This is a genomic window from Enterobacter sp. HG048, from assembly GCF_024702055.1.
Taxonomy (GTDB): Bacteria; Pseudomonadota; Gammaproteobacteria; order Enterobacterales; family Enterobacteriaceae; genus Enterobacter; species Enterobacter dykesii.
In genome coordinates this window covers 1-56,410 of sequence record NZ_JANLIZ010000019.1, presented here as the reverse complement: position 1 = coordinate 56,410, position 56,410 = coordinate 1, and the positions used below count along the sequence as shown (strand labels likewise).

Sequence of the window (56,410 nt, the reverse complement as noted above, 5' to 3'; positions counted from 1 at the left end):
CCATCATGCGGCTGTGCCAGAAGCTGGGGTTCAGCGGCTTTAGCGAGTTTATCTGGCACTGCAAGCAGCTGCTCTCCGACACGCCGCATATTGCCGCTCAGGGGCAGTCGCTTCCTGAACTCCCGGCGCTGTTTAACCAGTTTATCGCCAACTATCAGCACACCTTCCAGTGGGTCACGCAGGAAAAACGCCAGCAGTTTGCCGACCTGCTGCGCCAGAAAGAGAGCTTCTTTCTCTACGGGGCCGGGTTTTCCTATCTCTTTGCGGAGTACCTGACCAAGAAGCTGCAGGTGCTGGGCAAAACGGCGTTTATCTCCGGGCCGGGGGACAGCCGGAATATTTTCCTCAGCAACGCCGCCCGCTATCAGGTGTTTATTGCCGTCTCGCGCAGCGGCGAAACGGAGCAGGTGCTGGATAAAGCGCGAATTGCCAAAAACGTTGGCATGACCATCGTCGCGTTTACCCGCGCCTCGGCCAACACGCTGGCGGGGATGGCGGACGTGCATTTTGCCCTCTATGACGAAGCGGTACACTTCGCCGCCGAAGCCGCGGGGGTGACGTCGTTTGAGTCGAATCTGGTGCTGCTGATGGATTTACTGCTGCTGGAAGCAACGGGGTGATATTCACCCCGCCGTAATCAGATGATGCGGTTGGTTTTGAGATCGCGCAGGAAGCCGCCCCAGCGACGCTCGTAGAACGGGGTGATGTGCTCGGTAATAAAGTGGCTGATGCCCTTCTCGCCGTTCTTCACCTGGCAGATATCAATCGGCTCATCGCCCGGCAGCGTGTCGGTCGCCACGCTTCCCGCCGCCTGAATGATTTCGTCGATATCGCCGTCCGCCTCAATACCAATCAGCAGAACCGGATGCTCGTCCGCACGCTCTTTAATGGAGCAGAGAAACGCGCGTCTAACCGGTTTCAGGGTTTTGAACAGCGTCGTCAGGGAATCAATCATCTGCGCGGGCGGCTCGGCCACTTCAGACAGCAGCAGCGTTTCGCCCCCTTCCAGCACTTCCTGGGTGCTGAGCGGGTTGCCCTCTTCACCTATCAGATGGCTGATTTCACGCGGCGTAAACTCTTTCCCGGTCGGCAGCTTCGCGTTAAGGAACAGCGTCTGGCCCAGCGTCATTTCAAACAGGGTACGCACCGGCATCACTACGAACGCCTGTTCGTCTTCTACCGCTTCCTGCAGGGCTTCCAGCGAGGTAAAGAACGGGATCACCGAACTGCCGTCGTCTTTCTCCCAGTGCAGCAGATCCAGCGCGCTGTCTTCGACAACCTGCTCACCTTCCGCGGCAGTGCCAGGCACCCAGACGGTGGATTCCAGCAGCGTGCGGAAAAATGCCGGACGGTGGGCGGGCTCGGTCGCCGCCTGCTCCAGCAGGGTTTCTAATTCGTTTTTGGTTTCGGACATAACAATTCCAGATGATGCATTTCCCCCTCTCCCCCTGGGAGAGGGGGAGAGGGCAATAACGATTACTCAGCCGTCAGCAGGTTCGCCACGGTACGCACGCCCAGACCGGTCGCGCCCGCGGACCACTGCTCAACCGCCGCTTTACGGTAGGTTGCGGAGCAGTCAATGTGCAGCCAGCCTTCGTGGTAGTTCTCAACGAAGTGGGACAGGAAGCCTGCCGCCGTGCTTGCACCCGCCGGGTACGCCGCGCTCGCGGTGTTGTTCAGCTCGGCAAAGTTGGACGGCAGCTGGCTGCGGTGGAACTCGGCCAGCGGCAGACGCCAGAACGGCTCGTTTTCCGCAGCGGCGCTTGCCAGCAGGCGAGCGGCCAGCTTGTCGTCGAAGCTGAACAGCGCGTGGTAGTCGTTACCCAGGGCGGTTTTTGCCGCGCCGGTCAGGGTCGCCATGTCGATAATTAGCTCTGGCTTCTGGGCAGACGCGTCGATCAGGCCATCGGCCAGCACCAGACGGCCTTCGGCGTCGGTGTTCATCACTTCGACGTTTTTGCCGTTGCGGTAGCGAATGATGTCGCCCAGCTTGAAGGCGTTACCGCTCACCATGTTGTCCGCGCAGCACAGATACAGCTTCACGCGCTTGTTCAGACCGCGAGTGATGGCAAACGCCAGCGCGCCGGTGATGGTTGCCGCGCCGCCCATGTCGGACTTCATGGAGTCCATGAACGCGCTCTGCTTCAGGCTGTAGCCGCCGGTGTCGAAGGTGATGCCTTTCCCGACCAGGCAGGCAAAGACCGGCGCCGCTTTATCGCCGGTTGGGTTGTAATCCAGAGCCAGCAGGACCGGAGGGCGCTCGGAACCACGGCCCACGGTGTGGATGCCCATGTAATTCTGCTCGCGCAGGTCTTCACCTTTGGTAATGCGATAGGACATCTTGTCGCCGGCCACGCCGCACAGCAGGTCAACCGCGCGCTGCGCCAGCTGCTCCGGACCAAGCTCTTCCGCCGGGGCGTTGATGGTGTCGCGCACCCAGTCGATGATTTGCAGGCGGCTTTCCAGCTCTTTCTGACCGGCTTCGTCGAGGTTCGCCCACTCAATTTTGCGGGTGCCTTTCGGCCCTTTGTAGCCTGCCCAGAATGCCCAGCTGCGGTCGGTGTCCCAGCCTTCGCCTTCCAGGGAGACATGCTTAATGCCCAGGCCGTCAATTTTACGCGCGGCGCGCTGGATCAGACCCAAATCGTCGTTGCCCGTCAGGTGCAGGGTTATGCCGTCATTGTTGATGCTGTAGCTGGCTTTCTCGCCCCAGCGCGCGTCGGCGGGCTGCGTCGAGAGCGTAATCTTCATCGCTTCGGTCATTTTATTTTTCCTTATTAGCAACTAGCAAACGGGCCGCCTGAAGGCAGCCCGTTATGTTTTTTATTCTGCTTCATCTAACCAGACTAACAGAATCGCCTCCAGAATTTTTTCATTGGATGCGTTTGGATCGTCGTCGAAATCCTCTAAATCGCAGATCCACTGATGCATGTCGGTGAATCGTACGGTCTTCGGATCGAGATCCGGGTTCGCGTCGTAGAGCGCTTCGCCGATTTCACGGCTGTCTGTCCACTTCAGGCCCATATCAATGCTCGCGTGCGTGGTTGATGGTGTAGCGTGGGAACTCCACGACCAGATCTTCATCGGTCACCGCCGCCTGGCAGCTCAGGCGGCTGTCAGGCTCCAGACCCCATGCTTTATCCAGCATGTCATCTTCGTCTTCGGTGCTCTCAGCGAGAGAATCAAAACCTTCACGCACGATGCAGTGGCAGGTGGTGCAGGCACAGGATTTTTCACAGGCGTGTTCCACTTCGATACCTGCACGCAGGGCAACATCGAGAATGGTTTCACCGGTCTTCGCTTCCAGAACAGCGCCATCCGGACAGAGGTCCGCATGAGGCAAAATAACAATCTTTGGCATATTAAACCTCGTCCACGGACTGGCCTTTCAGCGCGACGCGGACAGATTTGTCCATGCGGCGAGCAGCAAAGTCCTGGGTTTGTTTATCAACGTTTTTAATGGCTTCTTCTATTGCGTCAGCGTCATTGCCTTCTGCTACTGCGCTTAAATGCGCGGCAGCGTCGTCAATCACCTGGCGCTCAGCGTCGCTTAACAGCGCGGCATCGGCAGCGAGCGCGCCGTTCAGGCTCTCCAGCACGCGGGCCGCTTCAACTTTTTGTTCAGCCAGCATACGCGCCTTCACATCCTGCTCGGCGTAGCTCATTGAGTCCTGAATCATGGAGGCGATTTCGCCATCGGTCAGGCCGTAGGACGGCTTCACCTGGATGGACGATTCCACGCCGGTGGATTTTTCCATCGCCGTGACGCTCAGCAGACCGTCCGCATCCACCTGGAAGGTGACGCGAATATGCGCCCCACCCGCAGGCAGCGCCGGAATGCCGCGCAGCGCAAAGCGCGCCAGAGAGCGACAGTCCTGCACCAGCTCGCGTTCGCCCTGCATTACGTGGATGGACATCGCGGTCTGGCCGTCTTTGAAGGTCGTGAACTCCTGCGCGCGCGCCACCGGAATGGTGGTGTTACGCGGGATCACTTTCTCCACCAGGCCGCCCATGGTTTCTAAACCCAGCGACAGCGGGATGACGTCCAGCAGCAGCATTTCGCTGTCCGGCTTGTTGCCGACCAGAATATCGGCCTGGATTGCGGCGCCCACGGCAACCACTTTGTCCGGGTCGATGGAGGTCAGCGGCGTGCGGCCAAAGAATTCGCCCACGCGCTCGCGCACCAGCGGCACGCGGGTCGAACCGCCCACCATGACCACTTCCAGCACCTCGTTCGCCTCAACGCCCGCATCTTTCAATGCGCGACGGCAGGCCAGCAGGGTGCGCTTCACCAGCGGGGCAATCAGATCGCTGAACTGGTCGCGGGTGATCTCACCCTGCCAGCCCGCAACGTTTACGGTAACCGTCTGCGCATCGCTCAGGGCGATTTTGGCGTCAATCGCCGCATCCAGCAGTTCACGCTGGACGCGCGCATCGCTGCGATCGCTGATGCCCGCCTGCTCGCGAATGTAGTCCGCCAGCAGATGGTCGAAGTCATCGCCGCCCAGCGCGGAATCCCCGCCGGTCGCCAGCACTTCAAACACCCCGCGGCTCAGGCGCAGGATCGAGATATCAAAGGTACCGCCGCCGAGATCGTAAACCGCAATGACCCCTTCCTGACCGGAGTCGAGGCCGTAGGCAATCGCCGCCGCCGTCGGTTCGTTCAGCAGGCGCAGCACGTGCAGGCCCGCCAGACGCGCGGCGTCTTTGGTGCCCTGACGCTGTGCATCGTCAAAATAGGCCGGAACGGTAATGACTACGCCGTCCAGATCGCCGCCGAGCGTCGCCGTCGCGCGCGCCGCCAGCGCTTTGAGGATGTCGGAGGAAACGCGAATCGGGTTCAGCAGACCGGCCGCGGTCGCAATCATCGGCAGGCCGTTTTCACTGGCCTGCAGCTGATACGGCAGATGCGGATAGCGGGTCTGAATATCGGTCAGAGAGCGGCCCATCATGCGCTTCACGGAGCTGATGGTGTTGGCCGGATCGCGCGCGGCGTTGGCGCGGGCGTCATAGCCGACCGCGTGACCCTGCTGCTGGTAGTGGACCACGGAAGGCAGCAGATGGCGGCCCTGCTCGTCAGCCAGCGTTTCCGCCTGGCCGCTGCGCACGGTCGCCACGAGGGAATTGGTGGTGCCCAGATCGATACCCACCGCCAGACGACGCTGGTGCGGTGCGGCACTTAAGCCAGGCTCACTAATTTGTAATAAGGCCATAATTGCTTCCGAAATTAAAAATCGAGCAGCTTTTCTTCGAGTTGTTCAGCACTGCTTCGCAGTTTATCGAGAAAACGGAGTTTGCGCACAGTGTCTGCCGCCGCGTCCCAGGTCTCGTTGTTCAGTTGCTCCACCATCTGCTGATGACGGGTATCGAACATGCCCTTCACGCGCGTGATGAAGCTTTCCAGACGCGCTTCGTCTTTGGCCTGTTCAATTTCATCCAGCTCTTCGCGAAGCTCCAACTGCTCCATCAGAAACGCCGTGTCACGCACGGTGTGCTGTTCGCTTGCCAGATCGAATCCGTGGAGCGAGAGCAGATATTCAGCGCGCGCCAGCGGATGGCGCAGCGTCTGCCAGGCCTGGTTGATGGTGGCAGAGTGGGAAACCGCAGCCAGCTGTTCTGCCTGAGTACCACTCGCGAATTTATCCGGATGGTACTGACGCTGAAGATCCTGAAAACGGATCGTCAGCGCCTGGAGATCAATCGGGTATTGAGCGGGTAGTCCGAAGAGAGTGAAGTAATCCATAACAATCTCAGGGGTAGCCTGTTAGAACAAACCCCACGCGCAGCAGGTAAGCCACGGTGGGGTTTCGGATGACGCGCGGTTAAACGTGGAAGCTTTCGCCGCAACCACACTCGTCTTTGACGTTCGGGTTCGTAAATTTGAACCCTTCGTTCAGGCCTTCTTTAACGAAGTCCAGCTGAGTGCCGTTGAGGAATTGCAGGCTTTTGCCATCGACCACCACCTTCACGCCCTTGTCTTCGAACACAGTGTCATCAGACGCCGGTTCATCAACAAACTCCAGTACGTAAGCCATACCAGAACAGCCGGAGGTACGTACGCCCAGTCGCAGGCCAAAGCCTTTACCACGGTTCGCCAGAAAAGAGCTTACTCGCGCGGCAGCGCTGTCGCTAAGGGTAATCGACATACTCAAACCTCAATTATTTTGCTTCACGTTTGCTTTTATAGTCCGCAATAGCGGCTTTGATCGCGTCTTCTGCCAGAATTGAGCAGTGAATTTTCACCGGTGGCAGTTCGAGTTCTTCAGCAATATCCGTGTTCTTAATTGCCTGTGCTTCGTCCAGAGACTTGCCCTTCACCCATTCGGTCACCAGGGAGCTGGACGCGATAGCAGAACCGCAGCCGTAGGTCTTGAAGCGCGCGTCTTCAATGATACCTTCATTGTTGACTTTAATCTGCAACTTCATCACGTCGCCACACGCCGGTGCGCCGACCATGCCGCTACCAACAGATTCGTCGCTGTTGTCAAATGAGCCAACGTTGCGCGGGTTCTCGTAATGATCGATGACTTTTTCGCTGTATGCCATGATTGAATTCTCCTTATGTACCGATTAGTGATGTGACCATTCAATGCTGTTCAGATCCACGCCCTGCTTGAACATTTCCCACAGTGGAGAAAGGTCGCGCAGACGGCCGATGGAGTTGCGAACCAGCTTGATGGTGTAGTCAATCTCTTCTTCGGTAGTGAAACGACCTAAAGAGAAACGGATAGAGCTGTGCGCCAGCTCGTCGGTCATGCCCAGCGCGCGCAGCACGTAGGATGGCTCCAGGCTTGCAGACGTACAGGCAGAACCGGAAGAAACGGCCAGGTCTTTCAGCGCCATGATCAGCGATTCGCCTTCAACATAGTTGAAGCTGACGTTGAGGATGTTCGGCGCGCCCTGCTCGAGATCGCCGTTCAGATACACTTCTTCCATATCTTTCACGCCGTCCCACAGACGGTTACGCAGCGTGCGCAGGCGTGCCATCTCGGTTTCCATCTCTTCTTTCGCAATGCGGTACGCTTCGCCCATGCCCACGATCTGGTGAACAGGCAGCGTGCCGGAACGCATACCGCGCTCGTGACCGCCGCCGTGCATCTGTGCTTCGATGCGGATACGCGGTTTACGACGAACGTACAGCGCACCGATCCCTTTCGGGCCATAAATTTTGTGGCCGGAGAAGGACATCAGGTCCACTTTCAGCTGGCTCAGATCAATAGGCAGTTTGCCCACGCTCTGGGTCGCGTCAACGTGATAGATGATACCGCGCGCGCGGCACATTTCGCCGATGGTCGCGATGTCCTGAACGACGCCGATTTCGTTGTTAACGTGCATGATAGAAACCAGAATGGTGTCATCACGCATGGCCGCTTCGAGCTCTTTCAGGTCGATGATCCCGTTGCTCTGTGGCGCCAGGTAAGTCACTTCGTACCCTTCACGCTCCAGCTGGCGGCAGGTATCCAGCACGGCTTTGTGTTCGGTTTTGCTGGTGATGATGTGCTTGCCTTTTTTCTGATAAAAGTTGGCTGCACCTTTGATCGCCAGGTTGTCGGATTCGGTCGCACCGGAGGTGAATACGATCTCACGCGGGTCGGCACCCACCAGGTCGGCAATCTGATTACGGGCGATATCAACCGCCTCTTCAGCATGCCAGCCAAAACGGTGTGAACGGGAAGCTGGGTTACCAAAGTTTCCGTCCAGGGTCAGACACTGCATCATTTTCTCGGCAACACGCGGGTCCACCGGCGTGGTTGCGGAGTAATCGAGATAAATCGGTAATTTCATTGCTCTTTAAACTCCGTACATCGCTTCAATGCAAGGAATCAGGCAACCGGCTGGATGTACGACCGAGTACGCGGGGCGTGACCGCCCCGGCCTGATTCTGAAATCTTTATCGTTTTATTACGCGCGCAGTTTGACGTCGATAGCGTCCTGCGCGCGGGTGCTGCGTTGGGAATCCTGACCGTGCTGACGGCCCGATACGTCCAAAACTTCCTGGTTATTCACCAGCTCACCGAGGGTGATGTTGTTCAGGAAGCCGGTCAAACGGTCGCTCAGATCGCGCCACAGCGCGTGGGTCAGGCACTTATCGCCGCCCTGGCAGCCGCCTTTCCCCTGGCAACGGGTCGCGTCAACGGATTCGTCAACTGCGCTAATCACTTCACCAACTGCAATACTGCCCGCGTCTTTACCCAGCAAATAACCGCCGCCTGGGCCACGAACGCTGGAAACCAGTCCATTTTTACGCAGTCTGGAGAACAGCTGTTCCAGGTAAGAGAGGGAGATCCCTTGTCGTTCAGAAATATCAGCCAACGGAACCGGGCCCGCTTCGGAGTTGAGCGCAACGTCCAGCATCGCGGTCACGGCATAACGCCCTTTAGATGTCAGTCTCATGTCTTACTTAACCTCAAACTCGCCCCTGCCCGGGGTTTTTTATTGTAAAATGGGGGTATTGCATAGCAGGGCCAAGTCTGACATTCCTGACTAAAATGGTCAACTATTTACTTGACTGTTTTAGTCAGGTATTTAACGTTCCGTGCCTTCATAACCCAGGTGCGGCCTGATGCCCTCACCCCAGCCCTCTCCCGCGAGGAGAGGGGGAAATCGACACTACTCTTTATTCTTCTGCTCAATCGACGCCAGAATCCCGCGCAGGATGTTCAGCTCCTGGCTTTCCGGGCGCGCGCGGGTAAACATGCGGCGCAGCTTGTTCATCACCTGGCCCGGGTGGCCTTCACGAATAAAGCCGGTTGAGAGCAGCGTCTGCTCCAGGTGACCGTAGAAGCGCTCAAGATCGTCCACCAGCGGGTAGGCCGTTTCTTCTTTAGGCTCTGCCTGTTTCTCCTGCGTCGCCAGCCACGCCATACGTACCTCATAGGCGATAACCTGCACCGCCATCGCCAGGTTCAGCGAGCTGTATTCCGGGTTCGCCGCGATGGCGACGTGATAGTGGCACTTCTGCAGCTCGTCGTTGGTCAGGCCAACGCGCTCGCGGCCAAACACCAGCGCAACCGGAGCCTGTTCCGCTTCTGAGACGCTTTTCAGGCCGCATTCGCGCGGATCCAGCATCGGCCACGGCAGCGTGCGTGAACGCGCGCTCGTGCCAACAACGAGGCTGCAGCCGGCCAGCGCTTCGTCAAGGGTATCGACGATCTGGGCATTGCCGATCACGTCGCTGGCACCTGCCGCCAGGGCGATAGCCTGCGAGTCAGGTTTCACCAGCGGGTTAACCAGCCACAGGTTCGTTAAGCCCATGGTTTTCATAGCGCGGGCAACGGAGCCCATGTTGCCGGTGTGCGATGTTTCGACCAGCACGATTCGAATGTTTTGCAGCATAATTTTTAATGTCTGAATTCAGCGTCTGAAGAATATTCCGGCATATTATCATAAACGGGAGACATAATCCGATCCCACTGCTATACTCTGCGCCGATTTTCCTGTTCTTTAACATCCAGTGAGAGAGACCGATGCATCCGATGCTGACCATCGCCGTGCGCGCAGCGCGCAAGGCGGGTAATGTAATTGCCAAACACTACGAAACGCCAGACTCCGTAGAAACCAGCCAGAAAGGCAGCAATGATTTCGTGACTAACGTCGATAAAGCCGCAGAAGCGATTATTATCGAAACGATCCGCAAATCTTACCCGCAGCACACCATCATCACCGAAGAAAGCGGTGAACATGAAGGTACCGATCAGGATGTTCAATGGGTTATCGATCCACTGGATGGCACCACCAACTTTGTTAAACGCCTGCCACACTTCTCTGTGTCTATCGCAGTACGCATTAAAGGCCGTACTGAAGTCGCCGTTGTTTACGATCCAATGCGTAACGAACTGTTCACCGCTACCCGCGGTCAGGGCGCACAGCTGAACGGCTACCGTCTGCGCTGCAGCAACGCACGCGATCTGGACGGCACCATTCTGGCGACCGGTTTCCCGTTCAAGGCGAAACAGCACGCGACCACCTATATGAATATCCTGGGCAAACTGTTCACCGAATGCGCGGACTTCCGCCGTACCGGCTCTGCCGCGCTGGATCTGGCCTACGTGGCGACCGGCCGCGTTGACGGTTACTTCGAGCTGTCGCTGAAGCCGTGGGACTTTGCTGCGGGCGAGTTGATCGCACGTGAAGCAGGTGCCATCGTTTGTGATTTCACCGGCGGCCACAACTACATGTCTACCGGCAACGTCGTTGCGGGTAACCCACGCGTTGTTAAAGCCATGCTGGCAAACATGCGTGATGAACTGAGCGATGCGCTGAAGCGTTAATCCCGGTCATTCCCTCTCCCTGTGGGAGAGGGGATCCCAACTAAAACGGCCGCAATCCTCTTCCCACCGGTACCGCGCTCATCCACATCGTCACCGCCGCCACCAGCAGAATCACCCCGCCCGCCAGCGCAAGCGTTGTCCACCCTACCTGTCGCCACAGCACCGGCGTTTTATTGCCGCTCAGTTTGACCGCCAGCTGACGGAAGCTGTGAACCAGCAGCGCTAAAGACGAAATGGTGAGAGACGTCCCTGCCGCCATCGCCAGCGCGGAGAGCATTCCCCAGCCAAACACGCCTATCACCTTGCTGAACAGCAGCACCATGATTGCCCCCGAACACGGGCGCATGCCCATCGAGAGAACAATCATCAGCCGCGCGCGCCAGTCGTCACCGCTCTGCAATTGTTCCTGCGTGGGCAAATGCTGATGCCCGCAGCCGCAGCTTTCATCATGAACGTGGTGCGGCGTAAAGGTTTTGAATTTGGGTTTTTGCAGCAGCACGCGCAGCTTTTTCAGCGCCCGCCAGCAGAGGATCAGCCCCAGCACGCCCACCAGCGCGTAGCTCCCCTTCTCCAGCCAGAAACTGCTCATGTGCAGCTGGCGCGCGGGAAGCTGCAACAGCGAAAGGACCACCACGACGAGCACAATCGCCACACCGCCCTGTAGCAGCGAGGAGGCCAGCGTCAGGCCGATGCTCGATTTCAGCTTCGACGGATGGGTGGCGAGCCAGGTCGTGATGACGATTTTGCCGTGCCCCGGCCCCAGCGCGTGCAGAACGCCATAGATAAAGCTGAATGCCAGCAGAGAACCACCCGCTTTGGTCGGGTTCTCCGCCACCGCCTTCAGCAGACCGCTCATCTGCTGGTTGACCTCACGCTGCCAGATAATGCTTTTCATCATGACCTGCGGCCAGGCCTGCCATAGCCAGAGCGAACCGCAAACGGCTAGCACAAGAAAGAGCGCCAGTGGCCAGAGGTGCAGCCAGCGGCGAGGTTTTCGAACCGGAGAGGAGATCACTGACATTGTAACGTCACCTCCTGCGCGAACTGTTTACCCAACTCCATGTCCTCAGGTGGGGCATCTTCTTTATCAAGCGAGACCGCAAAGTTCAGCGTCTCCTCGCTGGGCTTCGGGGTGTGTACGCCAATTTTGCAGTTTTTTTGCAGAGCGTCCGGCAGCCGTACGTCTCCGTCTTTGTCATAGCGCATGTCGACATAGTAAGTAGGGTCAAAGGTGGAAAAACGGTACGTTTGCCCGGCCAGCGGCTGCGGATGCGCCAGCGGAAGCACAAACGTCAGCACAGCCTGATGCCCGTCACGCGTCATCCCGTATTCCGTTGGCCGGTTCAGAAATTTGACCTTCTGCCCGTTGTGCCAGAATTCCGTGAAGTAGTGCTGGCCGAGCACGTTGGCCATCACTTCCGCCGCCAGCTTTTTCCAGATTTCATCGCCAGGCTTCGCGTTTCCCGCATCATAGAGCAGATCGGCCGAGGTGATTTCATCCATCGTCCAGCGCATCTTCAGGCCGCTCAGCTGCGTGCCGTCGGTAACCAGCTCCGTCTGGAGGTCAATAAAACTGTGAGGGTGTGCGCTGGCGGTGAAGCTGATAACCGCCAAAAATAACGCCATCGCACTTTGTTTAACTGTTTGCATCAATTCCTCACGTCAAAAATTCTGTGATGTTCCCCAGCAATCCTGAGTGAAAGGCCTGCCGGCGCGCTTTTCAGCGCTCATCCTTTAGCTATTCTTATCAAACATTCACACTGGATACCCGACAGATGATGACGACGCTTGAAATTCCATCTGTGCTTTCCAGTTCGCAGCGCCGCTGCCAGGTGCTTTTGATGCTTTACCTGCCCGATGCTGCCGTCACCGCACAGAGCATTATCGCTGCCAACGGCGTGGACGACGCGATGGCACGGCAAGATATAGCCGAGACGCGCGATGAAATCCAGCGCTATCACCGGCTGGACATCGTTACGCACCACGACGGCAGCTACCGGATTGAAGGCACAGCCCTGAATCAGCGTTTATGCCTGCTGCACTGGCTGCGCCGGGCGCTGCGGCTTTGCCCGCAGTTTGTCTCGCACCAGTTTACCCCCGCATTAAAAACCGCGCTTAAACAACACGGCATTGCGCGGCCGCTTTACGATGATGCGAACCTGCGGGCGCTGATCGGCTTCTGCTCCCGCAAGCTGCAGCGCCAGTTTGAATGCCGCGACGTCCAGTTTTTACAGCTCTATTTGCAATACTGTCTCATTCAGCATCAGCTCGGAAATACGCCGCAGTTTTCTCACGTGCAGCGCAGCTGGACCCAGTCGAGAGGGGAGTATTTTACGGCCCAGGAGATCGTACGTCACTGGAAACGGCGCGTCCCGCAGGGTGCGCACGGGGATGAACAGCTGTTTCTGGCGCTGCTGTTTATGATGCTCCGCACGCCCGATCCGGTGCTTGATAAGCACCAGCAGGATCAGCGTCTGCGCCGGGCCATTGTGCGCATGGTCGCCCGTTTTCGCTCGCAGACCGGGATGAACTTCAGCGATGAGCAAGGGCTGACCGATCAGCTGTATATCCATCTGGCTCAGGCGCTGGACCGCTCGCTGTTTGAAATCGGCATCGACAATAGCCTGCCGGAGGAGATCCATCGTCTCTATCCCCGGCTGTTACGCACCACAAAGGAAGCGCTGTTTGAGCTGGAAGCGGAGTTTGGGCTGCGTTTTTCTGATGAAGAGATGAGCCTGGTGGCGGTGATTTTCGGCGCCTGGCTGATGCAGGAGACCGATCTGCACGAAAAACAGGTGATCCTGCTGACGGGAGACGATAAAGCCAGCGAGGACCTGATTGAACAGCAGCTTCGCGAGCTGACGCTGCTGCCGCTTAATATTCGCTATCTAACGCTGCAGGCTTTCCAGAAAGAGGGGGCACCGCGCGAGGCCGCGCTGGTTATCACCCCCTACCCTACCGTCCTGCCGCTGTTCTCGCCGCCGCTGATTCATGCCGTTGAGACACTGAACGCGCAGCAGCAAGAACATATTCGCGCCATGCTGGAATCATAGCGACGCGCGGGCGGCCACTTTAGGGCGAACAACGATGGCGGGTAAGGCGACAAGCGCCATCACCCAGAAGACGCCATGCCCCAGGTGCTGATAGAGGAACCCGGCAAACACCGTCATGATCGCGATACTGCCCCCCATGGCGACCGCCGAATAGACGGCCTGCAGACGAATAACGTCTCCGCCCTCGCGCGCTGCGATATAGCGCATGGCCGCCAGATGGCACACGGTAAAGGTGCCGCAGTGAAGAATTTGCGCCACGATCAGCCACGGCAGATCGGTCGTCCAGCCCATAATCCCCCAGCGCGCCACGCCGCACACGGCGGAAAGCAGCAGCAGGTCTCGCGCGCCAAAGCGACGGAATAATTTCTTGCTCAGGGCGAAAATGATGACTTCGGCCACCACGCCCAGCGACCACAGATAGCCCACGGCCGAAGCAGAATATCCCGCCCCCTGCCAGTAGATGGCGCTGAAGCCATAGTACGCCGCATGCGCCCCCTGAAGCAGACAGACACACGCCAGAAAACGCCAGCTCTGGGCCACCAGGCTCCGCCAGGCGGGCCAACCTGCGCTCTCCTGATGGCGGCTTTCCCCTTGCGGCATCACCGACGGTCGCAGCAGCATGCCCAGCAGCATCGAGGCAATACCGATACTCAGCAGGGCGAGAATGGCGCGGTAATCGTAAAGGCTGACCAGTTTCCCCACCAGCGCCGAGCCAATCACAAAGGCAATTGAGCCCCACAGGCGCACGCGGCCATAGTCCATGGTGATCTGCTTTTGCCATGTGTTCGCCAGGGCATCCGTCAGCGGTACCAGCGGTGAGAAGAACAGGTTAAAGCCGACCATCACCACCATCAGCCAGGCAAACTGGTGGCTGACCCAGAAGCAGGCAACAAAGACCAGGGTCAGCAGCGCAAGAATGCGCACGGCCTTGATCAGTAAGGAGGGATCGCTGACGCGCGGGGCAATCAGCAGGCTGCCAAGGAAACGCGCCACCAGCCCGGCCCCGAGCAGGACACCGATGGTCTCGGGCGTCAGGCCGATACCCTTAAGCCAGACGCTCCAGAAAGGCAGAAAAATGCCGTAGCTAAAGAAATAGGTGAAATAACTGAGCGCCAGCCAGCGCGTGGAATGCAAGACCATGAATCCCTCCCGAAATCGAGGCCATAGTCTGGCGAGAATATATAAATTAAGCAAGTCGATAGCCTGCTATAAATTAACGAAATTTTAACATTTCGTGCAGTCGTCTGGCTTATGGCAGGGAATGAAAATATGTATTACGTTTAAATTACTCCACTTGCAGAGGTTTTTCTGCCATGAACTCATTACGTTATTTCGATTTCGGTCAGTCACGTCACCTGCTGCTGCTAATTGGCCGCATAGCGCTTGTCGTGCTGTTTATCATCTTTGGCTATCCAAAACTGACGGGGTTTAGCGGAACCGTACAATATATGACCTCGCTGGGTACGCCGATGCCCATGCTGGCGGCTATTATTGCGGTGGTGATGGAAGTGCCTGCCGCTATCCTGATCGTGCTGGGCTTTTTCACCCGTCCTCTCGCCGTACTGTTTGTATTCTATACGCTGGGCACGGCGATTATCGGTCACCATTACTGGGATATGACCGGTGATGCGGTCGTACCGAATATGATTAATTTCTACAAGAACATCAGTATTGCTGGCGCCTTTATTTTGCTGGCGATTGTCGGACCTGGCGCCATCTCCCTGGACCGGCGTTAAGCCATAAAAAAAGGCCGCATACGCGGCCTTTTTTATTTCTGCGAAGCAGAAGAATTATGCGTATACCGGGAAGCGTGCGCAGATATCCAGAACTTTACCTTTGACGCGCTCGATAACCGCTTCGTCATTGATGTTGTCCAGAACGTCACACATCCAGCCAGCCAGCTCTTTCACTTCCGCTTCTTTAAAGCCGCGACGAGTTACGGCCGGAGAACCGATACGGATACCGGAGGTCACGAACGGGCTCTTCGGATCGTTTGGCACGCTGTTTTTGTTCACGGTGATGTTGGCGCGGCCCAGGGCAGCGTCAGCTTCTTTACCGGTCAGGTTCTTATCAACCAGATCCAGCAGGAACAGATGGTTTTCAGTACCGCCGGATACCACTTTGTAGCCACGGTTCAGGAACACTTCCACCATCGCTTTGGCGTTCTTAGCAACCTGCTGCTGATAAACCTTGAACTCTGGCTCCATCGCTTCTTTCAGCGCAACGGCTTTAGCCGCGATAACGTGCATCAGCGGGCCGCCCTGCGCGCTTGGGAATACAGCGGAGTTCAGTTTTTTGTACAGCTCTTCGTCACCGCCTTTCGCCAGGATCAGGCCACCGCGTGGACCCGCCAGGGTTTTGTGGGTGGTGGTGGTCACAACGTGAGCGTGTGGAACCGGGTTCGGGTAAACACCAGCGGCAATCAGGCCCGCAACGTGCGCCATGTCGACGAACAGGTAAGCACCGATGCTGTCCGCGATTTCACGCATTTTTGCCCAGTCAACGATGCCGGAGTAAGCAGAGAAGCCACCGATGATCATCTTCGGTTTGTGCTCTTTAGCCTGCTTCGCCATGTCTTCGTAGTCAATTTTGCCGGACTCATCAATACCGTAAGGGATGATGTTGTACAGTTTGCCGGAGAAGTTAACCGGGGAGCCGTGAGTCAGGTGGCCGCCCTGCGCCAGGTTCATACCCAGAACGGTATCGCCCGGCTGCAGGAGCGCGGTGTAGACCGCGAAGTTGGCCTGAGAGCCAGAGTGCGGCTGCACGTTTGCGTAGTCAGCGCCAAAAAGTTCTTTCGCACGGTCGATAGCCAGCTGCTCAACGATATCAACGTACTCGCAACCGCCGTAATAGCGCTTGCCCGGGTAACCTTCAGCGTATTTGTTGGTCAGCTGAGACCCCTGCGCCTGCATAACGCGAGGGCTGGTGTAGTTTTCGGAGGCGATCAGTTCGATGTGCTCTTCCTGACGTACTTTTTCCTGCTCCATAGCCTGCCACAGTTCGGCATCATAATCGGCAATGTTCATTTCACGCTTTAACATCCGCATCTCCTGACTCAGCTAACAAGTAAATTTTGGCCTGAAAAGGCAGTCCTGTTGGACAACGGGCAACAGTATAACTGATTAGTTCTGTGATAACAGGTCTTGACAAACGATTTTACGCAAACGTTTTCCTGCGCGCCACGCAAGGGTTTGAGGAATAAAGCTCTCCCCCTTTCCAGCGGATTTCTTTTCAGGTTTGTGATGCATATTTTTCATCTTGCAAAGAACCATTTACAACGCAGGGGTATTTTTTATAAGATGCATTTAAAATACATCATTAAAGTCACATCAGAAGGATGCGCTCATGCTCGACGCTCAAACCATCGCTACCGTTAAAGCCACCATCCCCCTGCTGGTGGAAACCGGCCCTAAACTCACCGCCCATTTTTACGATCGCATGTTCACGCACAACCCGGAGCTCAAAGAAATTTTCAACATGAGCAACCAGCGCAACGGCGATCAGCGCGAAGCGCTGTTCAACGCCATCGCGGCCTACGCCAGCAATATTGAAAACCTGGCGGCACTGCTGCCCGCGGTGGAAAAAATCGCGCAGAAGCACACCAGCTTCCAGATCCAGCCCGAGCAGTACAACATTGTGGGTGGCCACCTGCTGGCAACGCTGGACGAGATGTTCAGCCCGGGCCAGGAGGTGCTGGACGCGTGGGGGAAAGCCTACGGCGTGCTGGCAAACGTGTTTATCAACCGCGAAGCGCAGATCTACAGCGAAAACGCCAGCAAGAACGGCGGCTGGGAAGGCACGCGCGCCTTCCGCATCGTTGAGAAAACGCCGCGCAGCGCGCTGATTACCAGCTTTGAATTTGAGCCGGTGGACGGACAGCCGGTTGCCGATTACCAGCCGGGCCAGTATCTGGGCGTGTGGCTGAAGCCTGAAGGTTTCCCGCATCAGGAGATCCGCCAGTATTCTCTTACCCGCAAGCCAAACGGCAAAGGCTACCGCATTGCGGTGAAGCGTGAGGACGGCGGCCAGGTATCCAACTGGCTGCACAACGAAGCTAACGTGGGCGACGTGGTCCATCTGGCCGCGCCGGCGGGCGATTTCTTCATGGCCGTTGAAGCGAATACCCCGGTTACGCTGATCTCTGCGGGCGTCGGCCAAACGCCAATGCTGGCGATGCTCGATACGCTGGCGAAAGCCAACCACGGTGCGCAGGTTAACTGGTTCCACGCTGCGGAAAACGGTGACGTGCACGCCTTTGCCGATGAAGTGAAAACGCTCGGGACGTCCCTGCCGCGCTTCGCCGCGCATACCTGGTATCGCCTGCCGACGGAAGCAGACCGCGCGGCCGCACGGTTTGACAGCGAAGGCCTGATGAATTTAAGCCAGATGGAAGGGACGTTTAGCGCGCCGGACATGCAGTTCTACGTCTGCGGGCCGGTGGCGTTTATGCAGTATGCCGCGAAGCAGCTGGTGGAGCTGGGTGTGAACAAAGACAACATTAACTACGAATGCTTCGGGCCCCATAAGGTGCTGTAATGAAAAAGCCCCTCGTTCGAGGGGCTTTTTTTTCGCCGGGTGGCGGCGGCGCCTTACCCGGCCTACAAACCGTTGGCATTGTTAAATCGCGGCGTCGTCTTCTTCGCCGGTACGGATACGGATCACGCGCGCCACGTCAAAGACGAAGATTTTACCGTCGCCGATTTTGCCCGTCTGCGCGGTGCGGATAATGGTATCCACGCAGGTATCGACGATATCGTCGCTGACCACAATTTCAATTTTTACTTTCGGCAGAAAGTCGACCATGTACTCTGCGCCACGGTAAAGCTCGGTGTGGCCCTTCTGACGACCAAAACCTTTCACTTCCGTCACGGTCATCCCGGTGATGCCGACTTCCGCCAGCGCTTCACGCACGTCATCCAGTTTGAAAGGTTTAATAATCGCATCAATCTTTTTCATGGTGGGTCCTTAAACTCTTGCCTGTAAGCTGCCTCGTAATCGATTGCTCACAGTACCATACGGCATTACTCTTTAAAATCGTTTGCTTCCAGCTCGTGGCGCGACAGCAGCTTGTAGAACTCGGTGCGGTTGCGTCCGGCCATGCGCGCCGCGTGGGTCACGTTGCCTTTGGTGATCTGCAATAGCTTGCGCAGATAGTTGAGCTCAAACTGATTCCGAGCTTCCGCAAACGTCGGCAGCGCCGTGTTTTCCCCTTCCAGCGCCTGCTCTACAAGCGCATCGCTGATCACCGGTGAGGAGGTCAGCGCCACGCACTGCTCAATCACGTTCACCAGCTGGCGCACGTTACCCGGCCAGCCTGCGGCCATCAGCCGCTTCATCGCGTCGGTGGAAAACGCGCGCACAAACGGTTTATGACGATCGGCCGCCTGGCGCAGAAGATGATTCGCCAGCAGCGGAATGTCTTCCGCGCGCTCCGCCAGCGCCGGGATCTTCAGATTCACCACGTTCAGGCGGTAGTAGAGATCTTCGCGAAACTCGTTGCGGGCCATCACTTTTGGCAGGTCGCGGTGGGTGGCGGAAATAATGCGCACGTTAATATCAATGTCGCGGTTGCTGCCCAGCGGGCGAACTTTTCGCTCCTGCAGCACGCGCAGCAGTTTGACCTGCAGCGGCGCGGGCATGTCGCCAATCTCGTCCAGGAACAGCGTGCCACCTTCCGCGGCCTGGAACAGCCCTTCCCGGCTGCTCACCGCGCCGGTGAATGCGCCGCGGGCATGACCAAACAGTTCAGATTCGAGAAGCTGTTCCGGAAGCGCGCCGCAGTTAATGGCGATAAAGGCGTTTTTACTGCGCGGGCTGGCGTTATGGATCGCCTGCGCCAGGATCTCTTTCCCGGTTCCGCTCTGGCCGTTGATGAGCACGCTGACGTCGGACTGCGCCACCATCCGGGCCTGTTCAAGCAGACGCAGCATAATGGGGCTGCGGGTGACGATGGACTCCCGCCACGCTTCATCCCCCGCCGGGGCGGCATGTTCCAGCGCGCTGTCGATAGCCTTATACAGCGCGTCTTTGTCCACCGGCTTGGTCAGGAAGCTGAAGACCCCCTGCTGCGTCGCGGCAACCGCATCCGGGATCGACCCGTGCGCCGTCAGGATGATCACGGGCATACCCGGCTGCTGCTTCTGGATCTCCGCGAACAGCTGCAGGCCATCCATTTCGTCCATCCGCAGGTCGCTTATTACCAGATCGATTTTCTCGCGGCTAAGGATCTTCAGCCCCTCCAGCCCGCTTTCGGCGGTCACGACGCTGTAGCCTTCACTCACCAGACGCATCCCCAGCAGCTTTAATAGCCCGGGATCGTCATCCACCAGTAAGAGATGGGCTGGTTTACGGCTCGTCATGCTTCACGTCCTCTTGTTTCGGCGTATCGCTGTCCGGCGCAGCGGATGAACTCCCCGGCTGATATTTACGCGACGAGAGCTGCCTTTCGATATCGGTCAGGTTTTCCAGCTTACGCGTCGTGGTATCCAGCTGCGTACGTAAATGTTGCTGCTGTTGCCGCAGCGTATCAAGCTCGCTGTCGGTTGACTGCTGCAGCTTGCTGTAGCGGGAACGCTCTTCAGACAGCTGAAGCTGTAATGTCTGCCCATCGCGCCAGAGCTGGTATACCGGGCGTACCTGCACGGGAAGATTGACCACAAACGTGTCCAGCCGGGTGACATTGACGCGGCGTTCAACGGGGGTGATTTTCGCATCTGCAAGTAAAATCCCACGCTTGAACGCGTCCTGCCAGGTGTCGTCATCCAGCATCGCCGCCTTCGAGCGGGCGTCTACCGGCGCCAGACGCTGGGCGCAGTCTATTCCTCGCAGCCAGAAGAGCGGGTTGCTTTCAACGTCATGTCCTGACAGGTTCCAGATGTCGTCACAGCGGGTTGAGAGGAAGTCTGCCAGCTGGTTATCGGGCCATTTATCTTCCTGTTTATCGCTAATGGCACTTTGTGGCGCATGGGAAACACACCCTGCCAGAAATAAACAGGGCAGGCTCAGGCTAAGCGTTTTGCTGGAAAACACCGCGCGTACGGCGCGGAAAAAGACGTGTGACATACTCACCAGACATAGATTCATTTTATTGATTTTTCCGGCTCAGGGGCAGTTCAATACGGAAGCAAACATCCGAACGTTCGTCCGCGGCAATGTTTAGCTCACCCTGCATGCGTCGTATGCAGTCCCGGGCGATGCTCAAGCCCAGACCGCTTCCTTTGACCGCGCCTTTCCGCTGATGACTCCCCTGGAAAAAGGGTTCGAAGATCATGGTTTTTTCGTCATCGGGGATCGGGGTGCCGGTGTTTGCGACGTCAATAAACACCCGTGAACCATTCGTATTACTTCGGATATAAATGTTACCGGATTCAGTACCATAGTGCACCGCATTGGAGTAAAGATTATCCAGAACGCTCATCAGCAGCATGGGTTCAGCCAGGCACGCAGGCGCATTCAGCTCGACGCCGGTATGCATCATTTTAGCTCTTGCTGGCAAGCTGTGGGCGGAGATCACCATATCCACCAGCGGCTCAATCTCTACGTTTTCCAGTACGACCGCCCCGTCAGCCAGCTTGCGGTTGTAATCCAGCAGTTGCTCAATCAGCTTTTGCAGATTGCGGCTGCTGTTATCCAGGATCTCGACAATTTCTTTCTGTTCTGGCGTAAGGGGTCCTGCCACTTCGTCCGCCAGCAGCTCCGTCCCTTCGCGCATGCTAGCCAGCGGCGTTTTAAGTTCATGAGAGATATGGCGCAGAAACTGATGGCGCTGAGATTCGAGCCACGCCAGGCGCTCGGACAGCCAGATAATGCGCTGGCCGACGGATCGCAGCTCGCGCGGACCTTTAAAAGCGACCGTATCCCCGAGCGATTTCCCCTCCCCCAGACGGTTGATCATACGCTGGATGCCCTTCACCGGGCCGATGATCATGCGGGTAAAGAGCAGAACCAGCCCGAGACTCACCAGGAACAGCACCAGCGCCTGCCAGCCGAAGAACTGGCCGCGCTCGGCAATCTCCTGCTGGAGCTGCTGGCCGCGAGAGAAAATCACCGCGCGCGTAGACTGCACCATCTCGGTGTTGGCGCTGGCAAAAGCTTCGAGGCGCGCGGCAGCAACGGCATCCGGGCCGCTGTTGCTGCACTGCAGCTGCGCGAGATCGTTTAAATCCTGACGTAACGCCTGATAGAGCTTGTCGTCAGGTAAGACCCCCGCGTGAGCGTCCAGCATTTCGCTGTAGCGTTTACGCTGACTCTGATAAACCTTTTCCAGCGTCCGATCGTCAAGCACGCAATACTGACGATAGCTACGCTCCATCTCCAGCGCGGCGTTGGTCATCGCTTCACTGCGTCTGGCGTCGATGAGCGTCGTGCGGTTGGTCAAAGCCGCCTGCGCGCTCAGCGCGTTCAGGCTTTGCCACGCCTGCCAGGCAAGGATCAGCAGCGGCAGCAGGATCAGCAGGAAGGCCATCATGACGAGCTGCCGCAGGGAGCGGGGGAAAACGGGCCAGCGTTTCAACGCATTACTCTCTTAATGGGGGTTTACGCAGAGCGTAACTGAGTCTGCCCTTCAGATACAACAAAGCCGGGTAAAAACCCGGCTTTGTCATGGAATGAGGCGGTGCCTAACTCGACGTTTCGCCCTGGCCTGATAAAGCATCGCTATGATCAGTAGTTGGACGGCAGGCACCTTTTTGTGCGTCATTCGAAGTTTATGTAGCGCGTCCCGAAGGGGCTGACATAAGAAGGTGAATGAGCCACTGGTTAATATTATGCAACACCCGTGCCAGAATGCAAAACAAAATATTAACAGTTTGAAATATATGTTTTTTATTCGTTTAACGCGTTAATTATCGGTTGAATGATTTTCAGGCTAAGTGTCGCTATTAAGCAACACCTTAACGGGAACCTTTACTGCCACATATAAATCAATGATTTAAATGTCGCCTTTTGGAGACAGTTGGATTGCAGTTCTGTCGCGTAATTGCGACATAAATAAAAAAGCCCAGTGAAGCTTTCGCTTACCGGGCCTGGAAGGGTGTGGGGCTAAAACTTAACCCAGCTGCTTACGCGCGTTGCGGAAGATACGCATCCACGGGCTATCCTCTCCCCAGTTTTCCGGGTGCCAGGAGTTGCTCACGGTACGGAACACGCGTTCCGGGTGCGGCATCATGATGGTCGCGCGACCGCTTTCGCTGGTCACCGCCGTAATACCGTTGGCGGAGCCGTTCGGGTTAGCCGGGTAGGTTTCTGTCACCTTGCCGAAGTTATCGACAAAGCGCAGCGCCACCAGGCCTTTGCTTTCCAGCTGAGCCAGATGCGCAGCGTCACGCACTTCTACCTGACCTTCGCCGTGGGAAACGGCGATTGGCATCTGAGAACCGACCATCCCCTGCAGCAGCAGAGACGGGCTTTGGGTCACTTCCACCAGGCTGAAGCGCGCCTCGAAGCGGTCTGACTGGTTACGCACAAAGCGCGGCCAGGCTTCGCTGCCCGGTATCAGCTCACGCAGGTTAGACATCATCTGGCAGCCGTTACACACGCCCAGCGCCAGGGTCTGCGGACGGTGGAAGAAGGTTTCGAACTCGTCGCGCACGCGGCTGTTGAACAGGATGGACTTCGCCCAGCCTTCGCCCGCACCCAGCACGTCGCCGTAGGAGAAGCCGCCGCAGGCCACCAGCGCCTGGAAATCTTCCAGACCGGTACGCCCGGCCAGCAGGTCGCTCATGTGAACGTCGATAGCGTCAAAGCCCGCGCGGTGGAAGGCAGCCGCCATCTCAACGTGGGAGTTAACGCCCTGCTCGCGCAGCACGGCCACTTTTGGACGCGCGCCGGTCGCAATGTACGGCGCAGCGATGTCTTCGTTAATGTCGAAGGAGAGCTTCACGTTCAGGCCTGGATCCTGGTCATTCGCTTTCGCGTTATGCTCCTGATCGGCACATTCCGGGTTATCACGCAGGCGCTGCATCTGCCAGGTGGTTTCCGCCCACCACATGCGCAGCGTGGTGCGGCTTTCGCTGAACACGGCGTGACCGTCCGCTTCAATGACGAAGCGGTCGCCCTGAACGGCTTTACCCAGATAGTGCACGCAGTCTGCCAGACCGTGCTTCGCCAGAATCGCTTCAACCGCGTCGCGATCCGCCGCGCGCACCTGAATCACGGCGCCCAGCTCTTCGTTGAACAGCGCCGCCAGACGGTCTTCGCCAAGCGTTGCAATGTCGGCTTCCACACCACAGTGGCCGGTGAAGGCCATCTCTGCCAGGGTCACCAGCAGTCCGCCGTCAGAACGGTCGTGGTAGGCCAGCAGCTTACGCTGCGCCACCAGCGCCTGAATCGCGTCGTAGAAACCTTTCAACTGGGCAACGTCGCGCACGTCGGCTGGCTTATCGCCGAGCTGGCGGTAAACCTGCGCCAGCGCGGTGGCCCCCAGCGCGTTGTGGCCTTTACCCAGGTCAATCAGCAGCAGGGCGTTGTCTTCGGTCGCAAGCTGCGGCGTAACGGTGTGGCGCACGTCTTCCACGCGGGCAAACGCGGTGATCACCAGCGACAGCGGAGAGGTCATCTCGCGCTGCTCGCTGCCTTCCTGCCAGCGGGTTTTCATCGACATGGAGTCTTTGCCCACCGGAATGGTCAGGCCGAGGGCAGGACACAGCTCCTCGCCCACCGCTTTTACGGCTTCATACAGGCCAGCATCTTCGCCAGGGTGGCCGGCAGCGGCCATCCAGTTGGCGGAAAGCTTGATACGTTTGATATCGCCAATCTGCGTCGCGGCGATGTTGGTCAGCGCTTCACCGACTGCCAGACGGGCAGAAGCAGCGAAGTCCAGCAGCGCCACCGGGGTGCGTTCGCCGAGAGCCATCGCTTCGCCGTAGTAGCTGTCGAGGCTCGCGGTGGTCACGGCGCAGTTAGCGACCGGGATCTGCCACGGACCGACCATCTGGTCGCGGGATACCATACCGGTCACGGTACGGTCGCCGATGGTCACCAGGAAGGTTTTCTCTGCCACTGCAGGCAGGTGCAGCACGCGGTTGACCGCTTCTGCCACGGTGATGCCCTGACGATCCAGCGCTTTGCCCGCCGCTTTACGGGTGGTTACGTCGCGGGTCATCTTCGGCGTTTTACCGAGCAGCACGTCGAGCGGCAGATCGATCGGCTGGTTGTCAAAGTGGGTGTCGCTTAAGGAAAGGTGCTGCTCTTCGGTCGCTTCACCGATGACGGCATACGGCGCGCGCTCGCGGCGGCACAGCTCGTCAAACAGCGGCAGCTGATCGGCGGCAACCGCCAGCACGTAGCGCTCCTGGGATTCGTTACACCAGATTTCCAGCGGGCTCATGCCCGGCTCATCGCTCAGGATGTCGCGCAGGTTGAAGCGTCCGCCGCGGCCGCCGTCGCTCACCAGCTCCGGCATGGCGTTGGACAGACCGCCCGCGCCCACGTCGTGGATGAAGAGGATCGGGTTGGCGTCACCCAGTTGCCAGCAGCGGTCGATCACTTCCTGGCAGCGGCGCTCCATCTCAGGGTTGTCACGCTGCACGGAGGCGAAATCGAGATCCGCATCAGACTGGCCGGAAGCCATAGAAGAGGCCGCTCCGCCGCCCAGACCGATGTTCATCGCCGGGCCGCCCAGTACGATCAGCTTCGCGCCGACGACGATCTCGCCTTTCTGCACGTGATCGGCACGGATGTTGCCGATCCCGCCCGCCAGCATGATCGGTTTGTGATAGCCGCGCAGCTCTTCGCCGTTGTGGCTGTCCACTTTCTCTTCATAGGTGCGGAAGTAACCGTTCAGCGCCGGACGACCAAATTCGTTGTTAAACGCCGCGCCGCCCAGCGGGCCTTCGGTCATGATATCCAGCGCGGTCACAATGCGCTCTGGCTTGCCGAAATCTTCTTCCCACGGCTGTTCAAAGCCCGGGATACGCAGGTTGGAGACGGAGAAACCGACCAGACCCGCTTTTGGTTTAGCGCCACGGCCGGTCGCCCCTTCGTCACGGATTTCACCGCCGGAGCCGGTCGCCGCACCCGGCCACGGGGAGATCGCGGTCGGGTGGTTGTGGGTTTCCACTTTCATCAGGATATGCGCGGGCTCCTGATGGAAGTCATAGCGCCCTGCTTCGCGCTCGGCGAAGAAGCGGCCCACCTCGGAACCTTCCATTACCGCGGCGTTGTCTTTATAGGCAGACAGCACGTGGTCAGGGGTTTGCTCCATGGTGTTTTTGATCATTTTGAACAGCGACTTCGGCTGCTGTTCGCCGTCAATAATCCAGTCGGCGTTGAAAATCTTGTGGCGGCAGTGCTCAGAGTTAGCCTGCGCGAACATGTAAAGTTCGATGTCGTTCGGGTTACGGTTGAGCTTAACAAACGCATCCTGCAGGTAGTCGATTTCGTCTTCTGCAAGCGCCAGGCCGAGACGCAGGTTGGCGTCAATCAGCGCCTGACGGCCCTGCCCCAGCAGGTCTACGCTCTGTACCGGCGCAGGCTGATGGTGTGAGAACAGCTTCTGCGCGTCGTCGAGAGAGGCAAATACGCTCTCCATCATGCGGTCATGCAGTTCAGCCGCAACCGCCTGCCACTGCGCGTCGCTCAGGGTAGAGGCTTCCACGTAGTACGCCACGCCGCGTTCCAGACGGTTAATCTGGCTCAGGCCACAGTTGTGGGCGATGTCGGTGGCTTTGGAAGACCAGGGGGAGATGGTGCCCGGACGAGGCGTCGCAAGGATCAGTTTGCCGGTTGGCGTATGGCTGCTCAGGCTTGGGCCATACTTGAGCAGGCGTTCCAGCTGTACGCGCTCCTCTGCATTGAGGGGGGCATTCAGGTCAGCAAAATGGACATACTCAGCGTAAATATTGCTTACCGGAAGGTCGGCCGCCTGAAAACGTGCCAGCAGTTTAGTGATACGGAAGGCAGACAGTGCAGGCGAACCACGCAGAATTTCCATCATAAGTCTCTCGTCTTCGAAGCGCCGGGGCGCTTACAGTGTGCGCAAGGGGGGAAAACGGGCGTCATTATAGAGAATCCTGAGCGCCGACGAAACCGTTTGCGTCGAAATAAAATTTTAACAATAGATGTGACCTGTCTCTCTAATTGGTTGCCAAGTGGCGCAAGTTTACGCAAAATGCCGCTCATTCAATGGCAAACCTTATGATTAACATGGCTACAGCAGACTGAGGCACCGGCGTCGCAGAGAATTAACTAATTGAAAAAATTAAAGATTAATTATCTGCTCATCGGCATTGTAACGTTGCTGCTGGCAGTGGCCCTCTGGCCTTCCATCCCCTGGTTCGGCAAAGCCGAAAACCGTATCGCCGCCATTCAGGAGCGGGGGGAACTGCGCGTCAGTACCCTCAACTCCCCGCTGATTTACAGCGACATCAACGGCAAAATCATTGGCCTGGATTATGAACTGGCACAACAGTTCGCCGATTATCTTGGCGTGAAGCTCAAAATCACCGTCCGCCAGAATATCAACCAGCTGTTTGACGATCTCGATAACGACGATGCCGATATGCTCGCCGCCGGGCTGGTGTATAACAGCGAGCGCAGCAAGAACTACCAGCCTGGCCCGACCTACTACTCCGTTTCTCAGCAGCTGGTTTACCGCGTCGGGAGCCTGCGCCCGCGCTCGCTGGCTTCAATTAACGATCGGCAGCTGACGATTGCGCCCGGCCACGTGGTGATTGACGATCTGCGGGAGCTTAAGGAAAAGAAATATCCCGACCTGAGCTGGACGGTGGATCCGAAACTCGGCACGACGGAGCTGCTGGAGCAGGTAAAAGATCAGAAGGTGCCCTACACCATCGCCGATTCGGTCGCGATCAGCCTGTTCCAGCGGGTGCATCCTGAAATCGCCGTGGCGCTGGACGTCACCGACGAGCAGCCCGTGACCTGGTTTAGCCAGCTTGATGACGATCAGACCTTCTCTGCCGCGATGCTTGATTTCTTCAACACCATCAATGAAGACGGTACCCTGGCGCGTCTCGAGGAGAAGTACCTCGGGCACGGCGATGACTTTGACTACGTTGACACCCGCAGCTTCCTGCGCGCGGTAGACAGCGTCCTGCCGGACCTGCAACCGCTGTTCGAAAAATACGCCCAGGAGATTGACTGGAAACTGCTGGCGGCTATTTCGTATCAGGAATCCCACTGGGATACCCAGGCCACGTCGCCCACGGGCGTACGTGGTTTGATGATGTTAACCAAAAATACCGCGCTGAGCCTGGGCGTGAACGATCGTACCGACGCCGAACAGAGCATCAGCGGCGGCGCGCGCTACCTGCAGGATATGATGGCTAAAGTACCGGAAACGGTGCCGGAAGAAGAGCGGATCTGGTTTGCGCTGGCGGCCTACAATATGGGCTACGCGCATATGCTTGATGCGCGAGCGTTGACGGCCAAAACGAAAGGTAACCCGGACAGCTGGTCAGACGTGAAGCAGCGCCTGCCGCTGCTGAGCCAGAAGCCATGGTATAACAAGCTGACATACGGCTACGCGCGCGGACATGAAGCCTACGCCTACGTGGAAAATATCCGTAAATATCAGATTAGCCTGGTCGGGTATCTGCTGGAGAAAGAGAAAGAGGCTACGGAGGCCAAACGGCTGGCTCAAAGCTACCCGGTCGTGGCGCCGGACGAGCTTAATCGTCCGACAGCTTCAGTTCTGCCTTTTGCTGCTTTTTCTGCTGACGGCGCATTCGAAAGAAATCGCTTAATAGCCCCGAACACTCTGGTGCAAGCACCCCACCGATAGTCTTCACCTGGTGGTTCATACCCGGGTGACCCAGCACGTCCATCAGCGAACCGGCCGCACCGGTTTTTTCATCCCGCGCCCCGAAAACCAGAGTCCCGATCCGGCTGTGGACCATCGCCCCGGAGCACATCACGCACGGCTCCAGCGTCACATACAGCGTGGTATCAAGCAGACGATAGTTTTGCAGCACCAGCCCTCCCTGACGAAGCGCCATGATTTCGGCATGCGCAGTAGGATCGTGGCGGCCTATAGGACGGTTCCACCCTTCGCCAATCACCTGGTTGTTATGAACCAGCACCGCGCCCACGGGCACTTCGCCCTCGTCCCAGGCGCGTTGAGCCAGCGTCAACGCATGGCGCATCCAGTATTCATGATTGTGTTCAGGGTTGGACAAAGGCTGATACTCCAGTCGAAAAGCGGGCGGCATTATACACGCCCGTTTTAGAGAAGACTATTCGAGTTGCTGAAGTTCGCCTGATGGCGTGACGCGCCAGCGGTGCTGGCAAAAATAGAGCAGCGGGTTGTCCTGCTTGCTGTCGCTGTAGCCGCTGTACAGGCGCAGCGGCGTACCGATGCGTTTTTCCAGCTGGACCACTTTTTCATGCCCCAGGCAGCGCAGGGTCAGCACCCAGCCGCCGTAACCGCGGGCAATTTGCGTGGCGATAAGATTCACGCGCGGAAGCCAGGGGGTATCAAAGTAGACCTGCTCCACAAGCGTCTGCGGGGAGCCTGTAATCAGCCAGATGTCGGCATCGTTCGCGTCGAGATAGCTGGTCAGGCGCGCCTGTACAACAGGAAAGGCGGCAACGTGATCGCGAAACCAGTGCGCAAAATCCTTTTCGAGCTGCTTGAGCCGCGCTTCGCTGTGCCCAAACGTACATCCCCACAGCAGCAGACTCATCGGCCATCGCGCCGCCCGGCCTTTCACCAGCAGCGCGATCCCGATAACCGGTAAGAGCGGCAGCACGAGCAGCGCATTCAAAGGCTGACGCCGCAACAGGTAACGCATAAACGTTCCAAACATATCCTGCTGATGCAGCGTTCCATCCAGATCGAAAAAGACAACGCGACGCGCGTGATTTGCCAAACCTTACTCCTCTGGGTCGTTGAATCCTAATAGCCAGGTAAAAAGGAACCCGGCGATCACCGCTACTAAATAGCCTAACAGATAGAGCATGACTTTTCCGGTCACGATGGTTAATGCCAGCGGTAAACCGGAAAGCCCAAAGGTGATAACGGTGGCAACTTTCCAGTAGCTGATCAGCGCCCCGCCTACCGCACCGCCCAGACACGCGGCGAAGAACGGTTTACCCAGCGGCAGCGTAACGCCGAAAATCAGCGGCTCGCCAATACCGAGCAGGCCAACCGGGAGTGCGCCTTTTATCATTTTTTTCAGACGCGCGTTGCGGGTTTTCATCAGTACGGCAATCGCCGCGCCGACCTGCCCCACGCCCGCCATCGACAGGATAGGCAGCAGCGCGTTGTAGCCGTGAGCCTGCACCAGCTCGACGTGGATGGGAACCAGCCCCTGATGGAGCCCCGTCAGCACTAACGGCAGGAAGGTACCGGAAAGCACAGCGCCCACTAACAGGCCGCCGCGGTCAATAGCCAGAGACGCACCGTGAGCGATGGCTTCAGAGATCCACCCGCCTAACGGCTGGAGGGCCACAATCGCTACGCTACCGGTAATCAGCGTGGTCAGCAGCGGGTTGAGAATCAGCTCGATCGACCCGGGCAAAACCGCGCGCAGCCTTTTCTCGATCCAGCACATCAGGATGACCACCAGCAGCACGGCGATCACCCCACCGCGCCCGGGCTGGAGCGCCTCACCAAACAGCGTGATCTGCGCCAGCTGCGGGCTGGACAAAATGCCCGCCATGACCCCGCCCATCGCCAGCGATCCACCAAACACCTTCGCGGTATTCACCCCGACGAGAATGTTCATGATGGCGAACACAGCGCTGCCGAAGATCCCCAGAATCCCCAGCAGGTTCGGATACTGCGTGGCGAAATCCCCCACAATATCCGGTCGCTTGAGGATATTGATGATCCCGGTGATCAGGCCCGAGGCAATAAACGCCGGGATCAGCGGAATAAAGACGTTTGCCAGCTGACGCAGCGCATCGCTCATGGGGGCTTTGTATTTGGCCTTCGCCTGCGCCCTGGTGCGTTCCGCATCGTTAATCGACGCGCTCGCGTTAACGCCCATCAGCGCGCGCATGGCATCGACAACCTGCGCCGCTTTACCTGGCCCGACGATCAGCTGATGCTGCTGCCCCTGTTTCACGTAGCCGCTGACGCCGGAGAGTTGCTTCAGGCGCTGCACGTCGAGCTGGTCGTCGTTATGCACCTCGACGCGCACGCGCGTCATGCAGTTTTCGAGACGCTGAATATTTTTTTCCCCACCAATCCCCTGCAGGATATCGCTGGCGAGCGCTGCTGTTTTGTCCATAGACGCCTCTGTTAGTTTTCTAATGCTGCCCGTAAGAAGCCGCTATGTGCATCGAGTTTGGCTCTCGCGGCCGCCGCATCCAGCCCGCTCAGGATCATCAAAATGGCCGGTTTAACATCGTGATCGGTCTGCTTGAGTACCGCTTCTGCCTCTTCACGGCCTGCCCCCGTCGCCTCCATCACCATGCGGCAGGCTCTGTCCACCAGCTTGACGTTGGTGGCCTGCATATCCACCATCAGGTTCTGATACACCTTGCCGAACTTCACCATCGCGCCGGTGGAGATCATATTGAGCACCAGCTTTTGCGCGGTCCCGGATTTAAGGCGAGTGGAGCCGGTGAGCGCTTCCGGCCCGACAACTGGAGAGATAGCGATAGCGGCCACCTGCGCAATCGGGGAGCCCGGATTACAGGAGATGGCCACCGTCGTGCAGCCCGTCCGGTTGGCGTATTCCAGCCCGCCAATGACGTACGGCGTGCGCCCGGATGCCGCCAGCCCGACCACCAGATCCTTCGCGGTCAGATTCAGACCCTTCAGGTCATCCTCGCCCAGCTGTTTGTTATCTTCCGCTCCTTCAACGGCTTTGAGCAGCGCGCCGGGTCCACCGGCAATCAGCCCAACCACCAGACCGTGCGGAACCCCAAAGGTGGGCGGACATTCTGACGCATCCAGCACCCCAAGACGCCCGCTGGTGCCCGCCCCCATGTAGATAATACGGCCGCCGGCTTTAAGGGCTTCCGCCGCCGCATCGACCGCTTTCGCCACCTCGGGTAATGTCTCTTTCACTGCCTGCGCGACCAGCGTATCCTGTTGATTAAAGCGGTTAACCAGCTCCAGGGTGGAGAGCGCATCCAGATCCATGGTTTGCGGGTTACGCGTTTCAGAAACAAGTGAGCCAAGATTCATTTTTGTACCTCAAGAATTTTTAATTCATAATAATCACACTATAATGGAATATAAAATTCATTCAGGCGAGCAAAATTCGTATTTGCGCAGATAATCACATTTTCGCCAGGAGACCCTATGAACTGTTTAATTCGCATTCGCCAGCGCTATGCAGGCTTTGCCCAAAGCGACAAGAAGCTGGCGGATTTTCTGCTTTCTCAACCCGATCGCGCGCGCCATCTCAGCTCGCAGCAGCTGGCGAGTGAAGCCGGCGTGAGCCAGTCCAGCGTGGTGAAGTTTGCCCAGAAGATTGGCTTTAAGGGGTTCCCCGCCCTCAAGCTGGCGATCAGCGAAGCGCTGGTGAGTAACCCCAACCCGCAGTCCATGCCGGTGCATAATCAGATCCGCGGCGATGACCCGATGCGGCTGGTTGGCGAAAAGCTGATCAAAGAGAACGTGGCGGCCATGCACGCGACGCTCGATGTGAACACCGAAGAGAAGCTGCTGGAGAGCGTGGCGATGCTGCGCGGCGCGCGGAGGATCATTCTGACCGGTATCGGCGCGTCCGGACTTGTGGCGCGAAACTTTGGCTGGAAGCTAACTAAAATTGGGCTTAACGCCATCGTCGAGCAGGATATGCACGCCCTGCTGGCAACCGTACAGGCAATGGATCCTGACGATCTGCTGCTGGCCATCTCCTACTCCGGCGAGCGACGTGAAATCAACATGGCAACCGATGAAGCGCTGCGCGTCGGCGGTAAAATTCTGGCGATCACCGGTTTTACGCCGAATGCCCTGCAGCAGCGGGCAACGCGCTGTTTATATACCATTGCCGAAGAGCAGGCCACGCGCAGCGCGGCTATCTCGTCCACCAGCGCGCAAATGATGCTGACGGACCTGCTGTTTATGGCGCTGGTGCAGCAGGATCTGGAGCGCGCGCCCGAGCGCATTCGTCACAGCGAAGAACTGGTAAAGAAACTGGTTTGACGCGTATAATGCCCGCCCAGTTTGTGTTGTTTCTGAGAATTTCCTGATGGCGCTGTTAATTACCAAAAAATGCATTAATTGCGATATGTGCGAGCCCGAATGCCCGAACCAGGCGATTTCGATGGGCGACAGCATCTATGAGATTAACAGCGACCGCTGCACGGAATGCATCGGCCACTATGAAACGCCGACCTGTCAGAAAGTGTGCCCGATCCCGAATACCATCCTCAAGGATCCGGCCCACGTCGAGAGCGAAGAGCAGCTCTGGGATAAGTTTGTCCTGATGCACCACGCGGACAAGCTTTAACTTTCGATAATCACCGTTGCGCTGGCGTAGTGGCGTTCATCTGCGATCGTCACGTGCATGTGATTCACCCCTAGCTTTTCCGCCAGCTTTTGCGCTTCTCCCCACAAACGCAGGCTCGGTTTGCCCAGCTCATCGTTAAACACTTCGAACTGATTAAACGCCAGGCCGTTACGAATGCCGGTCCCGAAGGCTTTGGCTGCCGCCTCTTTTACCGCAAAGCGCTTTGCCAGAAAGCGCACCGGCTGCTGATGCACTTCCCAGATGGCCCACTCGTTATCGCTCAGCACGCGTCTTGCGAGGCGATCGCCGCTACGGGCGATCACCGCTTCAATACGGGCTATTTCAACGATATCGGTGCCTAAGCCCAGAATGGCCATTACTGACGCGCTTCCTGCATCAGACGTTTCATTTCTGAAACCGCCTCTTTCAGTCCGCTCATCACCGCACGGCCAATGATGGCGTGGCCGATGTTCAGCTCGTGCATTTCCGGCAGGGCGGCAATGGGCTTCACGTTGTGGTAGGTCAGGCCGTGACCGGCGTTAACCTTCAGGCCCAGGCTTGACGCGTACGTGGCCGCTTTGGCAATACGCTCCAGCTCTTTCGCCTGTTCGGCGTCATTTTTGGCATCGGCATAGCAGCCGGTGTGGATTTCGATATACGGCGCGCCCACGTCGGCCGCCGCTTTAATCTGGGCGAAATCGGCGTCGATAAACAGAGAAACCAGGATACCGGCATCCGCCAGGCGCTTGCAGGCATCGCGCATTTTGTCGAGCTGACCGGCCACATCCAGACCGCCTTCGGTGGTTACTTCCTGGCGTTTTTCCGGCACCAGGCAGCAGAAATGCGGCTGGGTCTCGCAGGCAATGGCCAGCATCTCTTCGGTGACCGCCATCTCCAGATTCATACGGGTGTCCAGCGTCTGACGCAGAATGCGCACGTCGCGATCGGTGATATGGCGACGGTCTTCGCGCAGGTGAACGGTAATGCCGTCGGCGCCAGCCTGTTCAGCGATAAACGCTGCCTGAACCGGATCGGGATACGCCGTGCCGCGCGCATTACGCAGCGTGGCGATGTGGTCGATGTTGACGCCTAACAGTAATTCAGCCATGACAATCCTCGGTTTTCTTTTCGATTCTGTGTTCTAACGTTTCGGCACAAACTGCCTGAATAATTCGCGGCTCTTTAAGGGCTTGCCGCCAAGATACGGCTTGAGGGCAATCCGGGTAAAGCGTTTTGCTGCGCGCAGGGTATCCTGATCGGGAAACTCGCGCTCATACAGCGCCCGGAGCTGGCGCCCGGTAAAGGTGCTGTTGTCGATCACGATACTGGCAATGAAACCCTTTTCTTCACGGTAGCGGTAGGTCATGGTGTCTTCTACCTCGTCCCCGCTGCCCGCGCAGTGCAGAAAATCTACGCCGTATCCGAGGTGACCCAGCAGCGCCAGTTCAAAACGACGCAAGGCGGGTTCGGGCGTGCCGGATGCGCCAGCCAGCGCCTGGATACAGTGCAGATAATCGAAGAAAAGTTCAGAGAAGCGGGTCTCATGCTCAAGAACCCGTGAGATGAGTTCGTTGACATACAGACCGCTGTAGAGCGTGATGCCGGAAAGAGGAAGCGCCAGAGAGACGGCTTCGGCACTGCGCAGGGTTTTCACTTCCCCTCGCCCACCAAAGCGTACCAGCAGCGGCGTGAAAGGCTGTAGAGCACCTTTCAGGTTAGAACGTTTGGAACGTGCGCCTTTCGCAACAAGGCGCACGCGGCCCGACTCTTCCGTGAAGACGTCCAGCATAAGGCTGGTTTCGCTCCAGGGACGACTATGCAGGACAAAGGCGCGCTGCCATCCATCCATATGCTCGTCGTCTTAAGTTACTGGTCTTCGCCGTAACCGAGGCTGCGCAGAGCACGCTCATCATCGGCCCAGCCAGATTTCACTTTCACCCATAGTTCGAGGTGAACCGGCGCTTCGAACATGTCCATCATGTCCTTACGGGCTTCAATGCCGATGGTTTTGATCTTGGCCCCTTTGTTGCCGATCACCATCTTCTTCTGCCCTTCGCGCTCAACGAGGATCAGGCCGTTAATGTCGTAGCCACCGCGCTCGTTGGCCTGGAAACGCTCGATCTCCACCGTCACAGAGTACGGCAGTTCAGCGCCCAGGAAACGCATCAGCTTTTCACGGATGATTTCAGACGCCATAAAGCGCTGAGAGCGATCGGTGATGTAGTCTTCCGGGAAGTGGTGAATCGCTTCCGGCAGATGCTTACGCACGATGCCCGCGATGGTATCCACGTTCAGGCCGGTCTCAGCAGACAGCGGAACGATGTCGAGGAAGTTCATCTGGCTACCAAGCCACTGCAGATGCGGCAGCAGGTCGGCTTTTTCCTGCACGTTATCAACTTTGTTGACCGCGAGGATGACCGGCGTTTTGCCGTCACGCAGCTTGTTCAGCACCATCTCGTCGTCCGGCGTCCAGCGGGTGCCTTCCACAACGAAAATCACCAGCTCTACGTCGCCAATCGAGCTGCTCGCCGCCTTGTTCATCAGGCGGTTGATGGCACGCTTCTCTTCCATGTGCAGGCCCGGGGTATCGACGTAGATCGCCTGATACGCGCCTTCAGTATGGATGCCGACGATGCGGTGACGCGTGGTCTGCGCCTTACGCGAGGTGATGGAAATCTTCTGCCCAAGCAGATTATTCAGCAGGGTGGATTTGCCAACGTTCGGACGTCCGACGATGGCAATAAATCCGCAATAGGTTTTATCTTCGCTCATTCCAGCTCCAGCATTTTTAACGCCTGTTCGGCGGCAGCCTGTTCAGCCTTACGACGGCTTGAACCTGTGCCTACCACCGGTTCACTCAGGCCACTGACCTGGCAATGGATGGTAAATTCCTGATCGTGCGCTTCGCCACGCACCTGCACCACCAGATAAGACGGCAGCGGCAGATGACGACCCTGCAAATATTCCTGCAGACGCGTTTTCGGATCTTTTTGTTTATCGCCCGGGCTGATTTCGTCCAGACGGGTCTGATACCAGTTCAGGATCAGCTTTTCTACGGTCTGGATATCGCTGTCCAGGAACACACCACCAATTAATGCTTCGACCGTATCGGCAAGAATAGATTCACGACGGAAGCCGCCGCTTTTCAGTTCACCCGGCCCAAGACGCAGACATTCGCCCAGCTCAAACTCGCGCGCGATTTCCGCAAGGGTATTACCCCGAACCAGCGTGGCACGCATGCGGCTCATATCCCCTTCATCCACACGCGGGAAACGGTGATAAAGCGCATTCGCAATCACGAAACTTAAAATAGAGTCGCCTAAAAACTCGAGACGCTCATTATGTTTGCTGCTGGCACTGCGGTGGGTTAATGCCTGTTGCAACAACTCCTGATGATGAAAAGTGTAGCCCAGCTTCCGTTGAAGCCGATTAATTACGATGGGGTTCATGCGATACCAATAAATGAATGCGTCAAAAATGCAGCACACGAAACCGACCTGAGAAAACCAACGCGGTTTCGTGTGCCGTGGCACCCTTGCAGGGCCAACCTTAAACTTCGGGGGAATATTCTATACACAACGACAGGGGATGTCGTTAGTTCGAAGAGATTTATCGTGGAAATAATTCACGCAGCCGCTAATTAAAGCGGCTACGCGTTCATTTGTTGAGAATTAATGGATTCCGCCAATACGATTGAGGCGTACACCGGTCGGCCATTCGCCTTCCTGCTTCTCAAAACTCATCCAGATGGCGGTGGCTTTGCCGACCAGATTCGCTTCCGGCACAAAGCCCCAGTAACGGCTGTCCGCAGAGTTATCGCGGTTGTCACCCATCATGAAGTAATGTCCTGGCGGTACAATCCAGCTCGCCAGCTGCTGGCCCGGCTGGCGATAGTACATACCCAGCTGATCCTGCGCGATTGGCACGGTGAGGATTCGGTGCGTCACATCGCCCAGCGTCTCTTTGCGCTCAACCAGACGGATGCCGTCCTCTTTGGTTTCACCTTTCGGTACCTGGAAGAACCCGCTGGTCGCTTCGCCGCCGTTACGACGGGCAAAGGTCTGCACAAAATCACTTGGCTCAACGTTTGAGTAAGTGATTGGCAGCGCGTTTTCACATGCGGTACCGGAGCTGCAGCCCGGCTGAACGGTGACTTCTTTCGCAACCGGATCGTAAGTCACTTTATCACCCGGCAGACCTACCGCGCGCTTGATGTAGTCCAGGCGCGGATCTTCCGGATATTTGAACACCACGATGTCGCCACGTTTCGGATGACCGGTTTCGATCAGCGTTTTCTGGTAGATAGGATCTTTAATGCCGTAGGCAAACTTCTCTACCAGAATAAAATCACCAATCAGCAGCGTTGGCATCATTGAACCTGATGGGATTTGGAACGGCTCGTAAATAAACGAACGTACCACCAGCACAATCGCCAGCACCGGAAATACCGAAGCGCCCGTTTCCAGCCAGCCCGGTTTCGGGCCGACTTTCTTCAGGGTTTTCGCGTCAATCCCATCTCCAGTGGCTGCCTGAGCGGCAGCCTGACGTTCACGACGTTTTGGGGCGAAGATAAACTTATCCAGACACCACAACAGACCTGTCACCAGGGTAGCAATGACCAGGATCAGGGCAAACATGTTCGCCATGCCAACTCCTTAGGGTTATTTGCCGTCTTTACCAACATGAAGGATGGCAAGGAATGCTTCCTGCGGCAGCTCGACGTTACCGACCTGCTTCATACGCTTCTTACCTTCTTTCTGCTTCTGCAGCAGCTTTTTCTTACGGCTGACGTCACCGCCATAGCACTTCGCCAGAACGTTTTTACGCAGCTGTTTCACGGTTGAACGCGCGATAATGTGGTTGCCAATCGCCGCCTGAATCGCGATATCGAACTGCTGACGTGGGATCAGATCTTTCATTTTCTCAACCAGCTCGCGGCCACGGTACGGCGCATTGTCGTTGTGGGTGATCAGCGCCAGCGCATCCACACGCTCGCCGTTGATCAGCACGTCCACACGCACCATGTTGGAGGCCTGGAAGCGTTTGAAGTTGTAATCCAGTGACGCATAGCCACGGGAGGTCGACTTCAGACGGTCGAAGAAGTCGAGTACCACTTCCGCCATCGGGATCTCATAGGTCAGCGCCACCTGGTTACCGTGGTAAACCATGTTGGTCTGCACGCCACGCTTCTCAATACACAGCGTAATTACGTTACCCAGGAATTCCTGCGGCAGCAGCATGTGACACTCTGCGATAGGCTCACGCAGCTCCTGAATGTTGTTCAGCGGCGGCAGCTTGGACGGGCTATCGACGTAGATCACTTCTTTCGAGGTGGTTTCAACTTCATAAACTACGGTCGGCGCCGTGGTGATCAGATCCAGATCGTATTCACGCTCCAGACGCTCCTGAATGATCTCCATGTGCAGCAGACCGAGGAAACCACAGCGGAAGCCGAAGCCCAGCGCCGTTGAGCTTTCTGGCTCATAGAACAGGGAGGCATCGTTCAGGCTCAGTTTACCGAGCGCGTCACGGAAGTTTTCGTAGTCGTCAGAGCTGACCGGGAACAGACCGGCGTAAACCTGCGGTTTCACCTTTTTAAAGCCTGGCAGCGCTTTATCTGCCGGGTTACGGGCGCCGGTCAGGGTATCGCCCACCGGCGCGCCGAGGATGTCTTTAATGGCGCAGACCAGCCAGCCTACCTCGCCGCATCTCAGCTCGGTACGGTCAACCTGTTTTGGTGTGAAGATGCCCAGACGGTCGGCGTTGTAGACCTGTCCGGTACTCATTACCTTAATTTTTTCGCCTTTACGCATGGTGCCGTTTTTAATACGCACCAGAGAGACAACGCCCAGATAGTTATCGAACCACGAGTCGATAATAAGCGCCTGCAGCGGGCCATCCGGATCGCCTTCCGGGGCCGGAATGTCACGTACCAGGCGTTCCAGCACGTCGGTCACGCCCACACCGGTTTTCGCGGAGCAGCGCACGGCATCGGTCGCGTCAATGCCGACAATATCTTCAATCTCTTCCGCTACGCGTTCAGGATCGGCGGCTGGCAGGTCGATCTTGTTCAGAACCGGCACAACTTCGAGATCCATTTCCATCGCGGTGTAGCAGTTTGCCAGGGTCTGGGCTTCAACGCCCTGCCCGGCATCCACCACCAGCAGCGCACCTTCACAGGCCGCGAGCGAGCGTGAAACCTCATAGGAGAAGTCAACGTGGCCTGGGGTGTCGATAAAGTTCAGTTGATAGGTTTCACCATCAGCCGCTTTGTAATCAAGCGTAACGCTCTGCGCCTTGATGGTGATACCGCGTTCGCGTTCCAGGTCCATGGAGTCCAGAACCTGGGCTTCCATTTCACGATCAGACAGGCCACCGCAAATCTGGATAATACGGTCAGACAGCGTCGACTTACCGTGGTCAATGTGAGCAATGATCGAAAAGTTACGTATGTTCTTCATATAGTTAAATAATTATGCCTTACGAATTCCTGGAGGCCGCTGTTCTTAGCCTGACGTTTTTCAGTGCGAAAACGCAGCATTCTACACTACATCCTCGCTACCTGGAAATGCACTTAGAAGCACGTATAACGTGAAGAAAGGCCGTTTTCTGTTTTAGGGTGTAAAAAATGATAAAGCCCGATGGATCACCGGGCCTCAGAAGAGAGCGTTTCAACACGAAGCTGGTCTGGCGCCAGCCCAACGCTGAGAATGACAGGCTGCCACTCCTCGCGCGCGGCGAGCGTCGGAGAAAGACCTTTGGCAAGCCAGAATCCCCCCACGCCACCCAATGCGGCACCGCACATAGCGGCCACATCGGTACCAAACAGCATCTGAAACAGGCCACCCATGATAAACAGGCCGACCAGCGGAGAGAGATACACCAGCATAGCGGAGCTGAGCAGGCTGCCTTCCGCGATGCCCAGTTCCACCTTCTGCCCCGCCATCAGCGGCTGTTCGCTTGGCACAGAAATCGTGTGCGATGTTTGTGGCCCGAGCTTATTCAGCACGCGGCTGCCGCAGCCGGCACGGGATGCGCAGCTATTACACGAGGCTTTAACATCGCAGCTCACCAGCGCAATGCCGTTTTGCCAGGAGACAACCGTCGCCCACTCTTTGATCATTGTGCAGCCCTGAATTTAATGCTGTCGGAGATGCGCTTCGCCGTCTGCGGAGGGAGTTCTCCCACAATGGTGATCTCTGCGTTATCGCGTACCGTTGTACTCACCGTACGGCGCCCGGTACGCAGCATTTGTTCGGCGCTGTTTGCCGTTGCGCGATTGATATTCACCGAGAAGCTGAACAAACCATCTGAATAGAGACGCGATTCCACCGGCGTTTCAATGGTTGGCAGCTGACGACGGCTGCTGGACACTTCGCTAAACCCTTGCGGGATCCAGGCAGGTACCCAGTTGAAATTAACGGAATCCCCGGCAGGAACAGAAAGCAGCGGCGGCAGGCTGGCCTTAGCCAGATTCTGCATGCTGTTGCCAACCTGATTATTCACGCTGAAGGAGATAACCCGGAACTGTTCCAGCGTTTCACCGTCACGGTCGAGCAGGTCAACACGCATCGGGAGTTTGGTTTCGGCATCAATCCAGACGATATAGCTGTAGCGCGTTCCGTCCCGGGCAACAACGCGAATGACCTCGCACAGTCTGTCCGCGATGCGGGTACGCCCTACCGAAATAAAATCGTAGTAAGGGGCAAGCCGTTTGAAGTCGGTATAAATGAGTGACGGCAGAGAATCAACGATATAATCGCCATTCAGCGTGAAAGGCTCCAGGCCCGGCTCGAAATAGCTGATTTCATTACCACGCTGGACCACTTCCCGACGCGGGCCATCCATCTGTAAAAGCTGGGCGAGAGGCTGGTTATCAAGACGGGCATGACGATAGCGTAACGACTCGACGCCCTGCTTATTGATGCTGATAAATGCCAACTCGTAATTGAGTGACTGGCTGGCCAGATTCATTTGCTGCAACAACGCCCCGGATGAAACATCAGCCGAGGCGTTGGCAGAGAAGAACAGGCTACCCGCCATCAGAGACATGGCGAACCAAAGTTGCTTCATTACTGCGATTGCGTTCCTAAAGTTTGGTTTCCGGGCACCTGCACAGCAGCTTGCTGTGTCTGCGCCTGCTCAAACTGAAGCTGTTCAGAGTGCAGACGACGCTGCAACTCGTAATCCTGCAACATCGCATTAATGCGACGGCGCTGCTCCTGAACCTGCTGTTGCTGGCCGCCGCTGGCGGATGCATCAGCCGGTACGCCCAGACTTACCGGGCTGGCTTTGCCCATCATCGGCAGTGTGTTAAACACTGGCGCTTCTGGCTGCTGATTAGTTTCAGACTGAGTATTATAGTGCTGGACGCCAACAATAACTGCAAGCGATACGCATGCAGCCACACCCATTTGGGTAAGCTGGCTGGCCCACGGACGCACCTTTTGCCAGAACGGCATTTTTTGCCACTGGTGAGGTGCGGGTTGAGCTTCAGGAATCAGCGGAGTGGTCTGATGAACAGGCTCATTCTCAATCGCCGCCATGACGCGGGCTGAGATATCGAAATGGAGAACCTCGCCGGTGTCACCGCGAAGGGTGTCACGGATGAGATGGTAACTCTCCCAGGTCTCTTGCATTTCGGGAGAATGAGACAGCTCGTTGAGCAGCTCATTATCTACCGTTTCACCATCCATTAAAGCGGAAAGTTTTTCTTTCTGCATGCCTAATACCTTTTCCAGTATCCCGCTATCGTCAACGCCTGATAAGCGGTTGAACTTTATTATCAATAGCTTCTCGCGCACGGAAAATTCGTGAACGTACCGTGCCGACCGGACAATCCATGATAGCGGCTATCTCTTCATAGCTCAGACCATCCAGCTCCCGTAACGTAATTGCCATGCGTAAATCTTCCGGGAGCGACTCGATCGTGCGAAAAACGATTTGTCTCAGTTCTTCTGACAACATTAAGTTCTCAGGGTTCGAAATTTCTTTCAATGCGCCGCCACTTTCGAAGTTTTCGGCGTCTATTGCGTCCACATCACTTGAAGGCGGACGACGACCCTGAGCGACCAGATAATTCTTTGCCGTATTGACCGCAATACGGTACAGCCAGGTATAAAAAGCACTATCTCCCCGGAAAGAATCCAGCGCGCGATAGGCCTTAATAAAAGACTCTTGCACCACATCAGGCACATCGCCTGACGGTACATAGCGGGAAACCAGGCTCGCCACCTTATGCTGGTAGCGGACCACCAGTAGGTTAAAGGCTTTCTGATCTCCCTTCTGGACCCGTTCAACCAGGACCTGGTCCGTTAACTGCTCGCTCATCCGAGGTAATGTCTCCCCAAACCTAAATTCCACGCGTTATCGAAACGCCACTCTAAAAATACCGCACTTTGAGCAAGCACCGAATTAGAGTGTCTGATCTTCAATAAGTTCCGTAACGCCTTTGTTTTTGTTCATCGCGCCGCAGACTGTTCATTTTCTCTCATTATAAGTCTGTTCACGATACGCACCACTTTCTGACAAGAAACATCTTTTTCCCGCCAGAAGAGTAACGCAACACAGGCTTTATTTCACCACAAAATCTGACGCTAACGATCTGCTTCGCAAAATAATTTCACTCATTTACCCTCCGTTTACCTCCGCTTACGCGTTTAGCCATTGCGACAGCCTCTAAAAAAATACGTGCGATAAATCGCATTCAGGTGCTATTCTGACCCAACACTGTTTAGTAAATTAAACAACAATCATGAACACAACATCTGAACTCCATTGTGATGTACTGATCATCGGCAGCGGCGCTGCCGGTCTCTCTCTGGCGCTGCGCCTGGCCGAGCATCAAAACGTTATCGTTCTGAGTAAAGGACCGATAAGTGAAGGTTCCACGTTTTATGCCCAGGGCGGCATTGCCGCCGTGTTTGATGAGACAGACAGCATTGCTTCTCACGTCGAAGATACGCTCATTGCCGGGGCCGGGATCGTGGATGCACACGCCGCAGAGTTTGTCGCCAGCAATGCCCGTCACTGCGTTCAGTGGCTCATCGACCAGGGCGTCTTGTTCGATACTCAGGTTCAACCGAACGGTGAAGAGAGCTACCACCTGACTCGCGAAGGCGGCCATAGCCACCGCCGCATCCTGCACGCAGCGGATGCCACCGGAAAAGAAGTGGAAACCACGCTGGTCAGCAAAGCGCTGAACCATCCTAATATTCGGGTTCTCGAGCGAAGCAATGCCGTTGACCTGATTATCTCTGACAAGATTGGCCTGCCCGGCACGCGTCGCGTGGTGGGCGCCTGGGTCTGGAACCGAAATAAAGAGAAGGTGGAAACCTGTCAGGCAAAGGCTGTAGTCCTGGCGACGGGCGGCGCCTCTAAAGTGTATCAGTACACCACGAACCCGGACATTGCCTCCGGAGACGGTATCGCTATGGCCTGGCGCGCAGGCTGCCGGGTGGCGAATCTCGAGTTTAATCAGTTTCACCCCACCGCCCTGTTCCACCCTCAGGCGCGCAACTTCCTGCTGACGGAAGCCCTGCGCGGTGAAGGCGCTTATCTGAAACGCCCTGATGGCTCCCGCTTTATGCCCGACTTTGACGCCCGGGGCGAACTGGCCCCGCGCGATATCGTTGCTCGCGCCATCGACCATGAAATGAAGCGTCTTGGCGTGGACTGCATGTTTCTGGATATCAGCCATAAGCCAGCAGAGTTCATTCGCCAGCATTTCCCGATGATTTACGAAAAGCTGCTCAGTCTTGGCATTGATTTAACGCGCGACCCCGTGCCCATTGTGCCAGCGGCACACTATACCTGCGGCGGCGTAATGGTTGACGATCATGGACGTACTGATGTAGACGGTCTGTATGCTATCGGTGAGGTCAGCTATACCGGACTTCACGGCGCGAACCGTATGGCCTCTAACTCGCTGCTTGAGTGTCTGGTGTACGGCTGGTCAGCGGCGGAAGACATCTCGAAGCGCATGCCTTACGCCCGCGAGACAGAGCACCTGCCTGCCTGGGATGAAAGCCGCGTGGATAACCCGGACGAGCTGGTTGTGATCCAGCACAACTGGCATGAGCTACGGCTGTTTATGTGGGACTACGTGGGGATTGTGCGCACCACGAAACGCCTGGAACGCGCCTTGCGCCGCATCACCATGCTGCAGCAGGAAATTGATGAGTATTATGCCAATTTCCGCGTATCCAATAACCTGCTGGAGCTGCGCAATCTGGTGCAGGTTGCCGAGCTGATTGTTCGCTGCGCGATGATGCGTAAAGAGAGCCGCGGGCTGCACTATACCCTGGACTACCCGGATCAGCTGGCTGAGTCCGGCCCGTCGATACTCGCCCCGCAGGTTTACATAAACAGATAAAACACTTGGGTCAGGGCAGTGTAATCTTCGGAATAACGCTGGTCTGGCCCACGGATCACCATTCGGTCATTAAAGCATTCACCCTCTTTTGGCGAGAGCGCCAGCAGCACGCGGTGCGGCAGTCGTCCTTCCGTATCCGAAATATCGGTACGCAGACGTAACGTCCAGCCGATCTCCTGCGCGATACTGATAAACGTGTTGCCGGTACTCTCAGGCAGGACCACGCAGAAAAAACCTTCTTCGGAGATGAGTTCTGCCGCACTGGTGAGCAGCGCTTTATGATCGAGGGAGCCGGTATAACGCGCCTGTTCACGCTCGGGTGTCCCGCACTCAACGCCGGGTTCGTAGTAGGGAGGGTTGCTGACGATCAAATCGTAACGTGCGGTTTGTTCAGGCGCCCAGGCGAGCACATCTGCGCAGTACACTTTCATGCGGGCAGCCCAGGGGGATTCGGCCATATTGTCACTCGCCTGCTCTGCGGCCTGCGCGTCCAGTTCGACGGCATCAATGATGACATGTTCTTCCGTACGCTGCGCCAGCATCAACGCCACCAGCCCGCTGCCGGTACCGATATCAAGAATACGCTTAACACCTGCGACAGGCGCCCACGCTCCCAGTAAAATACCGTCTGTACCGACCTTCATGGCACAGCGATCGTGGGCGACAAAAAATTGTTTAAAGGTAAAACCATCGCGGCGCAGCTGCGCTTTGAGTTGAGACATGTCAGGACAACCTTCTAAGTGAAACTGGAGTAGCATAGGGGAAAGCGAAGTGGCCGAAAAGCGATATCCATACAAACAGATGAAGATTACAGCCGTAACGTCTATAATCAGCGCCCCACACAGAGGTAGAACATGACTGTAACGACTTTTTCCGAACTTGAACTCGATGAAAGCCTGCTCAATGCACTTGAGAGCAAAGGCTTTACACGCCCGACCGCCATTCAGGCAGCGGCCATTCCGCCTGCGCTTGAGGGCCGCGATGTGCTCGGTTCTGCGCCAACCGGCACGGGGAAGACAGCAGCCTATTTGCTGCCTGTGTTGCAGCATCTGCTCGACTTTCCGCGTAAAAAATCTGGCCCGCCGCGTATTTTGATCCTGACGCCTACGCGCGAACTGGCAATGCAGGTTGCCGATCACGCGCGTGAACTCGCGGCAAATACTCATCTGGATATCGCCACCATCACCGGCGGCGTTGCGTATATGAACCACGCCGAAGTGTTCAGCGAAAACCAGGACATCGTCGTTGCAACGACGGGCCGCCTGCTGCAGTACATTAAAGAAGAGAACTTCGACTGCCGCGCGGTTGAAACGCTGATCCTCGACGAGGCCGACCGCATGCTGGACATGGGCTTCGCACAGGATATCGAGCACATTGCAGGAGAAACGCGCTGGCGTAACCAGACGATGCTGTTCTCTGCCACCCTCGAAGGGGAAGCAATCAAAGACTTCGCGGAGCGTCTGCTGGAAGATCCGGTGGAAGTCTCGGCGACGCCGTCCACCCGCGAGCGTAAGAAGATCCACCAGTGGTACTACCGCGCGGACAACCTCGAGCACAAGGTCGAATTGCTGAAACACCTGCTGAAGCAGGAAGATGCGCTGCGCACAATCGTATTTGTGCGCAAGCGCGAGCGCGTGCACGAGCTGGCTGAAATGCTGCGTAACGCCGGGATCAACAACTGCTATCTTGAAGGCGAGATGGCGCAGATCAAGCGTACCGAAGGCATCAAGCGCCTGACCGACGGTCGCGTTAACGTACTGGTTGCGACAGACGTAGCCGCACGCGGGATCGACATCCCGGACGTCAGCCACGTCATTAACTTCGATATGCCGCGCAGCGGAGATACCTACCTGCACCGTATTGGCCGTACCGGCCGCGCGGGCCGCAAAGGGATTGCGATTTCACTGGTCGAAGCGCATGACTACCTGCTGCTGCAGAAGATTGGCCGCTATGTTGATGAGCCGCTGAAAGCGCGCGTGATTGACGAACTCCGCCCGACCACGCGTGCGCCGAGTGAAAAGATGACGGGTAAACCGTCCAAGAAAGCGCTCGCAAAACGTGCGGAGAGAAAAGAGAAAGAAAAAGAGAAACCGCGCGTGAAGCAGCGCCACCGCGATACCAAAAACATTGGTAAGCGCCGTAAGCCAAGCTCTGCCGCACCAGAGACGAAAACTGAAGAGTAAAAAAAAGCCGGGGAAATCCCCGGCTTTTTTATTCCCCCCTGCTGAAGCCCTTACAGGCTTTCAGTAAAGGTACGAGCGATAACGTCGCGCTGCTGTTCTGGAGTCAGTGAGTTAAAGCGAACCGCATAGCCGGACACGCGGATAGTCAGCTGTGGGTATTTTTCTGGGTGCTCAACGGCATCCATCAGCGTTTCGCGGCGTAGCACGTTAACGTTCAGGTGCTGACCCCCTTCCACGCGCACTTCCGGTTTCACTTCCATTGGAATTTCACGGTATTCGATTTCGCCCAGTTTGTTCACCGGCACGATTTCATCTTCAGCAAAACCCGCTTTCGCAACGACGCAGCGCGCTTCGTTCTTCTCGCTGTCCAGCAGCCAGAAAGAGTTGAGCAGATCGTCATTTGCAGCTTTAGTAATCTGGATACCTGTAATCATGTGTTGCCTCCCTAGGCTACATTAACTGATGCTGGCCGTTCGCGGCCAATTGGTAAAACCATTGTTTCTTGTGTGTATATATAACATTCACACCCCGGTGATTTATTGATTTAAATCAACAAAAACACCAACCACATAAAGAGTATGGTTTTAATTTATTGTTTCAGATCAATTTCACAGTCTTACCAATTCAACTCACCCTGCATATTTTCAAAATAAATTTAGCCACTTAGCACGTATTTCAGCGCGTAATTTTGCTCACCGGGGTGAAACAGGTAAGCTAGTCACAGATTGAGATTCGCAGGAGAGCGAGATGACGACACCTTTAACCTGGCATGACGTGCTGGCAGAAGAAAAGCAGCAGCCTTATTTTATCAATACGCTCAGCACCGTTGCCGCTGAGCGTCAGTCCGGACAGACGATTTACCCGCCGCAGAAAGACGTGTTCAACGCCTTTCGCTACACCGAACTGAGCGATGTGAAAGTGGTCATTCTGGGTCAGGATCCCTATCACGGCCCCGGGCAGGCGCATGGGCTGGCGTTTTCCGTTCGTCCGGGTGTGGCTATACCCCCTTCTCTGCTCAACATGTATAAAGAGCTTGAGGGAACCGTGCCCGGGTTTACCCGGCCAAACCACGGTTACCTGGAAAGCTGGGCGCGCCAGGGCGTACTGTTACTGAATACGGTGCTTACCGTACGGGCGGGTCAGGCGCACTCGCACGCCAGTCTTGGCTGGGAGACGTTTACCGATAAGGTTATCAGCCTTATCAACGAGCATCGTGAAGGGGTGGTGTTTTTACTCTGGGGTTCTCACGCGCAGAAGAAAGGGGCGATTATCGATCGTCAGCGTCATCACGTGCTGAAAGCACCGCACCCGTCACCGCTGTCTGCACATCGCGGTTTCTTTGGCAGTAATCATTTTGTTCTGGCGAATGAATGGCTGGAAAAACGTGGCGAAAAGCCAATTGACTGGATGCCTGTATTACCGGCAGAGAGCGAGTAGGATTTGAATGTGCCGGGCCTGACCCGGCACATTAAGAGGCTTATGCCTTGTTCTGACGCCACCATTCGGCCAGCAGTACGCCGGTCGCAACGGATACGTTCAGACTTTCCACATTGCCAGTTCCGTCGATAGAGACGCTCAGATCCGCACTGGAGAGCGCCGCGTCAGACAGACCATCACGTTCCTGACCTAATACCAGCACCATTTTGCGCGGCAACGTCGCTTTAAAAAGCGGCGTACCGGCATGGCTCGAGGTGGTCACGATGGAATAACCCGCTTTACGGAACTGCTCGAGGGCGTCCAGAACGCTGTCGCCGGTGATCGGCTGTACGTGCTCGGCTCCGCCTTCCGCAGTACGGATCGCGGCACCGGATTCCAGTAGCGCGGCATCCTGCAACAGCACGCCTTTCACGCCAAAGTGCGCGCAGCTGCGCATCATTGCGCCCAGGTTGTGCGGGTTGCCCACATCTTCCAGCGCCAGCACGCAGTCATCGGCATCCGCCTGGCTGACCCACTGCTGCACGGTGGTGCCGTTACGCTTTTTGATCAGGAAGCAGACGCCGCCGTGGTGTTCAGTGCCGGACGCTTTGGTCAGCTCCGCATCATCCACCACGTGGTAGGCTTTACGGTTCGCGGCCATCCAGCGCAGCGCTTCTTTAAAGCGCGGGGTCACGCTCTGGATAAACCAGGCGCGGACGATACATTCAGGACGGCTCTGGAACAGCGCCTGGCAGGCGTTCTCGCCATACACGCGGGTCTCTTCCGCACGCTGACGGCGCAGTACTTCCGGGTCGATAAAGCTTTTACCGCTGATACCGCCGTGATCGGCCTTTTCTGGCGTTTCGTCGCCAGGGGCACGAGAAACGGTGCGCCACGGGGAGGCGTTATCACGTGAGAAATCATCACGCGGACGATCGTCGCGTGGACGGTCACTGCGTGGGCGGTCGGAACGCGGACGGTCATCGCGTTTGCGATCGTCACGTTTGCGGTCATCACCGCGGTTATTTCTGTCATCGCGGGCGGGGCGACGGCCACCGTCTGCACGAGAAGACGCCGGACGCCCGCCACCTTTTCCGGTACGCGGATTTTGGGTGCGTTTATCAGAGTCATCATCACTGCGGACATACATCACTTTGACCTTGCCGCTTTTGTTTTTCATTTCGTCGTTCATGCTTTTCTCCACCAGCGCTGCGCGAAGCGCGCAGATTACCCGATGTGCCAGCGCATAGCCATAATTTCGTACAAAAGCCTGTGACTATTGTTCTCATTGAATAAAACGCATTGTTGTTTCAAACAGGCTCATTGATAATATGTAACATATTAGAAACATTATCGGCGTTGTGCCGCTGTCCCACGGCTCTATCAGAGGTTAGTTATGAATACCGTATGTGCCAACTGTCAGGCTCTTAACCGCATTCCGGACGATCGGATTGAAGATGGTGCGAAATGCGGACGCTGCGGCCATGAATTGTTTGATGGCGAGGTCATTAACGCGACGGGTGCTACGCTGGACAAACTCCTTAAGGACGATCTTCCTGTCGTGATCGATTTCTGGGCGCCATGGTGCGGCCCATGCCGTAGCTTCGCGCCGATCTTCGAAGATGTGGCCGAAGAGCGTAGCGGAAAAATGCGGTTCGTTAAGGTCAATACCGAAGCCGAACCCGAACTGAGCGCACGTTTTCGTATTCGCAGCATCCCGACCATTATGATTTTCAAAAATGGCGAAGCGATCGATATGCTCAACGGTGCGGTTCCAAAAGCGCCTTTTGAAAGCTGGTTAAACGAGTCGCTGTAACATTCACGGGGCACGTCTTGTGCCCCGCTCCCGCCTCTGCGAAAATAGCGTTTTTCCTGCATTTCGCTCATGACTGATAACGCTGTCCTTAAATTACGCGCCGAACGCCTTGCGCGCGCCACACGACCGTTCCTCGCCCGAGGCAACCGTATTCGCCGCTGTCAGCGCTGCCTGCTGCCGCTGAAGGTTTGTCTGTGCGAGACGCTCGCTCCGAGTACGGCGGAAAGCCGTTTTTGTCTGGTCATGTTCGATACCGAGCCGATGAAACCCAGCAATACGGGGCGTCTTATCGCGGATATTCTGCCGGATACCTCCGCGTTTCAATGGTCCCGTACGGAGCCGCCCCAGGCCCTGCTCGATTTAGTGACCAGCCCCGACTATCAGCCGATGGTCGTTTTCCCCGCGTCTTATGCAGGCGCGGAGCGCCAGGTGCTTTCAACGCCGCCATCCGGTAAACCCCCGCTGTTTATCATGCTGGACGGCACCTGGACCGAAGCGCGAAAAATGTTTCGCAAAAGCCCCTATCTCGACGCGCTGCCGGTCATTTCTGTCGACCTTTCTCGCGTCTCCACCTACCGCCTGCGTGAAGCGCATGCTGAAGGACAATACTGCACCGCCGAAGTGGCCATCGCACTTCTGGATTTAGCGGGCGATACCGCTGCGGCTGGCGCCCTGGGCAACCATTTCTCATGCTTCCGGGAGCGCTATCTGGCGGGAAAAACCGTTCATAAGGGCAGCGTCACAGCACCCGAGCCAGAAAGCGTTTAAAATCATCAGGTCGCTTGCATTCACAGGAGGCCTGCATGAGCCAGCGAGGGTTAGAAGCGCTACTTCGTCCTAAATCCATTGCCGTCATCGGCGCATCAATGAAACCGGATCGTGCTGGCTATTTGATGATGCGCAACCTGCTGGCCGGGGGATTTAATGGTCCCGTCATGCCCGTCACGCCGTCGTATAAGGCGGTTCAGGGAGTGCTTGCATGGCCTGATGTACAGAGCCTGCCTTTCGTGCCGGATCTTGCCGTACTTTGTACAAACGCGAAGCGTAACCTGGAACTGCTGGAATCACTCGGCAAGAAAGGGTGTAAAACCTGCATTATTCTCTCGTCTCCGCCTGAACAGAAAGCCGAGCTTCTGGCCTGCGCCAGCCGCTATCAAATGCGCATTCTTGGGCCAAACAGTCTGGGCCTTCTCGCCCCCTGGCAGGGGCTGAATGCAAGTTTCTCTCCGGTTCCGATCCGCAAAGGCAAACTGGCGTTTATCTCGCAGTCGGCTGCGGTATCGAACACCATCCTCGACTGGGCGCAGCAGCGTGAAATGGGATTCTCCTACTTCATTGCCCTGGGCGACAGCCTGGATATCGACGTTGATGAGCTACTGGATTTTCTGGCACGTGACGGCAAAACCAGCGCGATCCTGCTTTATCTTGAGCACCTCAGCGACGCGCGTCGTTTTGTCTCGGCTTCTCGAAGCGCTTCGCGCAATAAGCCGATCCTGGTGATCAAAAGCGGACGAAGCCCTGCGGCACAGCGTCTACTCCATTCGCATTCCGGTATGGATCCCGCATGGGACGCCGCCATTCAGCGCGCGGGGTTGCTGCGGGTACAGGATACGCACGAGCTTTTTTCCGCCGTTGAGACGTTAAGCCATATGCGCCCGTTGCGGGGCGAGAAGCTAATGATTGTCAGTAACGGTGCGGCCCCTGCCGCGCTCGCGCTTGACGAGTTGTGGCGCCGCTTCGGCAAGCTGGCAACGCTGAGTGAAGAGACGCTGCAGCGCCTGAAAGAAGCGCTTCCGACCAGCGTGACGCCCGGCAATCCTCTTGATTTGCGCGATGACGCCAGCAGCGACCGCTATATCAGGGCGATCTCCATTTTGCTGGATAGCCCGGATTTCGATGCGCTGATGATTATCCACTCCCCCAGCGCGGTCGCGCCGGGTAGTGAAAGCGCGCGCGCTCTGATTGACACCGTGCGCAACCATCCACGCGGTAAATACGTTACCCTGCTCACCAACTGGTGCGGTGAGTTTTCGTCTCAGGAGGCGCGGCGCTTGTTCAGCGAGGCCGGGCTGCCAACCTACCGCACGCCGGAAGGCACCATCACCGCGTTTATGCATATGGTGGAATATCGCCGCAACCAGAAACAACTGCGTGAGACGCCGGCTTTGCCGGGGAATCTGACGGCGAACACCGTCGACGTTCACCGGCTGTTGCAGCAGGCCATTGAAGAAGGCGCGACCTCGCTTGATACGCATGAGGTCCAGCCCATTCTGGGCAGCTACGGGATGCAAACCCTGCCGACCTGGATCGCCAGCGACAGCGCAGAGGCCGTTCATATAGCCGAACAGATTGGCTATCCGGTGGCCCTGAAGCTCCGCTCCCCGGATATCCCGCATAAGTCTGATGTTCAGGGGGTTATGTTATACCTGCGTACGGCGACTGAGGTGCAGCAGGCAGCTGATGCCATTTTCGACCGGGTCAAAATGGCCTGGCCGCAGGCAAGGATCCACGGATTGCTGGTGCAAAGCATGGCCAACCGCGCAGGGGCTCAGGAATTACGGGTAGTGGTCGAACACGATCCCGTCTTCGGCCCGCTCATCATGCTGGGGGAAGGTGGCGTAGAGTGGCGCCCGGAGGAGCAGGCCGTCGTGGCGCTACCGCCGCTGAACATGAACCTGGCGCGCTATCTGATCATCCAGGCGATTAAAAGTAAAAAGATCCGTGGCCGGAGTGCGCTGCGCCCGCTTGATATTGCCGGGTTAAGTCAGTTCCTGGTGCAGGTGTCTAACCTGATTGTGGATTGTGCCGAAATTCAGCGGCTGGACATTCATCCGCTGCTCGCCTCGGGCAATGAGTTTACGGCGCTGGACGTAACCCTGGATATCGCACCATTCGAAGGAGACAGAGAGAGCCGTCTGGCGATCCGCCCGTATCCCCTGCAGCTGGAGGAGTGGGTTGAGATGAAGAATGGAGAACGCGCCTTGTTCCGCCCTATTCTGCCGGAAGATGAGCCTCAGCTGCGGGCCTTTATCTCTCAGGTCACGAAAGAGGATCTTTATTATCGCTATTTTAGCGAAATCAACGAATTTACCCACGATGATTTAGCCAATATGACCCAGATCGACTACGATCGAGAAATGGCGTTTGTTGCCGTTCGTCGCGCCGATAAGGGTGATGAGATCCTCGGCGTCACGCGTGCGATTTCGGACCCGGATAACGTTGATGCGGAGTTTGCGGTGCTGGTGCGCTCCGATCTTAAAGGCCTGGGTATGGGAAGACGGCTGCTGGAAAAACTCATCGGTTATACGCGAGATCACGGATTGTTACGCCTCAATGGCATTACTATGCCTAACAATCGCGGTATGGTGACCCTGGCGCGAAAACTTGGGTTTGACGTTGATATTCAGCTGGACGAAGGTATTGTGGCCTTGTCCCTCAGTCTGACATCAGCAGACAAACGCGAGTAAGCTACTGGAAATGTTACCCACTTTGGACGGGACTGGTGGTATCATTGTCCGCTTATGTTGTTTGCATGGTACAGACAACCCTTCAATGAACAGAGAAGAAACGCACTGTGATGTTGTCAAAATTTAAGCGTAATAAACATCAACAACACCTTGCTCAACTACCGAAGATTTCTCAGTCAGTTGATGATGTAGAGTTCTTTTACGCTCCCGCTCATTTTCGGGAGACGCTTCTGGAAAAGATTGCCAGCGCCACGCGACGCATTTGCATTGTAGCGCTCTATCTTGAACAGGATGAAGGCGGGCGCGCGATCCTGAACGCGCTCTATGAAGCCAAACGTCAGCGTCCGGAACTTGATGTTCGCGTACTGGTAGACTGGCATCGCGCTCAGCGTGGCCGTATCGGCGCTGCCGCCTCGAACACCAATGCTGACTGGTATTGCCGCACGGCGCAGGAAAATCCTGGCGTTGATGTGCCTGTTTATGGCGTCCCGGTTAATACCCGTGAAGCGCTCGGCGTCCTTCATTTCAAGGGATTCATCATTGATGACAGCGTGCTTTACAGCGGCGCAAGTCTGAATGATGTTTACCTTCATCAGCTCGATAAATATCGCTACGACCGCTACCATCTGATCCGTAATCCGCAGATGGCCGATATCATGTTTAACTGGGTTGATAAAAATCTGGTCCATGGCCGCGGTGTTAATCGCCTTGACGATCCTGAACGTCCTAAAAGCCCGGAAATCAAAAACGATGTTCGAGCCTTCCGCCAGGAGCTGCGTGATGCGGTCTATCATTTCCAGGGCGATGCGAATAACGAAGAGCTATCCGTTACCCCGCTGGTAGGGCTCGGCAAATCAAGCCAGCTGAACAAAACGATCTTCCATCTGATGCCGTGCGCGGAGCAGAAACTCACCATCTGTACGCCGTACTTCAACCTTCCTGCCGTGCTGGTGCGTAATATCATTCAGCTGCTGCGGGACGGTAAAAAAGTGGAAATCATCGTTGGTGATAAAACCGCAAACGACTTCTTCATTCCTGAAGATCAGCCGTTCAAAATCATCGGTGCGCTGCCTTATCTGTATGAGATTAACCTGCGCCGTTTCCTGAGCCGTTTACAGTATTACGTCAACACTGACCAGCTGGTAGTACGCCTCTGGAAAGACGAAGACAACAGTTACCATCTTAAAGGCATGTGGGTCGACGATGAGTGGATGCTGCTGACCGGTAACAACCTCAACCCACGCGCGTGGCGACTGGATCTGGAAAACGCTATCCTGATCCATGACCCGCAGCATGAGTTAGCCGCACAGCGTGAACGTGAGCTGGAGCTGATTCGCACGCATACCACTGTGGTGAATCATTACCGCGAATTGCAGAGCATTGCCGATTACCCGGTGAAAGTCCGCAAGCTTATCCGCCGCTTACGTCGTATCCGTATCGACCGACTTATCAGCCGTATTCTGTAATATCCAGGCCCTGCCACCCGCAGGGCTTTTTTATGGAGCCCGTTGATGCGTATTCCTCTGTTACTGAGCGTCTTCTTTCTGAGCGGCTGTAGCCATATGGCCAACGATAACTGGTCTGGACAGGATAAAGCCCAGCATTTCCTCGCTTCCGCGATGTTGTCCGCAGCCGGTAATGAATATGCGCAGCATCAGGGATACAGCCGGGATCGCAGTGCGGCAATTGGGTTGATGTTCTCAGTCAGTCTTGGAGCATCAAAAGAACTGTGGGATAGCCGCCCCGCAGGGAGCGGCTGGAGCTGGAAAGATTTCGCCTGGGATGTCGCCGGCGCAACGACCGGCTATGCCGTGTGGTAGATGGCGCGCTATTAAAGTCGAATGCCTTTCCCTTTGCGATGCAGCATCAGGGAAACAATAAAAGCCAGTGCGCCCATTATCGTTACGTACCAGAAGAATGTCGTTTCACTTCCCCATGATTTAAGCGACAACGCAACGTACTCCGCCGATCCGCCAAACAACGCATTAGCTACCGCATAAGAGAGCCCTACCCCTAAAGCACGTACCTGCGCAGGGAACATTTCAGCTTTCAGTATCCCACTGATAGAAGTATAGAAACTGACAATCACCATCGCCAGCATCACCAGCGCAAACGCCGCATACGGCGAAGTCACATGCTGAAGGGCAGACAGAATAGGTACGGTACATAACGCCGACAGGCCGCCAAAAATCAGCATCGACGTACGTCGACCGATTTTATCCGAGAACGCGCCGATAATGGGTTGTATGAGCATAAAGACAAACAGCGCCACGGTCATGACTACGCTGGCAACGTTTGCGTGCATGCCGGTGGTGTTCACCAGGTACTTCTGCATATAGGTCGTGAACGTGTAGAAACTGAGAGAGCCACCCGCAGTAAAGCCCAGCACCATAAGGAAAGCTTTTCGGTTACGCCATAACCCTTTGAATGTTCCCGCCTCCTTCAGCGTTCTGACTTCCTTCTGAGAGGTTTCATCTAACTGACGGCGTAGCCAAAGTGCGACAACCGCCAGTACTGCGCCCATCGCGAAAGGAATTCGCCATCCCCAGGCATGAAGTTGTTCGTCCGTCAGAATTTGCTGCAGGATCACCACCACAAGAATGGCCAGCAGTTGACCACCAATCAGCGTGACGTACTGGAATGAGGCGTAAAAACCTTTACGGCCTTCCAGTGCAATCTCACTCATGTAGGTCGCACTGGTACCGTATTCACCGCCCACCGATAATCCCTGAAATAAGCGGGCCAGTAACAGTAGCGCCGGTGCCCAGGTGCCAATCGATTCATATCCCGGTAAGCAGGCGATCACCAGAGAACCAAAACACATCATGCACACCGAGATCAGCATAGAAGCCTTACGACCGCGACGATCCGCAATGCGGCCGAACAGCCAGCCCCCAATGGGCCGCATTAAAAACCCTGCAGCAAAAACCCCCGCCGTTTGTAGCAGCTGCGTTGTGGTGTTGCCGGATGGGAAAAAAATATGTGCGAAGTAGAGTGAACAGAATGAGTAGACGTAAAAGTCGAACCATTCAACCAGATTCCCTGAAGAGGCGCTGACGATTGCCCATACCCTTCTTCGGGTATCACTGTTAGCCAGCGTCCCGTTTGATGTAATGCTTTCTGTCATTGTGATTATGCTCCTGCCATAAACAGCGGCGTATTGAGCCAGGAGACTCAATTACCTCGTAAATGAAATGTTATAATTTTGTTATAAATAACATTGCGACAGGGATCACACATTCCATTAGCAGGATAAGGGATTAAGAGAAAGGCCAGAGAGGGTAAGCACAAAGCAAAAAACCCCGCACCTTACGGTACGGGGTTCTTCTAATTGATGCCTGGCAGTTCCCTACTCTCACATGGGGAGACCCCACACTACCATCGGCGCTACGGCGTTTCACTTCTGAGTTCGGCATGGGGTCAGGTGGGACCACCGCGCTAAAGCCGCCAGGCAAAT

Annotated in this window: 56 protein-coding genes and 1 rRNA gene (1 of these 57 cut by a window edge); 16 read left to right on the top strand and 41 right to left on the bottom strand. The window is 56.5% G+C overall.

The window, feature by feature from the left end:
* Positions 1-620: the 3' portion of a MurR/RpiR family transcriptional regulator gene (locus NUX24_RS18835; RefSeq protein WP_047652683.1), read on the top strand. The gene continues 151 nt to the left of window position 1, outside the view; the window shows 620 of its 771 coding nt (coding positions 152-771); its start codon lies beyond the left edge, outside the window; the stop codon is at positions 618-620.
* Positions 621-637: 17 nt separating this feature from the next.
* Here the strand turns inward: NUX24_RS18835 and sseB are convergent, their stop codons facing one another.
* From sseB to trmJ, 11 genes are all read right to left on the bottom strand, one after another.
* Complete coding sequence (gene sseB, locus NUX24_RS18830) at positions 638-1,414, bottom strand: enhanced serine sensitivity protein SseB (RefSeq protein WP_126330004.1); 777 nt, start codon at positions 1,412-1,414, stop codon at positions 638-640.
* A 62-nt stretch (positions 1,415-1,476) separates the two neighbouring features.
* Positions 1,477-2,763: an aminopeptidase PepB gene (gene pepB, locus NUX24_RS18825; RefSeq protein ID WP_047652685.1), complete on the bottom strand. Its 1,287-nt coding sequence runs from the start codon at positions 2,761-2,763 to the stop codon at positions 1,477-1,479.
* 60 nt (positions 2,764-2,823) lie between these two features.
* Positions 2,824-3,024, bottom strand: a complete 201-nt coding sequence (iscX, locus tag NUX24_RS18820) for a Fe-S cluster assembly protein IscX (protein WP_003860650.1) — start codon at positions 3,022-3,024, stop codon at positions 2,824-2,826.
* A 1-nt stretch (position 3,025) separates the two neighbouring features.
* Entirely contained in the window at positions 3,026-3,361 is a 336-nt protein-coding gene (gene fdx, locus NUX24_RS18815; protein WP_003860652.1) for an ISC system 2Fe-2S type ferredoxin, read from the bottom strand.
* Position 3,362: 1 nt separating this feature from the next.
* Positions 3,363-5,213 (bottom strand): Fe-S protein assembly chaperone HscA, encoded by a 1,851-nt coding sequence (gene hscA / locus NUX24_RS18810; RefSeq protein WP_257833378.1) that lies wholly within the window; start codon positions 5,211-5,213, stop codon positions 3,363-3,365.
* A gap of 14 nt (positions 5,214-5,227) precedes the next feature.
* A complete protein-coding gene (hscB, locus tag NUX24_RS18805) occupies positions 5,228-5,743 on the bottom strand; it encodes a co-chaperone HscB (protein ID WP_048976602.1) in 516 nt (171 codons plus the stop codon).
* Between the two features lie 79 nt (positions 5,744-5,822).
* Positions 5,823-6,146: an iron-sulfur cluster assembly protein IscA gene (gene iscA / locus NUX24_RS18800; protein WP_003860659.1), complete on the bottom strand. Its 324-nt coding sequence runs from the start codon at positions 6,144-6,146 to the stop codon at positions 5,823-5,825.
* 13 nt (positions 6,147-6,159) lie between these two features.
* Entirely contained in the window at positions 6,160-6,546 is a 387-nt protein-coding gene (gene iscU, locus NUX24_RS18795; protein ID WP_003860661.1) for a Fe-S cluster assembly scaffold IscU, read from the bottom strand.
* Positions 6,547-6,570: 24 nt separating this feature from the next.
* A complete protein-coding gene (gene iscS, locus NUX24_RS18790; RefSeq protein WP_008502157.1) occupies positions 6,571-7,785 on the bottom strand; it encodes a cysteine desulfurase in 1,215 nt (404 codons plus the stop codon).
* Positions 7,786-7,902: 117 nt separating this feature from the next.
* Positions 7,903-8,394 (bottom strand): Fe-S cluster assembly transcriptional regulator IscR, encoded by a 492-nt coding sequence (gene iscR, locus NUX24_RS18785; protein ID WP_023308826.1) that lies wholly within the window; start codon positions 8,392-8,394, stop codon positions 7,903-7,905.
* A 216-nt stretch (positions 8,395-8,610) separates the two neighbouring features.
* On the bottom strand, positions 8,611-9,336 hold the full coding sequence (trmJ, locus tag NUX24_RS18780) for a tRNA (cytosine(32)/uridine(32)-2'-O)-methyltransferase TrmJ (protein ID WP_047652688.1): 726 nt from the start codon (positions 9,334-9,336) through the stop codon (positions 8,611-8,613).
* Between the two features lie 131 nt (positions 9,337-9,467).
* On the opposite strand from trmJ, the gene suhB reads away from it, so the two are divergent.
* On the top strand, positions 9,468-10,271 hold the full coding sequence (gene suhB / locus NUX24_RS18775) for an inositol-1-monophosphatase (protein WP_023308828.1): 804 nt from the start codon (positions 9,468-9,470) through the stop codon (positions 10,269-10,271).
* A gap of 40 nt (positions 10,272-10,311) precedes the next feature.
* Here suhB and NUX24_RS18770 read toward each other — a convergent pair whose 3' ends face one another.
* Both NUX24_RS18770 and NUX24_RS18765 read right to left on the bottom strand, forming a co-directional pair.
* Entirely contained in the window at positions 10,312-11,292 is a 981-nt protein-coding gene (locus NUX24_RS18770) for a nickel/cobalt transporter (RefSeq protein WP_257833373.1), read from the bottom strand.
* Positions 11,283-11,921, bottom strand: coding sequence for a DUF1007 family protein (locus NUX24_RS18765; protein ID WP_121931818.1), 639 nt, complete (start codon positions 11,919-11,921; stop codon positions 11,283-11,285). Before NUX24_RS18765 ends, NUX24_RS18770 begins: the two co-directional genes overlap by 10 nt.
* Before the next feature lie 125 nt (positions 11,922-12,046).
* Between NUX24_RS18765 and csiE the strand changes: the two genes are divergently transcribed.
* Positions 12,047-13,324, top strand: coding sequence for a stationary phase inducible protein CsiE (gene csiE / locus NUX24_RS18760; protein ID WP_193805853.1), 1,278 nt, complete (start codon positions 12,047-12,049; stop codon positions 13,322-13,324).
* On the opposite strand, the gene NUX24_RS18755 is transcribed toward csiE, so the two are convergent.
* Positions 13,319-14,464, bottom strand: a complete 1,146-nt coding sequence (locus tag NUX24_RS18755; RefSeq protein ID WP_008502163.1) for a 3-phenylpropionate MFS transporter — start codon at positions 14,462-14,464, stop codon at positions 13,319-13,321. The two genes, csiE and NUX24_RS18755, sit on opposite strands and share 6 nt — an antisense overlap.
* 173 nt (positions 14,465-14,637) lie before the next feature.
* On the opposite strand from NUX24_RS18755, the gene NUX24_RS18750 reads away from it, so the two are divergent.
* Positions 14,638-15,060: a DoxX family protein gene (locus NUX24_RS18750; RefSeq protein WP_039263751.1), complete on the top strand. Its 423-nt coding sequence runs from the start codon at positions 14,638-14,640 to the stop codon at positions 15,058-15,060.
* A gap of 54 nt (positions 15,061-15,114) precedes the next feature.
* On the opposite strand, the gene glyA is transcribed toward NUX24_RS18750, so the two are convergent.
* Positions 15,115-16,368: a serine hydroxymethyltransferase gene (glyA, locus tag NUX24_RS18745; RefSeq protein ID WP_008502165.1), complete on the bottom strand. Its 1,254-nt coding sequence runs from the start codon at positions 16,366-16,368 to the stop codon at positions 15,115-15,117.
* A gap of 304 nt (positions 16,369-16,672) precedes the next feature.
* Here glyA and hmpA point away from each other — a divergent pair, with 304 nt between their 5' ends.
* Entirely contained in the window at positions 16,673-17,863 is a 1,191-nt protein-coding gene (gene hmpA, locus NUX24_RS18740; protein WP_257833368.1) for an NO-inducible flavohemoprotein, read from the top strand.
* An 81-nt stretch (positions 17,864-17,944) separates the two neighbouring features.
* Here hmpA and glnB read toward each other — a convergent pair whose 3' ends face one another.
* The 5 genes from glnB to purL all read right to left on the bottom strand — a co-directional run bounded on the left by glnB (position 17,945) and on the right by purL (position 26,261).
* On the bottom strand, positions 17,945-18,283 hold the full coding sequence (gene glnB, locus NUX24_RS18735; RefSeq protein ID WP_003860685.1) for a nitrogen regulatory protein P-II: 339 nt from the start codon (positions 18,281-18,283) through the stop codon (positions 17,945-17,947).
* 65 nt (positions 18,284-18,348) lie between these two features.
* Positions 18,349-19,686 carry a two-component system response regulator GlrR gene (glrR, locus tag NUX24_RS18730; RefSeq protein ID WP_023308835.1) on the bottom strand — a complete coding sequence of 446 codons (1,338 nt, stop codon included), beginning with the start codon at positions 19,684-19,686 and terminating at the stop codon, positions 18,349-18,351.
* Positions 19,673-20,410: a two-component system QseEF-associated lipoprotein QseG gene (gene qseG / locus NUX24_RS18725; protein ID WP_047652695.1), complete on the bottom strand. Its 738-nt coding sequence runs from the start codon at positions 20,408-20,410 to the stop codon at positions 19,673-19,675. The genes glrR and qseG overlap by 14 nt, the downstream gene beginning before the upstream one ends.
* A 1-nt stretch (position 20,411) precedes the next feature.
* The gene (qseE, locus tag NUX24_RS18720) at positions 20,412-21,839 is read right to left on the bottom strand and encodes a two component system sensor histidine kinase QseE/GlrK (RefSeq protein ID WP_069303181.1); all 1,428 of its coding nucleotides are present in this window, start codon (positions 21,837-21,839) and stop codon (positions 20,412-20,414) included.
* A 534-nt stretch (positions 21,840-22,373) separates the two neighbouring features.
* Entirely contained in the window at positions 22,374-26,261 is a 3,888-nt protein-coding gene (gene purL / locus NUX24_RS18715) for a phosphoribosylformylglycinamidine synthase (RefSeq protein ID WP_257833364.1), read from the bottom strand.
* A gap of 255 nt (positions 26,262-26,516) precedes the next feature.
* Here purL and mltF point away from each other — a divergent pair, with 255 nt between their 5' ends.
* Positions 26,517-28,067: a membrane-bound lytic murein transglycosylase MltF gene (mltF, locus tag NUX24_RS18710; protein ID WP_047652698.1), complete on the top strand. Its 1,551-nt coding sequence runs from the start codon at positions 26,517-26,519 to the stop codon at positions 28,065-28,067.
* Here mltF and tadA read toward each other — a convergent pair.
* Genes tadA through murQ form a run of 4 tightly spaced genes read right to left on the bottom strand, consistent with a single transcriptional unit; the run spans position 27,955 to position 31,424 of the window.
* On the bottom strand, positions 27,955-28,494 hold the full coding sequence (tadA, locus tag NUX24_RS18705) for a tRNA adenosine(34) deaminase TadA (protein ID WP_045888303.1): 540 nt from the start codon (positions 28,492-28,494) through the stop codon (positions 27,955-27,957). The genes mltF and tadA overlap by 113 nt on opposite strands.
* 24 nt (positions 28,495-28,518) lie before the next feature.
* Positions 28,519-29,154, bottom strand: coding sequence for a phosphatidylglycerophosphatase C (gene yfhb, locus NUX24_RS18700; RefSeq protein WP_214576854.1), 636 nt, complete (start codon positions 29,152-29,154; stop codon positions 28,519-28,521).
* A gap of 3 nt (positions 29,155-29,157) precedes the next feature.
* Positions 29,158-30,519, bottom strand: coding sequence for a PTS transporter subunit EIIC (locus NUX24_RS18695; RefSeq protein ID WP_257833361.1), 1,362 nt, complete (start codon positions 30,517-30,519; stop codon positions 29,158-29,160).
* Positions 30,520-30,530: 11 nt separating this feature from the next.
* The gene (murQ, locus tag NUX24_RS18690) at positions 30,531-31,424 is read right to left on the bottom strand and encodes an N-acetylmuramic acid 6-phosphate etherase (RefSeq protein WP_196354979.1); all 894 of its coding nucleotides are present in this window, start codon (positions 31,422-31,424) and stop codon (positions 30,531-30,533) included.
* 117 nt (positions 31,425-31,541) lie between these two features.
* Between murQ and NUX24_RS18685 the strand changes: the two genes are divergently transcribed.
* On the top strand, positions 31,542-32,390 hold the full coding sequence (locus tag NUX24_RS18685; RefSeq protein WP_023333056.1) for a MurR/RpiR family transcriptional regulator: 849 nt from the start codon (positions 31,542-31,544) through the stop codon (positions 32,388-32,390).
* Between the two features lie 46 nt (positions 32,391-32,436).
* Positions 32,437-32,697 carry a YfhL family 4Fe-4S dicluster ferredoxin gene (locus tag NUX24_RS18680; RefSeq protein ID WP_008502177.1) on the top strand — a complete coding sequence of 87 codons (261 nt, stop codon included), beginning with the start codon at positions 32,437-32,439 and terminating at the stop codon, positions 32,695-32,697.
* Here NUX24_RS18680 and acpS read toward each other — a convergent pair.
* From acpS to rseD, 12 genes are all read right to left on the bottom strand, one after another.
* A complete protein-coding gene (gene acpS, locus NUX24_RS18675; RefSeq protein WP_202781885.1) occupies positions 32,694-33,074 on the bottom strand; it encodes a holo-ACP synthase in 381 nt (126 codons plus the stop codon). The two genes, NUX24_RS18680 and acpS, sit on opposite strands and share 4 nt — an antisense overlap.
* Positions 33,074-33,805, bottom strand: a complete 732-nt coding sequence (gene pdxJ, locus NUX24_RS18670; protein ID WP_257833353.1) for a pyridoxine 5'-phosphate synthase — start codon at positions 33,803-33,805, stop codon at positions 33,074-33,076. Before pdxJ ends, acpS begins: the two co-directional genes overlap by 1 nt.
* Positions 33,806-33,838: 33 nt before the next feature.
* Positions 33,839-34,546, bottom strand: coding sequence for a DNA repair protein RecO (gene recO, locus NUX24_RS18665; RefSeq protein ID WP_047652702.1), 708 nt, complete (start codon positions 34,544-34,546; stop codon positions 33,839-33,841).
* 17 nt (positions 34,547-34,563) lie between these two features.
* Positions 34,564-35,469, bottom strand: coding sequence for a GTPase Era (gene era / locus NUX24_RS18660; RefSeq protein ID WP_257833350.1), 906 nt, complete (start codon positions 35,467-35,469; stop codon positions 34,564-34,566).
* On the bottom strand, positions 35,466-36,146 hold the full coding sequence (rnc, locus tag NUX24_RS18655) for a ribonuclease III (protein ID WP_003860711.1): 681 nt from the start codon (positions 36,144-36,146) through the stop codon (positions 35,466-35,468). The genes era and rnc overlap by 4 nt, the downstream gene beginning before the upstream one ends.
* 222 nt (positions 36,147-36,368) lie before the next feature.
* On the bottom strand, positions 36,369-37,343 hold the full coding sequence (gene lepB, locus NUX24_RS18650; RefSeq protein WP_023308848.1) for a signal peptidase I: 975 nt from the start codon (positions 37,341-37,343) through the stop codon (positions 36,369-36,371).
* Between the two features lie 15 nt (positions 37,344-37,358).
* Positions 37,359-39,158 (bottom strand): translation elongation factor 4, encoded by a 1,800-nt coding sequence (gene lepA, locus NUX24_RS18645; protein WP_047652704.1) that lies wholly within the window; start codon positions 39,156-39,158, stop codon positions 37,359-37,361.
* 185 nt (positions 39,159-39,343) lie between these two features.
* Complete coding sequence (gene rseC, locus NUX24_RS18640; protein ID WP_023308850.1) at positions 39,344-39,820, bottom strand: SoxR-reducing system protein RseC; 477 nt, start codon at positions 39,818-39,820, stop codon at positions 39,344-39,346.
* Complete coding sequence (gene rseB, locus NUX24_RS18635) at positions 39,817-40,770, bottom strand: sigma-E factor regulatory protein RseB (RefSeq protein ID WP_023308851.1); 954 nt, start codon at positions 40,768-40,770, stop codon at positions 39,817-39,819. Before rseB ends, rseC begins: the two co-directional genes overlap by 4 nt.
* A complete protein-coding gene (rseA, locus tag NUX24_RS18630; RefSeq protein WP_257833345.1) occupies positions 40,770-41,420 on the bottom strand; it encodes an anti-sigma-E factor RseA in 651 nt (216 codons plus the stop codon). The genes rseB and rseA overlap by 1 nt, the downstream gene beginning before the upstream one ends.
* Before the next feature lie 31 nt (positions 41,421-41,451).
* Positions 41,452-42,027 (bottom strand): RNA polymerase sigma factor RpoE, encoded by a 576-nt coding sequence (gene rpoE, locus NUX24_RS18625; RefSeq protein WP_006176728.1) that lies wholly within the window; start codon positions 42,025-42,027, stop codon positions 41,452-41,454.
* Complete coding sequence (rseD, locus tag NUX24_RS21930; RefSeq protein ID WP_223605340.1) at positions 42,024-42,107, bottom strand: rpoE leader peptide RseD; 84 nt, start codon at positions 42,105-42,107, stop codon at positions 42,024-42,026. The genes rpoE and rseD overlap by 4 nt, the downstream gene beginning before the upstream one ends.
* A gap of 344 nt (positions 42,108-42,451) precedes the next feature.
* Between rseD and nadB the strand changes: the two genes are divergently transcribed.
* Entirely contained in the window at positions 42,452-44,071 is a 1,620-nt protein-coding gene (gene nadB, locus NUX24_RS18615; protein ID WP_257833343.1) for an L-aspartate oxidase, read from the top strand.
* On the opposite strand, the gene NUX24_RS18610 is transcribed toward nadB, so the two are convergent.
* Positions 44,056-44,793 carry a tRNA1(Val) (adenine(37)-N6)-methyltransferase gene (locus tag NUX24_RS18610; protein WP_257833341.1) on the bottom strand — a complete coding sequence of 246 codons (738 nt, stop codon included), beginning with the start codon at positions 44,791-44,793 and terminating at the stop codon, positions 44,056-44,058. The genes nadB and NUX24_RS18610 overlap by 16 nt on opposite strands.
* Positions 44,794-44,925: 132 nt before the next feature.
* Here NUX24_RS18610 and srmB point away from each other — a divergent pair, with 132 nt between their 5' ends.
* Entirely contained in the window at positions 44,926-46,254 is a 1,329-nt protein-coding gene (srmB, locus tag NUX24_RS18605; protein WP_023308854.1) for an ATP-dependent RNA helicase SrmB, read from the top strand.
* 50 nt (positions 46,255-46,304) lie between these two features.
* Here srmB and grcA read toward each other — a convergent pair whose 3' ends face one another.
* A complete protein-coding gene (gene grcA, locus NUX24_RS18600; RefSeq protein ID WP_047652709.1) occupies positions 46,305-46,688 on the bottom strand; it encodes an autonomous glycyl radical cofactor GrcA in 384 nt (127 codons plus the stop codon).
* 313 nt (positions 46,689-47,001) lie between these two features.
* On the opposite strand from grcA, the gene ung reads away from it, so the two are divergent.
* A complete protein-coding gene (ung, locus tag NUX24_RS18595; RefSeq protein ID WP_214576858.1) occupies positions 47,002-47,691 on the top strand; it encodes a uracil-DNA glycosylase in 690 nt (229 codons plus the stop codon).
* Between the two features lie 40 nt (positions 47,692-47,731).
* On the opposite strand, the gene NUX24_RS18590 is transcribed toward ung, so the two are convergent.
* The gene (locus NUX24_RS18590) at positions 47,732-48,862 is read right to left on the bottom strand and encodes a tRNA/rRNA methyltransferase (protein WP_023308857.1); all 1,131 of its coding nucleotides are present in this window, start codon (positions 48,860-48,862) and stop codon (positions 47,732-47,734) included.
* Between the two features lie 204 nt (positions 48,863-49,066).
* On the opposite strand from NUX24_RS18590, the gene trxC reads away from it, so the two are divergent.
* From trxC to NUX24_RS18560, 5 genes are all read left to right on the top strand, one after another.
* Entirely contained in the window at positions 49,067-49,486 is a 420-nt protein-coding gene (gene trxC / locus NUX24_RS18585; protein ID WP_047652711.1) for a thioredoxin TrxC, read from the top strand.
* 69 nt (positions 49,487-49,555) lie between these two features.
* Positions 49,556-50,254, top strand: a complete 699-nt coding sequence (gene tapT / locus NUX24_RS18580) for a tRNA-uridine aminocarboxypropyltransferase (RefSeq protein ID WP_257833335.1) — start codon at positions 49,556-49,558, stop codon at positions 50,252-50,254.
* 35 nt (positions 50,255-50,289) lie between these two features.
* Complete coding sequence (gene pat / locus NUX24_RS18575) at positions 50,290-52,953, top strand: protein lysine acetyltransferase (protein WP_257833332.1); 2,664 nt, start codon at positions 50,290-50,292, stop codon at positions 52,951-52,953.
* Between the two features lie 110 nt (positions 52,954-53,063).
* Positions 53,064-54,419, top strand: coding sequence for a CDP-diacylglycerol--serine O-phosphatidyltransferase (pssA, locus tag NUX24_RS18565; RefSeq protein ID WP_059312560.1), 1,356 nt, complete (start codon positions 53,064-53,066; stop codon positions 54,417-54,419).
* Positions 54,420-54,464: 45 nt separating this feature from the next.
* A complete protein-coding gene (locus tag NUX24_RS18560) occupies positions 54,465-54,773 on the top strand; it encodes a YfiM family lipoprotein (protein WP_257833330.1) in 309 nt (102 codons plus the stop codon).
* Between the two features lie 11 nt (positions 54,774-54,784).
* Here NUX24_RS18560 and NUX24_RS18555 read toward each other — a convergent pair whose 3' ends face one another.
* Positions 54,785-56,080: an MFS transporter gene (locus tag NUX24_RS18555; RefSeq protein ID WP_257833328.1), complete on the bottom strand. Its 1,296-nt coding sequence runs from the start codon at positions 56,078-56,080 to the stop codon at positions 54,785-54,787.
* Between the two features lie 209 nt (positions 56,081-56,289).
* A 5S ribosomal RNA gene (gene rrf, locus NUX24_RS18550) occupies positions 56,290-56,405 on the bottom strand.
* Positions 56,406-56,410: the final 5 nt, after the last annotated feature.

What these genes read in the sequence shown, in the direction of transcription:
- NUX24_RS18750 (WP_039263751.1), top strand. Translation starts at nt 14,638, where the DNA reads ATGAACTCATTACGTTATTTCGATTTCGGTCAGTCACGTCACCTGCTG.
- acpS (WP_202781885.1), bottom strand. Translation starts at nt 33,074, where the DNA reads ATGGCCATTCTGGGCTTAGGCACCGATATCGTTGAAATAGCCCGTATT.
- pssA (WP_059312560.1), top strand. Translation starts at nt 53,064, where the DNA reads ATGTTGTCAAAATTTAAGCGTAATAAACATCAACAACACCTTGCTCAA.
- NUX24_RS18610 (WP_257833341.1), bottom strand. Translation starts at nt 44,793, where the DNA reads ATGTCTCAACTCAAAGCGCAGCTGCGCCGCGATGGTTTTACCTTTAAA.
- iscX (WP_003860650.1), bottom strand. Translation starts at nt 3,024, where the DNA reads ATGGGCCTGAAGTGGACAGACAGCCGTGAAATCGGCGAAGCGCTCTAC.
- NUX24_RS18695 (WP_257833361.1), bottom strand. Translation starts at nt 30,519, where the DNA reads ATGGACAAAACAGCAGCGCTCGCCAGCGATATCCTGCAGGGGATTGGT.
- iscR (WP_023308826.1), bottom strand. Translation starts at nt 8,394, where the DNA reads ATGAGACTGACATCTAAAGGGCGTTATGCCGTGACCGCGATGCTGGAC.
- hscB (WP_048976602.1), bottom strand. Translation starts at nt 5,743, where the DNA reads ATGGATTACTTCACTCTCTTCGGACTACCCGCTCAATACCCGATTGAT.
- rseA (WP_257833345.1), bottom strand. Translation starts at nt 41,420, where the DNA reads ATGCAGAAAGAAAAACTTTCCGCTTTAATGGATGGTGAAACGGTAGAT.
- NUX24_RS18755 (WP_008502163.1), bottom strand. Translation starts at nt 14,464, where the DNA reads ATGGTCTTGCATTCCACGCGCTGGCTGGCGCTCAGTTATTTCACCTAT.
- rnc (WP_003860711.1), bottom strand. Translation starts at nt 36,146, where the DNA reads ATGAACCCCATCGTAATTAATCGGCTTCAACGGAAGCTGGGCTACACT.
- suhB (WP_023308828.1), top strand. Translation starts at nt 9,468, where the DNA reads ATGCATCCGATGCTGACCATCGCCGTGCGCGCAGCGCGCAAGGCGGGT.
- murQ (WP_196354979.1), bottom strand. Translation starts at nt 31,424, where the DNA reads ATGAATCTTGGCTCACTTGTTTCTGAAACGCGTAACCCGCAAACCATG.
- trmJ (WP_047652688.1), bottom strand. Translation starts at nt 9,336, where the DNA reads ATGCTGCAAAACATTCGAATCGTGCTGGTCGAAACATCGCACACCGGC.
- trxC (WP_047652711.1), top strand. Translation starts at nt 49,067, where the DNA reads ATGAATACCGTATGTGCCAACTGTCAGGCTCTTAACCGCATTCCGGAC.
- iscS (WP_008502157.1), bottom strand. Translation starts at nt 7,785, where the DNA reads ATGAAATTACCGATTTATCTCGATTACTCCGCAACCACGCCGGTGGAC.
- iscU (WP_003860661.1), bottom strand. Translation starts at nt 6,546, where the DNA reads ATGGCATACAGCGAAAAAGTCATCGATCATTACGAGAACCCGCGCAAC.
- NUX24_RS18560 (WP_257833330.1), top strand. Translation starts at nt 54,465, where the DNA reads ATGCGTATTCCTCTGTTACTGAGCGTCTTCTTTCTGAGCGGCTGTAGC.
- fdx (WP_003860652.1), bottom strand. Translation starts at nt 3,361, where the DNA reads ATGCCAAAGATTGTTATTTTGCCTCATGCGGACCTCTGTCCGGATGGC.
- qseG (WP_047652695.1), bottom strand. Translation starts at nt 20,410, where the DNA reads ATGAATCTATGTCTGGTGAGTATGTCACACGTCTTTTTCCGCGCCGTA.
- rpoE (WP_006176728.1), bottom strand. Translation starts at nt 42,027, where the DNA reads ATGAGCGAGCAGTTAACGGACCAGGTCCTGGTTGAACGGGTCCAGAAG.
- NUX24_RS18590 (WP_023308857.1), bottom strand. Translation starts at nt 48,862, where the DNA reads ATGAACGACGAAATGAAAAACAAAAGCGGCAAGGTCAAAGTGATGTAT.
- lepB (WP_023308848.1), bottom strand. Translation starts at nt 37,343, where the DNA reads ATGGCGAACATGTTTGCCCTGATCCTGGTCATTGCTACCCTGGTGACA.
- glyA (WP_008502165.1), bottom strand. Translation starts at nt 16,368, where the DNA reads ATGTTAAAGCGTGAAATGAACATTGCCGATTATGATGCCGAACTGTGG.
- NUX24_RS18685 (WP_023333056.1), top strand. Translation starts at nt 31,542, where the DNA reads ATGAACTGTTTAATTCGCATTCGCCAGCGCTATGCAGGCTTTGCCCAA.
- ung (WP_214576858.1), top strand. Translation starts at nt 47,002, where the DNA reads ATGACGACACCTTTAACCTGGCATGACGTGCTGGCAGAAGAAAAGCAG.
- NUX24_RS18770 (WP_257833373.1), bottom strand. Translation starts at nt 11,292, where the DNA reads ATGTCAGTGATCTCCTCTCCGGTTCGAAAACCTCGCCGCTGGCTGCAC.
- hmpA (WP_257833368.1), top strand. Translation starts at nt 16,673, where the DNA reads ATGCTCGACGCTCAAACCATCGCTACCGTTAAAGCCACCATCCCCCTG.
- lepA (WP_047652704.1), bottom strand. Translation starts at nt 39,158, where the DNA reads ATGAAGAACATACGTAACTTTTCGATCATTGCTCACATTGACCACGGT.
- pepB (WP_047652685.1), bottom strand. Translation starts at nt 2,763, where the DNA reads ATGACCGAAGCGATGAAGATTACGCTCTCGACGCAGCCCGCCGACGCG.
- tadA (WP_045888303.1), bottom strand. Translation starts at nt 28,494, where the DNA reads ATGCCGCCCGCTTTTCGACTGGAGTATCAGCCTTTGTCCAACCCTGAA.
- purL (WP_257833364.1), bottom strand. Translation starts at nt 26,261, where the DNA reads ATGATGGAAATTCTGCGTGGTTCGCCTGCACTGTCTGCCTTCCGTATC.
- rseC (WP_023308850.1), bottom strand. Translation starts at nt 39,820, where the DNA reads ATGATCAAAGAGTGGGCGACGGTTGTCTCCTGGCAAAACGGCATTGCG.
- sseB (WP_126330004.1), bottom strand. Translation starts at nt 1,414, where the DNA reads ATGTCCGAAACCAAAAACGAATTAGAAACCCTGCTGGAGCAGGCGGCG.
- rseB (WP_023308851.1), bottom strand. Translation starts at nt 40,770, where the DNA reads ATGAAGCAACTTTGGTTCGCCATGTCTCTGATGGCGGGTAGCCTGTTC.
- recO (WP_047652702.1), bottom strand. Translation starts at nt 34,546, where the DNA reads ATGGATGGATGGCAGCGCGCCTTTGTCCTGCATAGTCGTCCCTGGAGC.
- era (WP_257833350.1), bottom strand. Translation starts at nt 35,469, where the DNA reads ATGAGCGAAGATAAAACCTATTGCGGATTTATTGCCATCGTCGGACGT.
- csiE (WP_193805853.1), top strand. Translation starts at nt 12,047, where the DNA reads ATGATGACGACGCTTGAAATTCCATCTGTGCTTTCCAGTTCGCAGCGC.
- pdxJ (WP_257833353.1), bottom strand. Translation starts at nt 33,805, where the DNA reads ATGGCTGAATTACTGTTAGGCGTCAACATCGACCACATCGCCACGCTG.
- grcA (WP_047652709.1), bottom strand. Translation starts at nt 46,688, where the DNA reads ATGATTACAGGTATCCAGATTACTAAAGCTGCAAATGACGATCTGCTC.
- nadB (WP_257833343.1), top strand. Translation starts at nt 42,452, where the DNA reads ATGAACACAACATCTGAACTCCATTGTGATGTACTGATCATCGGCAGC.
- tapT (WP_257833335.1), top strand. Translation starts at nt 49,556, where the DNA reads ATGACTGATAACGCTGTCCTTAAATTACGCGCCGAACGCCTTGCGCGC.
- NUX24_RS18555 (WP_257833328.1), bottom strand. Translation starts at nt 56,080, where the DNA reads ATGACAGAAAGCATTACATCAAACGGGACGCTGGCTAACAGTGATACC.
- iscA (WP_003860659.1), bottom strand. Translation starts at nt 6,146, where the DNA reads ATGTCGATTACCCTTAGCGACAGCGCTGCCGCGCGAGTAAGCTCTTTT.
- NUX24_RS18680 (WP_008502177.1), top strand. Translation starts at nt 32,437, where the DNA reads ATGGCGCTGTTAATTACCAAAAAATGCATTAATTGCGATATGTGCGAG.
- pat (WP_257833332.1), top strand. Translation starts at nt 50,290, where the DNA reads ATGAGCCAGCGAGGGTTAGAAGCGCTACTTCGTCCTAAATCCATTGCC.
- srmB (WP_023308854.1), top strand. Translation starts at nt 44,926, where the DNA reads ATGACTGTAACGACTTTTTCCGAACTTGAACTCGATGAAAGCCTGCTC.
- glnB (WP_003860685.1), bottom strand. Translation starts at nt 18,283, where the DNA reads ATGAAAAAGATTGATGCGATTATTAAACCTTTCAAACTGGATGACGTG.
- glrR (WP_023308835.1), bottom strand. Translation starts at nt 19,686, where the DNA reads ATGACGAGCCGTAAACCAGCCCATCTCTTACTGGTGGATGACGATCCC.
- hscA (WP_257833378.1), bottom strand. Translation starts at nt 5,213, where the DNA reads ATGGCCTTATTACAAATTAGTGAGCCTGGCTTAAGTGCCGCACCGCAC.
- NUX24_RS18765 (WP_121931818.1), bottom strand. Translation starts at nt 11,921, where the DNA reads ATGCAAACAGTTAAACAAAGTGCGATGGCGTTATTTTTGGCGGTTATC.